The organism is Microcoleus sp. PH2017_28_MFU_U_A (assembly GCF_020738035.1).
In the GTDB taxonomy this organism is placed as follows: Bacteria; Cyanobacteriota; Cyanobacteriia; order Cyanobacteriales; family Microcoleaceae; genus Microcoleus.
On record NZ_JAEQCX010000077.1, the window covers coordinates 1 to 48,880 of the forward strand.

42 protein-coding genes, 3 tRNA genes and 1 pseudogene are annotated in these 48,880 nt (G+C 45.3%); 23 read left to right on the forward strand and 23 right to left on the reverse strand.

Annotated elements, in window-relative coordinates:
• Positions 1 to 514: 514 nt before the first annotated feature.
• Positions 515 to 2,452 carry a serine/threonine-protein kinase gene (locus JGK14_RS19455; protein WP_325315395.1) on the reverse strand — a complete coding sequence of 646 codons (1,938 nt, stop codon included), beginning with the start codon at positions 2,450 to 2,452 and terminating at the stop codon, positions 515 to 517.
• 94 nt (positions 2,453 to 2,546) lie between these two features.
• On the opposite strand from JGK14_RS19455, the gene JGK14_RS19460 reads away from it, so the two are divergent.
• The 3 genes from JGK14_RS19460 (at position 2,547) to JGK14_RS19470 (ending at position 3,935) form a co-directional block, all read left to right on the forward strand.
• Positions 2,547 to 2,858, forward strand: coding sequence for a hypothetical protein (locus JGK14_RS19460; protein WP_293187094.1), 312 nt, complete (start codon positions 2,547 to 2,549; stop codon positions 2,856 to 2,858).
• Positions 2,859 to 2,943: 85 nt separating this feature from the next.
• Positions 2,944 to 3,426 (forward strand): 2Fe-2S iron-sulfur cluster-binding protein, encoded by a 483-nt coding sequence (locus JGK14_RS19465; RefSeq protein WP_293187095.1) that lies wholly within the window; start codon positions 2,944 to 2,946, stop codon positions 3,424 to 3,426.
• Between the two features lie 38 nt (positions 3,427 to 3,464).
• Positions 3,465 to 3,935 carry a phycobilisome protein gene (locus tag JGK14_RS19470; protein ID WP_293187096.1) on the forward strand — a complete coding sequence of 157 codons (471 nt, stop codon included), beginning with the start codon at positions 3,465 to 3,467 and terminating at the stop codon, positions 3,933 to 3,935.
• A 99-nt stretch (positions 3,936 to 4,034) separates the two neighbouring features.
• Here the strand turns inward: JGK14_RS19470 and JGK14_RS19475 are convergent, their stop codons facing one another.
• The 5 genes from JGK14_RS19475 to JGK14_RS19495 all read right to left on the reverse strand — a co-directional run bounded on the left by JGK14_RS19475 (position 4,035) and on the right by JGK14_RS19495 (position 8,454).
• Positions 4,035 to 5,201, reverse strand: coding sequence for a pentapeptide repeat-containing protein (locus JGK14_RS19475; RefSeq protein WP_293192603.1), 1,167 nt, complete (start codon positions 5,199 to 5,201; stop codon positions 4,035 to 4,037).
• A 684-nt stretch (positions 5,202 to 5,885) separates the two neighbouring features.
• A complete protein-coding gene (locus tag JGK14_RS19480) occupies positions 5,886 to 6,548 on the reverse strand; it encodes a V4R domain-containing protein (RefSeq protein WP_293185472.1) in 663 nt (220 codons plus the stop codon).
• Positions 6,549 to 6,738: 190 nt separating this feature from the next.
• Positions 6,739 to 7,212, reverse strand: coding sequence for a phycobilisome protein (locus JGK14_RS19485; protein ID WP_293185471.1), 474 nt, complete (start codon positions 7,210 to 7,212; stop codon positions 6,739 to 6,741).
• Between the two features lie 172 nt (positions 7,213 to 7,384).
• On the reverse strand, positions 7,385 to 7,651 hold the full coding sequence (locus JGK14_RS19490) for a hypothetical protein (protein WP_293185469.1): 267 nt from the start codon (positions 7,649 to 7,651) through the stop codon (positions 7,385 to 7,387).
• Between the two features lie 101 nt (positions 7,652 to 7,752).
• The gene (locus JGK14_RS19495; RefSeq protein ID WP_293185466.1) at positions 7,753 to 8,454 is read right to left on the reverse strand and encodes a V4R domain-containing protein; all 702 of its coding nucleotides are present in this window, start codon (positions 8,452 to 8,454) and stop codon (positions 7,753 to 7,755) included.
• Positions 8,455 to 8,684: 230 nt separating this feature from the next.
• Here JGK14_RS19495 and JGK14_RS19500 point away from each other — a divergent pair, with 230 nt between their 5' ends.
• The 10 genes from JGK14_RS19500 to JGK14_RS19550 all read left to right on the forward strand — a co-directional run bounded on the left by JGK14_RS19500 (position 8,685) and on the right by JGK14_RS19550 (position 18,686).
• Entirely contained in the window at positions 8,685 to 8,855 is a 171-nt protein-coding gene (locus JGK14_RS19500) for a hypothetical protein (RefSeq protein ID WP_293185464.1), read from the forward strand.
• Between the two features lie 396 nt (positions 8,856 to 9,251).
• Positions 9,252 to 11,030, forward strand: a complete 1,779-nt coding sequence (locus JGK14_RS19510) for a caspase family protein (protein WP_325315396.1) — start codon at positions 9,252 to 9,254, stop codon at positions 11,028 to 11,030.
• Between the two features lie 1,379 nt (positions 11,031 to 12,409).
• Positions 12,410 to 12,649 carry a hypothetical protein gene (locus tag JGK14_RS19515; protein WP_293148907.1) on the forward strand — a complete coding sequence of 80 codons (240 nt, stop codon included), beginning with the start codon at positions 12,410 to 12,412 and terminating at the stop codon, positions 12,647 to 12,649.
• An 802-nt stretch (positions 12,650 to 13,451) separates the two neighbouring features.
• Positions 13,452 to 14,657, forward strand: a complete 1,206-nt coding sequence (locus JGK14_RS19520) for an RNA-guided endonuclease InsQ/TnpB family protein (RefSeq protein WP_293185460.1) — start codon at positions 13,452 to 13,454, stop codon at positions 14,655 to 14,657.
• 58 nt (positions 14,658 to 14,715) lie between these two features.
• Positions 14,716 to 14,967: a TIGR02450 family Trp-rich protein gene (locus JGK14_RS19525; protein WP_293185459.1), complete on the forward strand. Its 252-nt coding sequence runs from the start codon at positions 14,716 to 14,718 to the stop codon at positions 14,965 to 14,967.
• A gap of 65 nt (positions 14,968 to 15,032) precedes the next feature.
• Positions 15,033 to 15,704, forward strand: a complete 672-nt coding sequence (locus JGK14_RS19530; RefSeq protein ID WP_293220273.1) for a hypothetical protein — start codon at positions 15,033 to 15,035, stop codon at positions 15,702 to 15,704.
• Between the two features lie 2 nt (positions 15,705 to 15,706).
• Positions 15,707 to 16,381, forward strand: coding sequence for a hypothetical protein (locus JGK14_RS19535; protein ID WP_293243277.1), 675 nt, complete (start codon positions 15,707 to 15,709; stop codon positions 16,379 to 16,381).
• Positions 16,382 to 16,841: 460 nt separating this feature from the next.
• Complete coding sequence (locus tag JGK14_RS19540; RefSeq protein WP_325315397.1) at positions 16,842 to 17,693, forward strand: ABC transporter ATP-binding protein; 852 nt, start codon at positions 16,842 to 16,844, stop codon at positions 17,691 to 17,693.
• A gap of 87 nt (positions 17,694 to 17,780) precedes the next feature.
• Positions 17,781 to 18,296: an SMC-Scp complex subunit ScpB gene (gene scpB / locus JGK14_RS19545; RefSeq protein ID WP_293185455.1), complete on the forward strand. Its 516-nt coding sequence runs from the start codon at positions 17,781 to 17,783 to the stop codon at positions 18,294 to 18,296.
• A 42-nt stretch (positions 18,297 to 18,338) separates the two neighbouring features.
• On the forward strand, positions 18,339 to 18,686 hold the full coding sequence (locus JGK14_RS19550) for a DUF760 domain-containing protein (protein WP_293185454.1): 348 nt from the start codon (positions 18,339 to 18,341) through the stop codon (positions 18,684 to 18,686).
• Between the two features lie 325 nt (positions 18,687 to 19,011).
• Here JGK14_RS19550 and JGK14_RS19555 read toward each other — a convergent pair whose 3' ends face one another.
• Together JGK14_RS19555 and JGK14_RS19560 are read right to left on the reverse strand one after the other, a co-directional pair.
• Positions 19,012 to 20,229, reverse strand: coding sequence for an HhoA/HhoB/HtrA family serine endopeptidase (locus tag JGK14_RS19555; RefSeq protein ID WP_293313642.1), 1,218 nt, complete (start codon positions 20,227 to 20,229; stop codon positions 19,012 to 19,014).
• A gap of 48 nt (positions 20,230 to 20,277) precedes the next feature.
• Positions 20,278 to 20,550, reverse strand: coding sequence for a hypothetical protein (locus JGK14_RS19560; protein ID WP_325315398.1), 273 nt, complete (start codon positions 20,548 to 20,550; stop codon positions 20,278 to 20,280).
• Here JGK14_RS19560 and JGK14_RS19565 point away from each other — a divergent pair.
• Complete coding sequence (locus JGK14_RS19565) at positions 20,550 to 21,443, forward strand: peptidoglycan DD-metalloendopeptidase family protein (protein ID WP_293207308.1); 894 nt, start codon at positions 20,550 to 20,552, stop codon at positions 21,441 to 21,443. The two genes, JGK14_RS19560 and JGK14_RS19565, sit on opposite strands and share 1 nt — an antisense overlap.
• A 234-nt stretch (positions 21,444 to 21,677) precedes the next feature.
• Positions 21,678 to 23,114, forward strand: coding sequence for a hypothetical protein (locus JGK14_RS19570; RefSeq protein WP_293185451.1), 1,437 nt, complete (start codon positions 21,678 to 21,680; stop codon positions 23,112 to 23,114).
• Positions 23,115 to 23,762: 648 nt separating this feature from the next.
• Here JGK14_RS19570 and JGK14_RS19575 read toward each other — a convergent pair.
• The 5 genes from JGK14_RS19575 to JGK14_RS19595 all read right to left on the reverse strand — a co-directional run bounded on the left by JGK14_RS19575 (position 23,763) and on the right by JGK14_RS19595 (position 27,212).
• Positions 23,763 to 23,834 (reverse strand) — tRNA-Thr (locus JGK14_RS19575).
• A 64-nt stretch (positions 23,835 to 23,898) separates the two neighbouring features.
• A tRNA-Tyr gene (locus tag JGK14_RS19580) sits at positions 23,899 to 23,983 on the reverse strand.
• Positions 23,984 to 24,331: 348 nt separating this feature from the next.
• Complete coding sequence (locus JGK14_RS19585) at positions 24,332 to 26,152, reverse strand: ABC transporter ATP-binding protein (RefSeq protein ID WP_325315399.1); 1,821 nt, start codon at positions 26,150 to 26,152, stop codon at positions 24,332 to 24,334.
• A 296-nt stretch (positions 26,153 to 26,448) separates the two neighbouring features.
• Positions 26,449 to 26,910, reverse strand: coding sequence for a hypothetical protein (locus JGK14_RS19590; RefSeq protein WP_293185448.1), 462 nt, complete (start codon positions 26,908 to 26,910; stop codon positions 26,449 to 26,451).
• Positions 26,911 to 27,071: 161 nt separating this feature from the next.
• Positions 27,072 to 27,212 (reverse strand): hypothetical protein, encoded by a 141-nt coding sequence (locus JGK14_RS19595; RefSeq protein WP_293185447.1) that lies wholly within the window; start codon positions 27,210 to 27,212, stop codon positions 27,072 to 27,074.
• Positions 27,213 to 27,432: 220 nt separating this feature from the next.
• On the opposite strand from JGK14_RS19595, the gene JGK14_RS19600 reads away from it, so the two are divergent.
• From JGK14_RS19600 to JGK14_RS19615, 4 genes are all read left to right on the forward strand, one after another.
• Positions 27,433 to 27,504, forward strand: a tRNA-Gly gene (locus tag JGK14_RS19600).
• Positions 27,505 to 28,179: 675 nt separating this feature from the next.
• The gene (locus JGK14_RS19605; protein ID WP_293186361.1) at positions 28,180 to 28,584 is read left to right on the forward strand and encodes a hypothetical protein; all 405 of its coding nucleotides are present in this window, start codon (positions 28,180 to 28,182) and stop codon (positions 28,582 to 28,584) included.
• Positions 28,585 to 28,588: 4 nt separating this feature from the next.
• Complete coding sequence (locus JGK14_RS19610; protein WP_293186363.1) at positions 28,589 to 29,854, forward strand: glutamate-5-semialdehyde dehydrogenase; 1,266 nt, start codon at positions 28,589 to 28,591, stop codon at positions 29,852 to 29,854.
• A 774-nt stretch (positions 29,855 to 30,628) separates the two neighbouring features.
• Positions 30,629 to 31,756: a fatty acid desaturase family protein gene (locus JGK14_RS19615; RefSeq protein WP_293186365.1), complete on the forward strand. Its 1,128-nt coding sequence runs from the start codon at positions 30,629 to 30,631 to the stop codon at positions 31,754 to 31,756.
• A 133-nt stretch (positions 31,757 to 31,889) separates the two neighbouring features.
• Here JGK14_RS19615 and JGK14_RS19620 read toward each other — a convergent pair whose 3' ends face one another.
• The 5 genes from JGK14_RS19620 to JGK14_RS19640 form a co-directional block, all read right to left on the reverse strand.
• The gene (locus tag JGK14_RS19620; protein WP_325315400.1) at positions 31,890 to 33,593 is read right to left on the reverse strand and encodes a lipoxygenase family protein; all 1,704 of its coding nucleotides are present in this window, start codon (positions 33,591 to 33,593) and stop codon (positions 31,890 to 31,892) included.
• 469 nt (positions 33,594 to 34,062) lie between these two features.
• On the reverse strand, positions 34,063 to 34,893 hold the full coding sequence (locus JGK14_RS19625) for an SWIM zinc finger family protein (protein ID WP_325315401.1): 831 nt from the start codon (positions 34,891 to 34,893) through the stop codon (positions 34,063 to 34,065).
• Positions 34,894 to 34,908: 15 nt separating this feature from the next.
• On the reverse strand, positions 34,909 to 38,214 hold the full coding sequence (locus JGK14_RS19630; RefSeq protein ID WP_325315402.1) for a DEAD/DEAH box helicase: 3,306 nt from the start codon (positions 38,212 to 38,214) through the stop codon (positions 34,909 to 34,911).
• A 186-nt stretch (positions 38,215 to 38,400) separates the two neighbouring features.
• Entirely contained in the window at positions 38,401 to 38,991 is a 591-nt protein-coding gene (locus tag JGK14_RS19635; RefSeq protein WP_325315403.1) for a Uma2 family endonuclease, read from the reverse strand.
• 267 nt (positions 38,992 to 39,258) lie between these two features.
• Complete coding sequence (locus tag JGK14_RS19640) at positions 39,259 to 39,765, reverse strand: hypothetical protein (protein ID WP_293212816.1); 507 nt, start codon at positions 39,763 to 39,765, stop codon at positions 39,259 to 39,261.
• A 286-nt stretch (positions 39,766 to 40,051) separates the two neighbouring features.
• Between JGK14_RS19640 and serA the strand changes: the two genes are divergently transcribed.
• Positions 40,052 to 41,635 carry a phosphoglycerate dehydrogenase gene (serA, locus tag JGK14_RS19645; protein WP_293186380.1) on the forward strand — a complete coding sequence of 528 codons (1,584 nt, stop codon included), beginning with the start codon at positions 40,052 to 40,054 and terminating at the stop codon, positions 41,633 to 41,635.
• Positions 41,636 to 42,026: 391 nt separating this feature from the next.
• Positions 42,027 to 42,917, forward strand: coding sequence for a 50S ribosomal protein L11 methyltransferase (gene prmA, locus JGK14_RS19650; protein ID WP_293186381.1), 891 nt, complete (start codon positions 42,027 to 42,029; stop codon positions 42,915 to 42,917).
• A 125-nt stretch (positions 42,918 to 43,042) separates the two neighbouring features.
• On the opposite strand, the gene JGK14_RS19655 is transcribed toward prmA, so the two are convergent.
• The gene (locus JGK14_RS19655; RefSeq protein WP_293193830.1) at positions 43,043 to 43,246 is read right to left on the reverse strand and encodes a hypothetical protein; all 204 of its coding nucleotides are present in this window, start codon (positions 43,244 to 43,246) and stop codon (positions 43,043 to 43,045) included.
• A 157-nt stretch (positions 43,247 to 43,403) separates the two neighbouring features.
• Here JGK14_RS19655 and JGK14_RS19660 point away from each other — a divergent pair, with 157 nt between their 5' ends.
• Positions 43,404 to 45,791, forward strand: coding sequence for an NACHT domain-containing protein (locus tag JGK14_RS19660; RefSeq protein WP_293186383.1), 2,388 nt, complete (start codon positions 43,404 to 43,406; stop codon positions 45,789 to 45,791).
• A 215-nt stretch (positions 45,792 to 46,006) separates the two neighbouring features.
• Here JGK14_RS19660 and JGK14_RS19665 read toward each other — a convergent pair whose 3' ends face one another.
• Both JGK14_RS19665 and trxA read right to left on the reverse strand, forming a co-directional pair.
• Positions 46,007 to 46,597 (reverse strand): hypothetical protein, encoded by a 591-nt coding sequence (locus JGK14_RS19665; protein WP_293186384.1) that lies wholly within the window; start codon positions 46,595 to 46,597, stop codon positions 46,007 to 46,009.
• A gap of 87 nt (positions 46,598 to 46,684) precedes the next feature.
• Complete coding sequence (gene trxA / locus JGK14_RS19670; RefSeq protein ID WP_293148879.1) at positions 46,685 to 47,002, reverse strand: thioredoxin; 318 nt, start codon at positions 47,000 to 47,002, stop codon at positions 46,685 to 46,687.
• A gap of 153 nt (positions 47,003 to 47,155) precedes the next feature.
• Between trxA and fabG the strand changes: the two genes are divergently transcribed.
• A complete protein-coding gene (fabG, locus tag JGK14_RS19675; protein WP_293186385.1) occupies positions 47,156 to 47,920 on the forward strand; it encodes a 3-oxoacyl-[acyl-carrier-protein] reductase in 765 nt (254 codons plus the stop codon).
• A gap of 60 nt (positions 47,921 to 47,980) precedes the next feature.
• Here fabG and JGK14_RS19680 read toward each other — a convergent pair whose 3' ends face one another.
• Both JGK14_RS19680 and JGK14_RS19685 read right to left on the reverse strand, forming a co-directional pair.
• Positions 47,981 to 48,334, reverse strand: a complete 354-nt coding sequence (locus JGK14_RS19680; RefSeq protein ID WP_293203582.1) for a hypothetical protein — start codon at positions 48,332 to 48,334, stop codon at positions 47,981 to 47,983.
• A 269-nt stretch (positions 48,335 to 48,603) separates the two neighbouring features.
• Positions 48,604 to 48,787: pseudogene (locus JGK14_RS19685) on the reverse strand (ISKra4 family transposase); the annotation flags it as partial.
• Positions 48,788 to 48,880 lie beyond the last annotated feature (93 nt).

Sequence of the window (48,880 nt, forward strand, 5' to 3'; positions counted from 1 at the left end):
GTGCCTTAAGTTCGCGGTGTGAACCGCTCTCTCTCTGGCGCTTTATTAATATACTTATTTCGCAAGGGCTTGTCAAGCGTTTTGCGAAAATAATTTTGAATTTTTTTTGAAGCCATGCACCGTATGGGTTTCGGGTGTTCCTTCCGGCTCCCATATCCGATCGCCCCATCTGCTTTAACGCCAGAACCTGCTTTTTTACCCCCATCTCGTTTTTGACAGCCGTCTGTAGAATACTTCAGAGGTGGATATAATTGGATTTAGTCAGAGCTACTAAGACTTTGGTTACGGTGTCAGCCCGATCGCACCCTGTTCACCACAGCACTAGGTGATTGGTCAATCTGATTCATATATATATGAGTAGTGCCTGCATTCGTTGTACTTGACTCAGGGAGATTGGGGTATGCGATCGGATCGATCGCCCACCTGCAAGTCCTAGCCCCACACAAATCCATCGCCCGCAACTACAATCTCCTTAATTACAGCCACCCCCAAACATTTTCAGTTAGACCATTTATCAGCCTTTGAGATTCGATCGCGGGTTAGTCTCCTCAACATCTACATCTAAAAAGTGCAAGTGAGTCTCGGACTCAGTATTGGCAGCAATCACCAAACCTGTGCTGCCCCAAGGGGCGATCGCCCGAGGTGAGGCAGGGCCACTAAAATTGCCTACTTGAATCCCTTGACTGTTTAACACTGCTATCTGCCCCCCAGCATCTGCCAACACCCATCCCCAATTAGTCACACAAGCAGACACAGGCAAACTTTCAAGAGGAATTCGCGCTAGCTTGAGCGGCCACAATTTCATCGACAACACAGCGGCTTTACCACCTTGGGGAATTCCCAGCAAGGTATAAGGCTCAGGTGTCAACAACATCTGTCCGACGCTGGCAGACAACTTTACAGAACCCACTGATGTGCCACGGCGAGTGTAAACTCTAAAAATAGTTTGGGGATTTTTTGGTTCGTTGTCTGGCCAAACGGCTAAAACGTGTCGTCGATCCAAAAACGTTAATTCTGGTAAATAGTGTTCCGGTAACGCCACAGTAGCGATCGGCTTTAGGGCTTTTTCTCGATCGCCCGCAGTGCTATTGTCAGCTAAAGCATAAAAACGCAGTTCGCCGGGAACAGCTACTGTCAACCAGCGACCCTGAGAATCAATAGCAGCTTTAAAAGCATCTGCACCTTGCCTTAAACCCATATCCATTAGGCACTGAGGCTCTGAGGAGCCGTCGCCCTGCCAGTAAAGTTTTTGCTGAGTGAGAACGCAGCAGCCGTGGGAAGCAGGTAAAATGCCACGCACAATTTCCGGCATTAATATAGAAGTCGGCATTTCTTCTGTTGTAACTGCGTGTTGTCCCGGCTGACACCAAACCTTCACCTCTTTACCTACAGAAGCGTAGAGATACTTTTCCGTGGCAATTAAAGCAGTCAGCGGTGCAGGAAGTATTAGCGGTTTTGGCTGCAAAACCGAATAACGAACAGTCCGAAGTAAATTAATAGCCGGCTGTGATGATTTTTCCTCTTCGACTTCCAGCGCAGAGTCAGTGTCCGACTTCAGGCTTTTAGCGTTGTTGGTTGTGGGGTTTTCCCAAGGAACAATGCAGTCGCCCAATTGCCGGACAGCGGGGTCGTACATGATCAGTCGCAGAGCTTGAGCCATTTGGGAAGCACTGGCAAAACGGCGGGCCGGCAGCTTTTCCAAAGATTTTTTGACTATTGCTTGCAACGGTTCGGGGATGGCGTCGGGAAGTTGCAAGCGTTGATTCAGGTGCGCCCACCTCAAGTCTCCGGGGGCTCCGCCGAAAGGGCGGTAGCCCATGAGCAACTCAAACAGCAAAATTCCCACTGCATATATATCTGACATGGGGGAATAAAGACCGTAAAACCGCTCTGGAGCCATGTATGCCGGGGAACCTACGGTAGCGTCGGGAGAAATTTCTTGGTGGAGGCGAGTTGTACCGATTTCTGGAAGTCGGCGGGCGATGCCAAAGTCAGATAGCCTCGGCGACCAACCTTTGGAGCCTAGAGTGAGGAGGATATTTTCGGGTTTGATGTCGCAATGAACTACGCCTCGGCGGTGGGCGTAGTCTAAGCCTGCTAAAAGTTCCATGACTAGCTGTAAACCTTCGAGCAGTCGCAAGGGACGGTCTTGTTTGAGCAGGTTACGGAGAGTTCCTCCCTCGCAGTAGTCCATAACCAAGTATCTGCCTGTGGCTGTGTGTTCGAGAGCTCGGCAGGTGACAATGTTGGGGTGCTGCAAGGTGATCAGAAACCACAGCTCTCTTAAAAATTCGCTAGTTGGGGCTTTTTGATGGCTGAGTTCTTTGAGAGCAACCAGTTGGCTGGTGAGGCGGGAGTCCTTGGCGGGAGTTTCTCGAACGCTGGCACAAAAAACTCGACCAAATTGCCCTTGTCCGACTAGCCCTAAAATACGGTACTTAGAATGTTGCATCGGTCTAATTATAGAAAAAGCTTGAGCTAGTATTAAAATATGTAAAGAATGCTGACAAAAATTCAATTTTTTGAATCGATCGCCAGGTACTGCTATGTTATCTCAGGTTCATTCTCAGCCTCCGAGGAGCGATCGCACGGTCGCACCTACCAAAATCCTTGAGTTTCGCAGTCAGTATCAATCTTGCCGGATTCGGGTGCCGGATCTGGAACTGCCTGTGGCTGCTATTTTAGTTGATTGTGAGTATTACAGTTTTTTCAAAGCCGTCCAAGAACCATCGAAGGTTTTAGCCATCGTGGCTAAGTTGGCGAATAGGGGTGACTCAACAGCGATTACCAAAACAGCTAGCGGTTATGCAATCTGGGTTAGAGAGCCAGAAGTTGATGCTGTCGTCAAGCCATCTTAGCTTTTTTGAGTGTTAGCCAAATTTTTTTGGCTTTGAATATGTCGATCGCACTTGCATACTGAACTTGACAGGATGAAAAATCAATATGGTTAAAATTATTAGACTCGATCCAATTGCCGAGGAAATGGCAGTGGAAACCCGATCGAATATCCTGGCTGCCTTACTTTCCAAAGACTTAGACGTTCTTAAGGAATGCGGGGGGCGAGGAATGTGCGCTACCTGCCACGTTTACATTAAAGAGGGCATGGAAGGTTTGTCTGACATGAACCGCCGCGAGAGGAGGACGCTGGAGGTCATTACTACAGCGGCATCCAATTCGCGACTTGCTTGTCAGGCTCAAATTATGGGCGAGGGTGTCGTTGTACAGATACCTGCCGGGATGTACATTAATGCTATTGAAAATGTGGAAGCTCTGATCGGTCGCCGAGCTCAGCAAGATTTGTTACACCCAATTACGGGTCAAGTAGTTGTAGAATCGGGAAAGTTAATTACTCGTTCGATCGTTACACAGCTTAATGAAACCCGCTTCCAAGTAGGACAATATTTAGTTCGTACTAAAGAAGCTTAAAACTGATATGTTTGTATTTTAGTAGTTGAGAAAAATCTATGTTGAGCCAACTTGCGCGTTTGAGCACGGAAGCAGACGGACGCTACGCCACTGCCGAAGAGCTGCAATTTTTGAAAGACTACTTTCAGTCTTTAAATCACCGGATGAGCGCTTATAAAAAACTTCAAGCCTCTGAAAAAGAAATTATTCGGCAGGTGGAAGCACAAATGCAGTCTATCGACCCTAGTTTATATCGCCGCGGTTCTCAAGATCTGACTGAAAAGTGCCGTGGAGATGGTGTGCGGGTATTGAGGCATTCGGCGACAGCACTGTTGATTAATGATACTGAACGGTTGCGCGATCGGCTGCTGCTTTGGTTGCAAAGTATTTTAGGCGCTGTTCACAGTCGTAATAGTTCGACCGTGACCTACGATGTCATGAAAAAGGTAATAAAACAATATCTGACTGCTGAAGAAGTCAGCTTATTTTTTCCGATTCTCGACATCAACCGCACTATAGTCGGTAAATAATCAAGGAAAGTCATACCATTTTCGAGCGGGAATGACTGATTACAGAAATGCTTGGAGCAAGGGGCAACGGTTGTATTGTTTTAGCGGACTGGTATCGCATTAACCGTGATAGATTTTGCCGTTAGGAAGAATGGCTCCAAGCAAGTTAACTCCCCCCAAATCCGCCTCACTCAGAATGGCTCCGCGGAGGTTTGCTCCTGTCAAGTCAGCTTTCCGCAAATTGGCTTTACTGAGGTTAGCTTTGCTCAAGTCAATTTCACGCAGGCAAGAATTAGAAAGGTTGGCATTGATCAGGTATGCCCCGCTCAAGTTGGCTTTGCTGAGGTTGGCTCCACTCAAGTTAGCTTCCATCAAATAAGCACCGCTGAAATTGGCTTCGTTCAACAATGCCTCTGCCATATTAATTCCGGTTAAAAGTTTGCGGCTCAAGTCTACACCGCCCAAATCTGCCCCGCTGAGGTTGATACCGCTTAAGTGGCAGCCATTCAAAGTAATCTTTCTGAGGTAGGTTTTGCTCATATCTGCTTTGCACAAATTTGCTCTGTCCAAGCAAGCTTCGCTGAGATCTGATTCGCTCAAACACGCGCTGTTTAAATAAGCTTGAGTGAGGTTAGTTCGCCTGAGGTTAGCTTTGCTGAGGTTGGCTTTGCTGAGTTCGGCACGGGTTAAGTTGGCTCCGGCTAGGTTGGCTTTGGACAATTCGGCTCCGGTGAGCTGTGCGTCGCTCAAGTCTGCCTCTTTGAGACTTGCTAGAGTCAAGTCTGCATCTTTCAAGTTTGCGCCGTTGAGATTGGCTTTAATCAGATAGGCTTTACTTAGATTTGCTTCGCTCAGAACGGCTTTGGTGAGGTTTGCTGCGCTCATATCTGCACCTATGAGATTTGCCTTGGGGAGAATTGCTCCTGTTAGGTTTGCCCAATTCAGGTGAGCTCCCGCTAGGTTGGCGTCGGTGAGATTGGCGTCGGTGAGATTGGCTCCGCTGAGACTTGCTGCCATGAGGTTGGCGCCGGTCAGATTGGCTCCGCTGAGGTCGGCTTTGCTGAGGTTGGCTCGGCTCAGATGGGCTTTTGTGAGGTCGGCTTGACTGAGGTTAGCACCGATTAAGTATGGTCTGTGCTGGTGTTCGTTAAGATTGTCCAAACGTAGAGTTGGGGCATCGCTGGAACGGTATAAATCGATCGGACTCAACACAATGCCGCGCAAGTTGGCCTGTCTAAAATCTCTTTCGCCGGCTGCATATCGATTTAGAAGTTCATTGGCGTCCATTAAGTTTGAGAAAAAAGTTTGAGGTTGTGATTGTTTTTAAATTTTATGAGTTTCTAACAATACTGACAGTTTTTTGAACTGTTATGTAACGTTTTTTTGGCGTTAAACTTCAAGAGTAATTTTTTATCTTGTTAGGCTCCACCACTGATATTAAAAAAAATATCGAGTTCCAGCAGTTGCCTCGATAGGACTTTGAGCATTAAAATTAGCCAAAATTATGTCCGGAGTATTGTTCTAACGTAAGTCATGAATTGTCTAGGTGCGAGTTATAGTCCAATAAGTAACCTGACACAATTAATTACACAAAAAATGCTCGGGAATTACTACTTGGGAAGCTTTGCGAGCATCGCAGTGTAATTAATCTTGTCCAACTACTTAAGCTTGGGTTAAAAAGATAATTTTTATGCCTGCACCTGTTGTTACTTGAGAACCCAAGAAAGTCTTGGTGATTGCTTTCATAACATATCGCTCCCGAAGGGAGCGGGGACAGCAATGAAACGCTTAGCTAACCCAAGCTTATTGAGTTACAGTCAAACTTTTTTGAAATAGCTAGAGCCATTTTTTAAACTCTGTAGATTTTTGATAATTTAACTGTCTGTAATGTTCGATCGTCGGGTGGATAAAATAGCCGCCCAATAACCTAGCTGATAGCTATTGACAATAAACTAATAGCTGTCACACAAGTCAGTTTTTTTGGCAAAGCTGACTGATAATAGCTTCGTGAGCTTGTCCTTCTTCGACCATAGAATCTGCTGGTTGGAGGCGATCGCGCAGTCCTAAAATAAAGCGGTTGCAGTCCGAACCCAAGGATTCGCAGGAGGTTTGCAGGCAGTGGAGTTCCCGACCTGTAAGCTGACTAAAGAAGGAACTTAAGATGCCTGCTTCTAAATAACAGGCCGGCCGCTTCGACTTGGGAGCTGTTTTAGCAAAAAGAGAGTTACCAATCTTTACTATTAAAAATCCCTGTTCGGAATAGCTGGGGTCAAATTCAAATTTTCCCCATCCGTGAGTTTTCCAGCACTGTTGCAAGGACTGAATAAATTCTACCATTTCCATTTCGGAAACTGGCTGGCCGTAGTATTCGCTGACTTCTTCGCAAAAGCGCACGTAGAAGTTTTTCCCCCACCAACGACCGCAGTTGAAAAGCACGAGGCGGGCGGCTTGGCCTGTTTCTTGTTCTAAGCCGATATAAATGGCTTGAATCAGTGTTTCTGGGAGGGCTATGAGCCGATCGCCCCGGCGGTTTTCGAGCAGGCCTAGTTCGAGGTCGCCTCGGACGTAGGCATCGCTGGCAAAGTAGTTTCCAGGGAGGCGGGGCTGTTTGAGCAAGTCGGCAATATTAATCATCGGTAATCGGCAATGGGGACGTGGAAGGAAGACGGAAGAGGTTAATTATTATCGATGTAGGAAATTTGGATTTGGCAATTGATTGTTTGTAAAAAAGGAGTTATGAGGGTTAAGTTTAAAATTAAATTTATTACTTATAACTCATAATTTATGGTTCCTGAATTACATTTTTTAAAGTATTACCTGTTGCCTATTCTTTATTGCCTTGGTCAACAATCATTGATTTTGCTTGGTCAAAGAATGGTTGCAATAATGCTCTTGCTTGCTCGGAAAGCAGTTCTTTTAAACGAGTTTGCAACATATTGCAAACAGTTGCTTCGATTTTTTGAGTTTGGTGGGCTTCGACTATACCGGAAACCCAGTCGAGAAGTCGCTGTTCGAGAAAATCTCGATCGTTCAGCAGCATGGCCATGGCGCAGTAACGCAAGACTAAAACCCAGTGTTTGAGCGATCGTTCTAAGTTTTCTTCTTTTTCGTCGGGGAATTTTTCTTGTAGCTTGTTGGCTATTGGTTGGAAGATGCTTGCTTCCTTCTCTCGCAAAAATTCGTAAATTTTCAAGCGCTGGGCGAGGATTGCAGCTTGACGCTTAAAGGCTATGAGTTCTTCGCCTTTTAGAAAGCGGGTTTCTGCCTGATCCAGCAGGGCCTCAATCTCAGGGTGCATGATTTTAATTAATTGGTAATCGGTAATTGATAAAAGGAAGTCAGTTGACAGTTGACAGTTGACAGTTGACAGTTGGCAGTTGGCAGTTGGTAATAGTTTTCGTAATTACCACCAATAACAAATAACAACTAACCAATATTAACTATTGGCCATTTCCAATTCCCCACGCAGATTAAAAGAGGTCGAATAGATCGTCAATGGTGACTTCGGCAGGTTCAGAAATAGAAATTGCTGGCAAGGGTGGCGGTAGGGGTAGGGCGCCTACTTCGGGAATTCCTTCCCAAGAAATAGCTTGAAAAAAGTCTGCTACCGATCGCGTTAAACTCAGCGCTTGACCAGAAGTCGAGCCATTTTGGGTTTCTAAAGGTTGTCCCAGCCAATTATAGTGACCAAAGAAGTCTTGGACAGACTTACCCAACCATGAAGTTTGACTTTTCATCTTTCTTCCTGCCTGGAGATACCCACCATCGGTCGCTATGCGTGCGATCGCGAAATTGGTGGGAGGAAAGGCAGGGCAGAGGATGTGCCTTTCCAGGTTGTTTACCGCAATATTTCACCGTGTTGCAGTCGATTTTGAATATCGCGGGCGTTGGCACCTTCGTTGAGCCAGAATGCTGCTGCATCAATTTTGTCTGGGTTGCCGAGGAGGAATTTACAATAGGTTTCTCCCATTGAGTAACATTGGAGTTCTATGCAACTGAGAGGCTTTTTGACTAGAGCTCCGAAGAAACCGGCGAACAAACCGGCGTATAGGTGACAAACTGGTTTGCCTACGTCGCCCAAAGTTCGAGCAACTGCTGAGTCAAATAGGTTGATGAAGATGCAGCCATGTTTGCGATCGCTCATGTCAACTTCCCAGCGACCCCAACCTTGAGCAGTGAAAGGCCACCACCAAGTTTCTAGCAGGAACATCAGATTCGACTGGCGAATGTTCTGGCTGAATTCGGCGCTAAACCATTTTTGAAAAAATTCGGAATCTTGCAGCCCCCACTGGCAACCAATAGTATACATGATGACAGAGGACGCCGGGCCTACTTCTTCTTCGAGTCCCTCCACTAAACCGATGATGAAGTCTTCGCTGGTAAAAATGTTGCGGGACTTATTCCAGTCGTTAATTGTACCAAACTCGCGATCGAAGGCAAAAAAATCCTGAAACCTATAATGGTTGTGAGTTTTAGGATGCTTTTGCTTCAATAGCGATTCCCTGTGGGTGGATATTTCTTTTGGGGCGGTAGAGACCATTGGCGCTTTACTCCTGTTTGGTGTAGTTTGCTGAAAATTAGTTCACATAGAACAAATAAACTGACCTGTGTATTCAATTTAACGTCATTTTATGAATGCAGGCAGAGGGTATAATTTTTGACTGCAATATAGTAGGAGTATCAGATACTTCAGTTCTGCCTTCGGACAACTACTTATCTGACTAAGGAGGCGAAAGTCGTTTTAACGTTAAACGGCGATGTGTTATCGTTTTGTGCAAGCTTGACCATCGAATCCAACCCTGGTTCGCCGAGGCGTCAGCAGCCACAAACAGAAAGAAGAACGATCGAGGTAAGCGGACTAAGCGAAAGTCGCTCTACCGAGATGCTAAAGCACCGGAAGGTCGGTTGGCTACCAAAACAGCAGCAGCGATGGTAGCATGAGCTGCATACCGTTTCTTTCAAACGTTGAAGCATCAAGCATCTAAACGTGGATGTATTGTAGTAGACGTAATGGAAGAATATAGATCTAAAAGCTGTTGAAAGTGTGGACAGAGCCACACAAAATTACCAGGTAACAAACAATTTGTTGCCCCTGAATGCGGTCACGCAATTGGTCGTGAGATAAATGGCGCCTTTAACATTTTGTTAAAGCCTTTGAGAGATACCTCCGCGTAGTCGTGAGATTGCATCTTACCACATCGCGCCATACACAGTAGAGGCTGATTGCCAGCCTCTACTGGGTTAAATGTATCTGTCCACTATATATATAGGGCATATGGGATGAAACATCACGCTTGTATTGCAATAGGCATCAATCAATATCAGTTACTCCAGCCTTTGAGTTATGCACAAGAGGATGCAGAGGCACTTTACGGTTTTTTGACTGAGGAGGCTGGTTTTGCGCCGGATGGATGTCTGTTGATGACGGATAGCTCGCCGTCGCTGTGGGGTCAATCTACGTATCCGAATCGGGAAAATATTCTGAAATTGACCGAAAGCCTCTGCGCGGAACATTTACAACACGGAGATTTACTTTGGTGTTTTTTCAGCGGCTACGGTGTCAGCTATGAAGGTAAGGATTATTTGATGCCTGTTGATGGCAATCCGGCTGACATTCAGGGTACGGGGATTCCGGTAGAGTTGCTGTTGAATACTCTGAAAAATGCTCCTACGGAAACGGTGTTGGTGCTGGTGGATATGAACCGCAGCCAGACAGTGAAGGCGGGGGAAACGATCGGCACTCAAACGGCAGAGCTGGCCCGGGAACTGGAAATCCCGACGGTGCTTTCTTGCCGCCCGAATCAAGTTTCGCGCGAAACTTCTGCTCTGCGTCAAGGATTTTTTACGACGGCGCTTTTAGAGGGGCTGCGATCGGGACAGTGCATGACGCTTAAGGGTTTAGACCGTTTCTTGAGCGATCGGCTACCGGAGCTGTGCGACCACCATTTGCGTCCCAAACAAGAACCTTTGATGGTGGTGAATCCTCCTGGAAAGGCTCATTTGGTGATTTTGCCTGATGCTGCTGGGGTGCCGACTTCTGCATTGGCCGGACGCAACGGCAATATGACGGTTGCGATGGCTGATGGGATCGATCGCCCGCAAATGGCTGTGGCTACTGCTCAAATGGAGGTGCCCGAGGCAACTCGCAACGCGGTTGATGCCTCGGTTGAGAGGACTCCTGTGTCGCAGCCGAATGCTGTCAGACCAGGAAGCGGTGGGGGGGGCGATCGACCGAACTCGCAACAGCCCGAGGATACGGATAACGGGGGATCGGATAAGTCATTTTTACAGCAGTTAGTTTTGTGGAGTGGAGCTACCGCTTTGGTGCTGCTGTTGGGTGTTTTTCTGACGAACAAATCGATTTTTATCGGTCAGCAGGAAGGAGATTCTCGATCGCCTGCTGAGAATGCCCAAAACCCCGGGACTCAAAAATCTGCTGGTGGTGGAGTGGCGCAGAACCAACCGCGCGCGGTACAAGCAGCGACTGATAGCAAGCAGCCTCCCTCAAGCCAGCAGGTGTGGGCTGAGGCAAAAACTTTCCTCAAGGATGGTTCTGCTTCTAGTTTTAATCGAGCGGTGGTTAAGGCTCGAACGATTCCGCCTAGCGATCCGCTCTACCCGCAGGCTCAGCAGGATATTGAGCGCTGGAGTTTGGTGATTTTGGATATTGCTAACGGGCGGGCTGCTAGGGGCAATTTCTCCGGGGCGATCGGCGCGGCTAAATTAATGCCTGATGTGAATCAAGCGGTTTACAATCAGTCGAAACAGGCGATCGTTCAGTGGGAGGAGCTATCCAAAGAGCAGGATGTCAATGCTGCTTTGCTATCGGCGGCTGCGAGTCAAATTAAGCGGGGGGCTGCCTCTTCCTACAGTAAAGGCATCCAGCAAGCGAATAAAATTCAGCCCGGTCAGCCAAAGCATGAAGAAGCTCAGCAGTTGATTGGAGAGTGGAGCGGAGCTATTCTCAAAATTGCTCAGTTGCGTGCCTCTCAAGGAAAGTTGAAAGAGGCAGTTGAAGCTGCTTCGCTGGTGCCGTCGGGTACTAAGAGTTATGAGCCGGCTCAAAAGGCGATCGCCAATTGGAAAACTAAGCTGCAACGCCAGAAAAAAGGTTGATTTAGTTAATGATTTTCCGGTTTACCACCGGGAAATTATCTTAGCTAGGGGGTCAAGATAGGTATAGCAATCCATACCTCTTGATAGTGCAAGAAGATAACGACACATCGAGCGTATTAAACAATAATATCATGGACTATTTCCCCTTCGCAGAGCCAGCGAGAGGGGATTTTATATGCTATCAGGTCGATGCCTTTTGCGAAACTAAAACATATTGTAGATGCGTGTTAATCAATATTTATCGTGTACGTCCAATATTTCCAAAACCTCCATAGACCAGCCTCTCCAGACTCAAAAGCCAGGTTTGTTTTTACCGCAATGATGGCTGTAACGATGGTTTTATGAAAAAATGATTGATGCCAAAATCCTCAATAAGTCAGCTTAAATCTAAAATTATTTTTTTATTTTGGCATTAATTGCTTCTGTTTTGCTGTAATTCGATACTTACTCTTAAGTTTAGGAACTAGCAAATTCCGCCATATATAACTGCTATTGACTACCAAATGCGAAGGTGAAATCGGGATTTTAAAGATTGAGGGTGTGGGTATTGCCGTATTGATTTGTTTGACCCATCTTTTTGGCTGTTAGGAGCGAGTGACGGATGGGAAAAAATTGAAAATTGTGCTGTTTTTAAATTATTAGAATTAATCACTCTGTTATAAATTATACAAAATTAGCCGCAACTCGCAATTGTCGTCGGTGTGCGATCGTCCCCAATGAATTTAGAAAACAAATTCATCGCCACAGAGAGCAAAATGTATCGACTCAGAAGTTCCGAGTCTTAGTTGGTGCGGACATCATAAAGCTGCCTTAATTAACACAAATCATGGCTTTGGAAGAATAGCCAAAAAATATATCATCTATAAACAAGAATTAACACTTGCTCGCTTATGGTAGCCCCCGTAACAATACGTATGCCTAAAGTTATAGTCCACAGCAAGGCATATGCGGGGATCTAAATCAATAGGGTGAGGTGGTAGTGTCTGGGTGTTAAGAGGGGCGATGTAAGAGGAATTTTTGGCGATCGATCCCTTCCCTATGGGGGAGGCTAAAACGTAAGAAGGCAAGGATCGGGAGACTGTGGTGAATTTTTTGAGTCCCAGAGAGTAGCGTTAGCACTAAACTCTGCATTATTGTAGGAAGCTAGGTAAATTTGTAACAGTTCTTAACTATGGAAAATTCTGTCAAAACTGCTAGCATGGTGACACTTTTGCTAGCAAAAACAGATAAAGTAAATAAAGTTGGCTAGCTCTAGAGGCCCCGATCCCCATCCCGGGGATCTTGAATCAATTGGATTCGTACCAAGTGGTTTTAGAGTTACAATTGGAACCAAAGCATCGCTATTTAACTGAGTTCTTTAGTTACTTTTACTTTCTGCTATGAACGTGGATTTTATCAAAGCCCAAGTCAGGTTGCTACAGGGTGCAAGTTCATCGGAGCGAGAAACCCTTATTAAAAACATCGGCGTCTGTGCTGGCGTGATCAGACCCGGAGAGTACGTGACTCCACAGCGGAAGCACGCCATCACTCTCTGGCTGCAAACAAATGCAGTGCGACTCCGGCTGCCCCAACTTCCTCTAGATTTATCGGGCCACAAGCCTTCACACGGAAGTAATTAAGGGGCAGCGACAGAATCACATTAATTAGTCAATCTTGTCTAAAAGTGCTTTTTTGTTGAACCCTACAGGGTCAATGAGACACAATTCGGATTGAAAAAATGTTTGTAGGGAGAGTTGAACCCGAAAAATGCCTGCGGATCGGAAGCGGCCCACCGCTTTGGCAGACACAGGAAGTGAGCGTCAAACCTGCTCTAAAAGTAGATTTGAGTAAGTTTCGCAGAACGGGGTTATTGTCCACAACTAAAACCTGGGTTATTTGCTTTTAGATTTGAGATTCAAGATTGAGTTCGTGCTGGATAAATTTGCTATTTGTCGATCGGCTGAAAAATCAACCCTATCGAATAGGTATAACTAATTACACGGGCAGTCGCGAGACTGCCTTTATTTTTGAGTCCCGCGACGAAACTCCTGCAAGTTACAATAAACCCATCTACTTGCAGACAGAGTAAAGAGTTGGGAGTTCTCCTCTATTAAATACTGAGCAACTGTCGCAGGTATGAATTTCACGCGGTACAGCATTTGTAGAAGGGCCGGCAACAATCTGAAATTTTTGTCCGGGTTAGGCGTGGGAGTCGGGCTGGACGGTAACGGTTGGAGATGTGGAACTTTCTGAGGGAGGATATCCGGTGAATGACTTGAACTAAGGAACAATTTTTATTTATGATATTAATATCATCCCACAGAAAAAGTTATCAGAAAATTGGGTTTCAAATCCCGTCCTTATAGGACGGCTTTGATATTTTACGGGAAGTTTTTTCTGCTTGTAGTATACTAGAATAAGCGTAAAATCGCGGGAGAATCAATGCTAGTCCTTGAATACAAAGTCAAAGCAAAACCATCTCAATATCGAGCGATCGACGAAGCGATTCAGACGGTGCAATTCATCCGCAACAAATCAATTCGTTACTGGATGGACGCATCAAGGGAAGACAAGATAGATCGATTTGCTTTGAACAAGTATTCTACAAAACTGCGCCAAGAATTCGCCTTTGTTAAAGAGCTTAATGCGATGGCAGTACAAGCTGCTGCCGAGCGGGGATGGCTGTCTATATCTCGATTTTACGACAACTGTAAAAAGAAAAAACCGGGTAAAAAGGGCTACCCAAAATTTCAGCGATCCAATCGCTCGGTTGAGTACAAGACAAGTGGATGGTCGCTAATTCCAACCAAACGGCGTATCACCTTTACCGACAAGAAGGGTATCGGAGAGCTAAAGTTGCTGGGTAAATGGGACATCCATACTTATCCAGTAGTAGCTATTAAACGAGTGAGATTGGTGCGCCGTGCCGACGGCTATTACTGTCAGTTTTGCGTCGATGTTGAGTGTCGAGATATTCAGCCTCTTTCAGGGAAAGAGATCGGTTTAGATGTTGGTTTGGAATCTTTCTACACAGATTCCAACGGATATCACGAACCCAATCCTAAATTCTTGAGAAAATCTGAACCTGACATCAAGCACGCTCAACGTCGCATTTATAAAAAACAGAAAGGATCGAACAACCGCCGTCAAGCAAGGGCTAGATATTCCAAGAAACATTTAAGGGTAAGTAGGCAACGGAATGAACACGCTAAGAGATTGGCGCGTAACGTATGCAAATCTAACGATTTAGTAGCCTACGAAGACTTAAAAATTAGCAATATGCTCAAAAACCACTGCTTAGCTAAATCTATTGCAGACGCTAGCTGGTATCTATTCAGAATGTGGATTCACTATTTTGCTACCAAGTTTGGAAAACTAGCTGTTGCTATTCCCCCTCACTACACGAGTGCTGAGTGCAGCCAATGCAAACGAGTTGTCAGAAAGTCTCTGAGTGCTAGAACTCATGTTTGTGTTTGCGGCTGTAACCTGCACAGAGATACAAACGCGGCTATCAACATTTTGCTTAAAGCAAAATCTAGGGGAGGACATCCCCAAAGTAACGCTGGGGGAGTTGTAACCTCTACTCTACTTGGGGCAACCCTGGTTGAGCAAGTTGCGACTGTGAACCTAGAATCCCCGCACTTATAGGGCGGGGAGTGTCAATGCAATTAACTTGCTTTCTCATATATTTGTCAACAAAAACACTGTGCCGAAAAAACAAAAATTTCCTTATTTAGTTGGTTCCCGATGGACTTCTCACCAAAAAACTTGGGGGTGGCGGCACTTTCAAGTAGTCAACAGAAAAAACGAAGGTCAATGGGTTTTTGCGGAAATGGTGGCGGCTTGCGATCCAAATGTCCGTTTCTGGCTGAACGCCAAACAGCTCAAAGATCGATCGCTCTGGCAAGCTGGATGGCAGTCTACACAAGAATTAGAGGAATTAGAAGCGGTAGAGTAAAAGATAGCGTTTTGGGGGTAGAGTGAGTTAGAGATTGGTCATGGTAATCGCAAGAGGGTGAAGTAATGAAAAAAAAAGTTGTGTTCTTGGTGTGTTTGCTAATTAGTGCTGGATTGGGCGGTGCAGTTGTCGGAAAGTCGATCGCAATTCCAATTCGCTCTCTTCCCAATACTCTGTCTGCCGATATTCCAACTCCCGCAGCAGACTTGTCCGGCTTAGTCCTGACTTTACAAGACTTGCCCGCAGGTTTTACAGAAATGCCACCTGCGAGTCTCAAAAGAATGGGCACTGGTACGCCTGACTTTAAACCAGCAAGCGTGTTTGGCTATCAAAAGAGTGATGACCAGCAGTTTCAAATAGTCATGGGATTTACAACACAACTGCCCAACGCAATCGATCGATCTCAATTTGATGCAGGAGTCCGTGAAGAGAAAGTTGCACAAGAGTTCTCTAAAGGTTTAAACAGTAGCAACAAGGAATTTAATTTTGCTAATGCTACGCCTTTAAGTTTAGAAGATAAGATTGGCGATGTATCGAGTGGATGGAGAAGTCAAGGAAAAATACGAGGTTTACTCATCAATGTCGAACTCGTGCTGTTTCGGCGGGGAAAAATAGGAAGTTTTGTCGCAATTATCTATCTCGACGGCAAACAACCCACTATGACAAGTAGCTCGACCGCGCGGCAACTAGACAAGCGCATCATGGAACTGAAACCTGACTTAACTCAACCGCAATAAGAATGAAAAAAAAACTTGTGTTCTTGGTATGTTTGCTCATTAGTGCTGGATTGGCCAGTGCGCTTGGCAAAGAGTCGATCGCAATTCCAATTCGCTCTCTTCCCAATACTCTATCTGCGGATATTCCAACTCCCGCACCGGAATTGTCCAACCTATTCCTGACCTTACAAGACTTACCCGCAGGTTTTGTAGAGATGCCACCTGCGACCATGCAAAAACTGGTCAGCGGTCTCCAGATATTGAAACCAGCAAGTGTGTTTGGTTATAACAAAAACGACGATCAGCATTTTCAAATAATCCTAGGATTTACACAAAAACTGACCAACCAGATCGAGCGAGCTAAATTTGACGCAGATATGCGTGAAGATGTTTTTGCTAAAGAGTTCTCCAAAGGTTTAAACAGTAGTGGTAAGAATGAATATCAATTTACTAATCTTACTAATTTAACTTTAGAAGAAAAGATTGGGGAGGTATCGCGTGGGTGGACAAATCAAGGAAAAATACAAGGTGTGACGATGAATCTCGAAATCGCGGTATTTCGACGGGGAAAAATAGGAAGTTATCTGATGATTCTGTATGTTGATGGCAAGAAACCCGCTATAACAATGAGTTCAGTCGCGCGCCAACTTGACAAGCGGATCGTGGAACTGACCCCTGACTTAACTCAACCGCAATAAGCGGGTAATGCCAGCGTTCAACAGTTGACAGTTGACAGTTGACAGTTGACAGTTTGAGAGCGACCTCTACCTAGAAGTCCGAGGATTGGAGTAATGAATAGTCTGATTTTAATTTAAAAAAATCAGCCTGATACCTGAGGGTGAGACTCAGATTGGTTGCCCTAACAAGATTCTTCGTTAAAAATAGCATAAAAACCTAATTTTTATGCTATTTTTAACGATGAGTGTTACCAGAAAATTTAGTCGATCGCACTTGTTGCTGCATCCAGAGATGATATCATGTCTGTTGAATTGCCCGCCATCAAATTTTGTCGTTTGGTTGGGGCAGGTTGATAGATATTATTGTGGATGTGAATCTGAGATTGTTAGTAAACCCGCCACAAGTATTATGGTTGATTGACCAGGCAAACTCTGGCCCAGAAACAAGAGATCGATCGCAATAATTGATACAAAAATACCTATGAGTGCCGCTGTTTCCCTGCAAAATGCCTGCAAAATCTACAACAAAATTCCTGTTGTCAATGACCTTTCGTTCACGATTGAAGCCGGAGAAATGTTCGGTCTCCTGGGCCCCAACGGTGCCGGAAAATCGACGACAATTCGGATGCTGACTACGCTGACTAAACCCAGCAGCGGTCAAATTCAGGTAGCTGGATATGACGTGATGCGTCAAAGCTTGCAAGTTAAACAGTCCATCGGCGTTGTGCTACAACAAACTAGCGTTGATAATGAGCTTTCTGTATGGGAAAATATGGAGTTTCACGGGCGGATGCACCACATCCCCAACCCGAAACGGCAACAGTTGATTAAACAGTGGTTGGGATATGTAGAATTAGCAGAAAGACGGGATGATTTAGTCAAAACTTTGTCGGGTGGAATGAAGCGGAGGTTGCAAATTGCCCGATCGCTTTTGCATGAACCGGAAATCTTATTTTTGGACGAACCGACTGTAGGGTTAGACCCGCAAACGCGGCGCAGGTTGTGGGAAATTATTCTAGATTTGAACAAGCAGGGGATGACTATGCTGTTGACGACGCATTATATGGATGAGGTAGAGTATTTGTGCGATCGCATCGGGATTATGGACGGCGGTAAGTTGATTCAATTGGGAACGCTAGCGCAACTGCGGCAAGAACACGGTCAAGGGTTGGTGATGAAGCAAATAGGCGATCGCTGGGACTACAAGTTTTTCCCGACTTTGGAAGAAGCGAATTTTTATCTGGATGCGAAAGAGGATAAGACTGGTATGATGGTTCGTCCTTCTAATTTAGAGGATATTTTTGTAGAACTGACTGGCAGACAGTTAGATTGATTAATGTCTAATTGCTTTTTTCCGGTTTTCCTAGATAACTCGATCCTTCTGAATTCAACGTCTCTATTTCTAATTACAAATTCCCCAATGACTCGTTTAGCCACAACAATAGAAGCCATACTTTATTTAAAAGGTCAGCCGGTGTCGCTGGTAGAGATTGCCGAGATTGCTAAGTGCGATCGATCCGAAGCCGAAGATGCGATTATCGAGCTCATGTCTGACTCTTCCCACCGCGACAGTGCCCTAGAAGTCGTCGAAACTCCGACAGGATACAGCCTGCAACTCAGAGACGAGTTTGCGAGTTTAATGCAAACTTTAATACCCCCAGAATTAGGTGTTGGGGCTTTGCGGACGCTGGCGGCGATCGCCCTCAAAGGTGGCATCACGCAGCCAGATTTAGTTAATTTGCGGGGTTCGGGGGCTTACCAACAAGTGCAGGAACTGGTAGAAATGGGTTTTGTGCGGAAACGAAAGCCAACGGATGGGCGATCGTACTGGCTACAAGTTACCGAAAAATTTCACCGGTATTTTCAAGTAGACCAATTGCCCAAACAATTACAACTTGACTTTCAGGCAAATTTGTACCCAAGCAATGAGGAGTAGTTTGAAGTAGAATGTAGCAAGCCAGAAATTAAGAATCGCCAAATGGTTTTTCACCCTGACTTTGACCAAAACAATGCCCAACAAACCGCAGTCAATCCACTTCTGAAGTACCTCCAGCACCAATCCCCGGAGGTTCTAGCCCGCATCGCCAAGTCCGCCAGCCCAGAAATCAGAGAAATTATCTCTCATAACGTTCAAGGACTTGTCGGCGTCCTGCCTTCAGAGAATTTTAACGTCGAAATTACCACAGACCGCGAAAACTTAGCAGGTTTGCTAGCTTCAGCGATGATGACAGGCTATTTTCTGAGACAAATGGAGCAGAGGATGTACCTAGAAGAAAATTTAGCAAGCACGAGTTCGATTCAACCAAACCCTACCAAAGAAAAGTAACAAAGAGCGGCGGCTTGGGGAAGCCAGAAAGATGAAACTTGTTGACAAAATAAACATTCCTGGACGGACAGCGAATTAAGAAACCGGGTTTTTAATCCTGTATACCTGGCGATACACGGATGATTTGGGTAGCAAAACCCGGTTTTTGCGTCTAGGACTATCCAGCATCAGATTTGTTTTTCAACTCCACCGCTTGAACTTAGGAATGAGAATTAAATAACTTACAATTTTTATGGTTCTTGTGGGAAGGGCGTCCCGCCCTTCCAGAAAGGACGGGCGGGACGCCCTTCCCACAAATATGTGTAAATTATTTAATTCGCGATCCTTAACCACCGGTTGGACTCCCCGATATGGGAAAAGCACCCGGACGTACTTTAATTTTCTGAACTTGACCGAAACGGTTAATTTCCACTTCGAGTTCTTTGCCCACAGCAGTGTTTTCCACCCGTTCTTGTACGTCCCCGGGAGTGTTGACCGCAATTCCGTCAATTTTTTGGATGACATCTCCAGCGCGCAAGTCGGCTTGTTTGGCAGGGGAATTTTCCACGACTCTCGTCACGGCTACGCCTCGATCGATCGTAATTTTATTATCGAGTTGTTTGTTGACTTCTGCCTTGGTGGCGGGAGTCAAGCTGAGCATTTGAATGCCGAGATAGGGATGTTCTGCTTTACCTTTGGCGAATAACTGATCTGACACTCGTTTGGCGGTTTCGATCGGAATTGCAAATCCCAAGCCTTGAGCGTCGGCGCGAATGGCGGTATTGATGCCAATTACTTCGCCTTGGTCGTTCAGTAGCGGGCCGCCTGAATTGCCGGGGTTGATGGCGGCGTCGGTTTGGATGAACCGGACTCGTTTGTCGGGGATGCCGACTTGGGAACTGGTTCTACCCGTGGCGCTAATAATGCCCACAGTCACGGTATTGTCGAGACCTAAAGGATTGCCGATCGCGATCGCCCACTGTCCGGGTACAATATTGTCCGATCGACCCAAAGTCACCTGCGGGAGTTCCTTGGCATTAATTTTCACAACAGCAACATCCGTCAGCGGATCGACGCCCTGCACTTTACCCTCAAACTCGCGGCCGTCTTTGAGCGTCACCTTCACAGTATCCGTTCCGGAGACGACGTGAGCATTAGTCACAATGCGGCCGTCAGCAGTGAGAATAAACCCCGAACCGGTACCCCGCTTGGTTCGTTCTTCCGGCTTGGGCAAATTGTCCCCAAAAAATCGGCGAAATAAAGGATTGTTGAAAGCTTCGGGGACTTGATTTGTCACCTTAGTCGATGCGTCAATCCGCACTACAGCCGGGCCGACTTTTTCGGCTGCTTCAGCAATAAAATTGGGATTGCTGCGATCGACTGGGCGATTTTCCTGAACAGGAGGAGACACATAGGAGGGGATTTGCTGGCGCACCACGGGCAAAACTGATCCGGTTTCTGGATTGTTTGAGCCTTGTAGATAGCGATTCCCCAACCATCCGATGCCTCCCCCAACAGACAGCAAAGTGACATAAAGGGTCAACTGCTTAAAAGATAAACTCATATTTAACAACTCCCGCTGAATACCTCATCCCCGCAGACACGTTCGGCATTAAGCATTTTTGTCTTGGCGACGGGAAGGAAGCGGGGCGGGGCGTACCACTTCCTCAAGAACATAGCTGTTAGCAAGCAGGCACAACAGGGGCATCACGGGCAAAAATTGCCTGATTTGCCAAAAACGACAAAAACTAATAATTCTTCTCATCGTAACTTGGCTTAGCCTGGGATTTACAGTCTGGGGTACGGCTGGAGTTTTCAAATAAGCCTTTTCACTCGGCTCAAAAATTGTCAATTGTCCGAAATGAATACTTTTTTCTGTACGCAATGAGTTCTAAACGCCTATTTTGGGTCATTTCTGCACTGATTTGCTCGATCGCCCCTGTTGAAAAAACGGCGGCAAATCTTCCTCCCGGCGCACCTTTAGAAACCCCCAACCCCGCCCGCGATTGCCTGGGGGCGGCTTTGGCTCGATCGCGCCGCCACATCGCTCTCCAGGGCGAAACGGTAGAAAGTATAGCGCGACAGTACAATGTGCCAACAGCGGCGCTGATTGGGATAAATCCGATGTTGCGGGGAGGTCGAGTTAGTGCCGGAAGTGCGATCGTTATTCCTCCCTACGATGGCAGGCTCGTAGAAGTACCTGCGGGCTGGAATTGGCAAAAATTGGCCCAAGTTTATCAAGTCCCCGCAGATTTGCTATTTGAGGCGAATGGGTGCAGGTCTTTGGGACAAACGGTGTTTGTGCCAAAGGTGAATAGGTCGATCGCACCTTCGGTAAATCCCGATGCAACATCGTTGGTGCAAGGCTTCCCGCTCCCCGCCCCAGCGGTGGAAGGTTTGCGTTTCGGGCGGCAGTGGCATCCGGTACGTCGTGAGTTTTTTTTCCACAGCGGCGTAGATTTTTTGGCGGCGGAGGGTACGCAGGTTTTGGCGGCGGGCGGAGGGACTGTCGCCTTTGCCGGGCCGCAGGGAGATTACGGGAATTTAGTTGTCGTGAACCATCAAGCGGGGAAGCAAACGCGCTACGCTCATGTAAGAGATATTGCGGTGAAAGTCGGTCAAAAAGTTCAGTTTGGAGAAGTTTTGGGAAGTGTGGGGATGACGGGAAAACGGGATATTCCGCAATCTCACTTGCATTTTGAAGTTCGGTACAATTCGGGTTCGGGTTGGGTAGCTGAAGATCCGTTGGTTTATTTGCAAGCTACTCTTAAAAAATAGAATTGGTGGTTGAACACGCAATTCAACCACATATATTTTTTTTATGAGATAATTTACTCCCAGCCCTTGGCGAGATTTGAATTGCACCCCCTCACTTAATTAATGAGTTTACGACATTCCAGCCCATATATCGCTCATCTCAGAAGACTTGTTTCCGCATCTGATTGAAAAACGAGTTCTTCGCTGTAAGCTGTAGACAACAAGCAGACTCAACGAGCGAAAAATGAGCGAAAAATGAGCGAAAAATCTAAATCAGTCACCGTTAGCACCTGGGGAGACTACCTAATTGGCTATGAGCGGGTTCTGGATTATCTGAAGGAGGCACAAAAAGAAAGCCCCAAAGTGGTAGCGTTGAAGAAAGATAGCAAAGCTAAGGGGTCTTACATCACCCTCCAATTCAAACTGGGTGACAAACCATTCAACAAGTCCTGTGGGTGCAATCTGACGATGCAGGGTGTCTCCGACGCTCTGAAGAAAGCGCATCTAGTCGCTACCGCGCTAGAATCACTTTCTAGCGAGACAGAGTTCTGGAGTTGGTACGACGATGTAATCTTAGGAAAGAACGTCGTCAGGAATGACCTAATAACGTTTGGTGAGGCGATCGCAAAAGTAGAAGCCGGATACTGGGACGGATACACTAAAAAGCGTCAGAAGCGAGACAAAGAAAATGCTTCGCATCTATCTATCTGGTATGACGCATACGGGCAATATTACAAGCTGCTACCGCAAGATACAATAGTAAACCTCACCGACGTAATGTCAGTTATTAACAGCAAGAAAACAGGTAGTAAAACTCGTCAGACCTGTTTGTCCGTGATGAAAAAACTTGCCGAAACTATTGGCGACTCTCGACTGCGTGAGGAGTTAAGCAATATTGACGGCAAGCAAACCATTTATCGTGATGACTTGCAAGCTGTATCAATTGAGGATTTCTTGCAACTACGCAACGACGTACTAAATATTCCCGCCAATGACAAGCGATACCATTTAGAATCTCGAAAAGCTTGGTTATGGGTGTTCTCAATGCAGATAGTGTACGGTCTGCGAGTGCATGAAGTGTTTGCCATTCAGAACGTAAACCAACCGTTTAAAACCAAAGATGGTGCTACTATCCCCGCATTGAGTGACCCTATAAACACAAAAATGATTGCCGTAGTAGGGGATAAAACTGCACTGAATACCACAACCAAAACAGGCTACCGCTTGACTATTCCGTTGTTACCCCCTACTCACGCTAACTTGATAGAGCAACTAGAAATCAAGTCAGCCAAACTGCCGGAACTCAACCTGGTTTCAACTAACCCTAATACAATAGTCGGAAAATACAACAAATCGGCTCGTGACCGCTTAGAAAGTTGGAGCAAGTTTACCCAGACTCACGCATTACGACACCTGAGTAATCTTAATGGAATGATGAGCGGGATAAGTCTTGAAACTCGCGCTATGAGCTTAGGTCATAGCCCAACAATGAATGACACAGTTTATAAAAGACGACAGACTACCCAGACCACTATTGACTTACTAACCAAGTCAGACAACCAAGCTATTCCACTAAACTCTGCTATCAAGGTGCTTAAACAACTAGGGGCTGACGCTAAAATGATTGCTTATACGGCTAGCATCTACAGCGTCAGCCCTGACAAAATCACCGAACTGTTAACCGACATCTAACCTCTACATCGGCTATTGGGCGCTATGAAATAAAAAACCCTAGGGGCAACCTACGAAGACGGGATTTGACACTCCCCAACCTAAAGGTGTGGGGATTCTTAATTCATCGACTGACCTTTAAGCGCCATGTCCTTGCGGCAGTTCTTAAACCTTTCAACCGTACAATAGTACAAATTGACGAGCCTAACTCACAGCAACCCCAGAGGGTCTATCTCCAAAAGCGTACTAGGATACAAGCCTAGAGTTTGGGTATGCCCTACCCTACTTAACAAATCAAGAAAGTTCTTTGTTTTTACTGGTAAAAAGGATGCGTTGACCCTTTAGCTGTTTTAAGAGTTTTCGCTGCTCTGCGTCCCCCGGTTTATACCTAAAAGTGTGTCTTAACTGTTTCACGATGGTAAAGGAGTTTAACCTTGACTATTATAGTATACTATACTTCTTTCTAGTTTACGCAATTTTTTAGGAATAGATCCTAGAAATTAAAGCTGTCCTAAAAGGACGGGGTTTTCAACCCAGTTTTCTGATAAATCTTAACATTAGGGGCAGTTATGCTTTTTTTTGTTAAACTGATAAACAAAATTATCGAAAAACGTTAATCGGGATTAGCTGATATTCTAAAAATGTCAAGGCATAAGTCTTAGAAAGCCAAGCCCGTAATGAGATTTGAACTCATGACTTCCTCCTTACCAAGGAGGTACTCTACCACTGAGTTATACGGGCGTAAAAAATTAAAAACTTCCCATTAAAAAATTTAATTGTTGATTTTTAACTTTTATGTGAATTGTGGTGGGCCGGGCTGGATTTGAACCAGCGTAGGCGTAGCCAGCGGATTTACAGTCCGCCCCCATTAACCGCTCGGGCACCGACCCATTTGTACCCACAGTTAAACATCCTAGCAGATTCTTCTTTTTTTGCAACATGACATTTAAAACTCTAATCATTCAAGACTGAACACATAAGTCATGTCGCGTCCGATCGATTACCATAACAAAAACAGTTCGCGCCTGTAAGTCCTCCGCCGGAAAGCGGACTGAAGTCCGCACTACGAACGGAAAGCTGACTGAAGTCCGCACTACGAACGGAAAGCTGACTGAAGTCCGCACTACGAACCTTACAAGAAACAGGTTACAAGGAATATTTTGCTAAAAAACAGGTTTCTGGCCACCTGTGTGTCTAGGATTCTTATAGCACCGGAAGTCTGGGTTCAGTGGGAATTCCTAATTTACTAATTCGCCAGTTTCTTGCAGGGAGTGCAGGCGGCGGTAAATGCCTTTTTGGTTCAAGAGTTCGTCGTGGCTGCCAACTTCGACGATTTTACCGCCGTCGAGTACGACGATCGCATCGGCTTCGCGAATTGTACTCAGGCGGTGGGCGATAATTATGGTGGTGCGCGTACCGAGGATGTTCTGCATAGCTAGCTGGATCGATCGCTCTGACTCATAATCCAAACTAGAAGTAGCTTCATCAAAGATTAACACGTCCGGATCCACTAACAGCGCCCTAGCAATGCCTAACCGCTGTCGCTGACCGCCAGATAACCGCATTCCCCGTTCCCCGACAACGGTATAGTAACCTTGGGGCAACAAGTTCACAAACTCATCAACTCTGGCGATGCGACAAGCTTCTTCAACCTGGGCGAAAGTTGCTTTCGGGTTGCCGTATGTCAAATTATCCAGCAAACTACCGTTAAACACGTCTACTTCTTGGTGGACAATGGCTAAACGCTTGCGGTAGCCAGTGACATTTAAACTGGAAATATCCTCGCCGTCGATCAGAATGCGGCCGGAGTTAGGCTCAAAATATCGAAACAGCAGTTTCACTAATGTTGATTTCCCGGAACCCGATCGCCCTACTAATGCTATGGTTTGACGGGGATGAATCAATAAATTGATATCCTGCAAAACTGGCTTTTCGCGATCGTACCCGAATGTCAGCCCGCAAAACTCAATTTTCCCGCTAAATCTATAAGACGAAGCAGATACAGCATTTTCAGTTGCTAAATTCACCGCATCAACACCGTCTGGTAACTGCATAAACTCATGGAAGCGGATCATTGAAGAATAGCGGCGGGCAAATAATTCGGCGATAATACTAATCGGGCGCAGTTGCGAATAGGCCATACTTGCCAAGGTGTAAACGGTAACAAAATATCCCAGAGATATCTTGCCTGCAACTGTTGCTGCTAGACTAAAACCGAGAACTGAAAACAGGCAAAGCTGGACGATTGCTTGTCGGTATGTCCCCAGGATGACGTATCCTTTGTGAATGCGTTGAATTACAACTTTCAACTCGCGATCGAGTCTGGTTGTTTGCTTTTTTAGTTCGTTTGTTTCAGTGGCAAAAGCTTTGACTGTTTTGATGTTTGTAATAATTTCTGAGTTGCGACTTTCGGTATCTTCGATGTATTCATCCAGAATTTCTTCGCGCCGAGTCAGCCCTTGGAGGCCTTTGAGGGTGAAACTGAGGATAAATACGAAGGAAATTGAAATTAATAAGCCGATGCGCCATTCAATTAACCAAATAACTGCAAAGATGCCGATTAAGCGGACGACTTCTGGGATGAATTCAGCGGCAATTTCTGGGTATGTCCAAGTATGGTTGGCGATGCCTTTGGCGATGCGACTGGAAATCCGTCCGGCGTTGTTTTCGTCGTAGAATTCTAAGGGTAAGGTGAGCATTTTGCCGATCGCTCCTTTCATCCAATCCCGCCTTGCTCTCAAGGGTACTACCCAATGGAACCAATTTCCCATCCAAAGTTCTATGGGTGCTTTGACGACTGTTACCACAAAAATCAAGCCCAGCAAGACGGATAGCGATAATATCTTGCTGGGTGACTGCTGGGTAAGTGAGGCGATCGCTGCGATCGATTTTTGCGTTATTATGTCTGGAGGTTGACCCGACAATACATTTAAGAGTTGCCCAATCGCGTAGGGCACAGCTAAATCCGCGATCGCAAACAGGCTGGATGCACCGATGCTGAGAACTGAGATTTGACTGTAGCGGGTGTAGTATTTAAGGATGTCCCGAAAACTTGCCATAAATTTCTGTTGCGATACAACCCTTGCAAACACTTGAGTCTGATAACTGCGCGCGATGGCGCTTGAATTACAAGTATACTACAAAAGTAATTATTCGGGGAAATCGATCGGGAAAATCTGAAGCAGCTCAGCTCGTTTAGGAGTGCGATCGCAGATTTGGGATAAATATTATTGGGAAGGGGCGATCGAATGAAGCAGATCGATCGCCCGCGATGATATTTTAAGCGTTGATGCAGGAACAGAAAACCACGGACTAACGCAGATTAACGCAGATAGTTTCAAAAAGAGCGATCGAATTAATCCAATGCTGAACTTAGTTGGAGTGTCGCAGAAGTCCTTGTACTGGTACTTTTGGGCAGTAATTGATTGAGGGCGCCACACAAGTATTTTTTCACGGTATCCCTGCTTGCACCCACCCCACTCGGAATGGTAAAGATCATCTCTACATTTAACAGGTTGCCATCCTGTGAGGCAAATACATCGATCGGCAAAGCACGCTGAAATGCGGTTGCGGGATTTTCCGCTTTCATGGTACCCATACTTACATCAGTGCTAACAGTCTTGATGCCCTCGCGAGCTAAAATGGGTCGCAATTGGGAAAATGCTTTTTCTACCGTTAACCCCTCAACCTGAACGCGCGCAGAAAATGCAGCGCCATTGAAAAAGTCTCCCTTTTTTTGGAAGCTTTCTTCGCAGGTGGTAGCAAAAGCAGGGGTGGCTAAACACAGAAGAGCTACGGTTAAGACAGTCGATCGCATATTAGCTAAGTTAGGAGTTTGAAACCGTTATCAAGACCAGGATAAGCACCGTACAACTGTTTGGCAAGTGCTGTCTAAGGGCAAAAAAATACAGAAGACAGAATTTGCTTAAATTCTGTCTTCTGACAAAAGCTTTCTAATTTTTAGGTTTGAGCAGTCTGTTAGCTGAAGGCGTAGGCTGATTGCAGCGCCCACCAGATTAAGACGGCGATGCCTCCAGCAATGACGATCGCTGAAATGGCGATCGCGATCGGGCTGTCAGCTCCCTTGAACTTCATGATTCCGCGATTTAAGTCTGACATGAGCAGTGTTCTCCCACAATTGCAGCTTGATTGTAGCTTTGCCCTCGGCGGATCGCGGTCAAAAGCACTGCAATTACTGATTTTTTTAACAATCTGCTTGCTGCAATTTCAGGCGGGGTGAGGCATTCGGGTGCGCCCCAGCGAGTTTATGAAAAAAACTTACAAAAAACACTTGACAAATTCCGAGCAGTGAGGCAATATTATTAATACCGCAGCAAATGCGGGTGTAGCTCAGTGGTAGAGCGTCACCTTGCCAAGGTGAATGTCGCGCGTTCGAATCGCGTCACCCGCTTTTAAAAATCAAGAAAACCAGGAAGACTAAGCCGGAAAGTATAGCGAGAAGATATCGCATATACTCCTAACGGTTGTTGAAAACACCTAAGTTAGTGGTAAAATTGATTGGATAACTGGCAAGTCACAATAGCCGATCGGGCGGGCGATCGGAACAGGCAGTTAAAAGCCTCGACTGGGGAGAATTGACCGGGAAGCGAGACTCAAGCTCCTGACTTTAGGTATGGGGAAATTCGATAGCGGTTTCAACCGTCTTGAAGATTTCTTTAGGTATTTTTTACAGAGTTAATCAAAAGTTGATGTTATCATCAAAAATATCGAGTAAGAATAACCACCTGCGTGTTGAAACATCCTGAGTTGGGAGCAATCCCTGCAACGGGCATATTCGGCCCATATCCGAAACAGCTCTCATTGCGAATAATGGCAGGATGTTGAGCCTACCGTACCTGTTGGCTAGTGATGGCAGGACGAAATAAAAAAAAACAAAAGTATACGGAATGTTTGAAGAAATTCAAACTGAGTTAGTAGCGGTGGCTTGATAACGCCGAAGACAAGCCCGACTTTGGACTATTCAAGAATCCCCGTCTATGACTCGGGTTCGGGAGTATCAAAAGTTTGATTAAATGGATATGTTAACGATTATTTTTGCAAAAACGCTTTTTTTATCCGATCGCTCGTGCCATCTCAAAAAGCTCCCAAAATTGACTTAAACGATGAGTACCCGTGCCCTTGCCGGCGCCGCGGCCGTCTCGTACCCATAACGCTGACAGAAGCCTTTGGCTGCAACCGCTGTCAGCAAATATTTGTATTGGAGGAAAACGGACACGTCATCGAGCAACTATCAACGAACTATCCTTACAAGCAGGCTTGGCGGTGGACGGGGCACCAGTGGCACAGGGCACATCCGGGTTTGAAGGCGCACTACTTGCCGCTGGCCCTGGGGATGATTTTGGTGCCGCTATTGATTTGGTTGCCCCTGGCGCTGCACTCTCCGGGCCCGAATATTATTCTGTGGGCAATGGTCGCTGTGCTGTTAGCAATGCTGCCGGCGCTAATGGTATGGCTGGCTTACAGGCGTTAGTTAAATGATAATAGAGGATTTTAGTCATTCATCAGAGGGGGCCAATGTCGCCCGCCGCGCTTATCAGGCTTCTTTGGAATTGGCGGCAACCAAAAGTACGGATCGCGCTGCCGCTTTGCAGGCAATGGCGATCGCACTCAAACGCCGACAAAATGACATTTTAGAAGCCAATACTCTGGATTTAGAAGCGAGTCGCGACATGGCGATTCCCGACTTGATTGTGGACTGGCTGAAGCTGACGCCGGAACGGATCAAGACAACTGTCCAAATTTTGCAACGCTTGGGGGAAATGCCAGATCCAATTGGCAGGGTGATCAATGCTTCTTATCAAGTCGATCGCTGTCAGGTGTACTGTCAATCGTTGCCGCTGGGGGCGATCGCGCTCATTTACGAGGCGTTTCCCGAGTTGGGGGCGATCGCGGCCGGTTTGTGTCTCAAAAGCGCTAACAGCTTGATTCTCAAAGGTGGCAGCGAAAGCTGGCAAACTAATGCTGTAATTGGAGAAGCTTTGGTTTCGGCGATCGATGAGGTCGGTTTGCCGTCAGGATGTTTGCAGGTATTGCCACCGGATCGGGGCGCTTCGATCCGCGATTTGGTCACTCAAGACCAATATCTCAATTTAATTATTCCCTACGGCAGGCCGAGTTTGGTACAGCAAGTGGTGAGGCTTTGTACAGCACCGGTGTTGCGATCGGCAATGGGCAATTGTTACCTTTATTGGTCGCCGACTGGTAGCTTGGAGATGGCAAGGTGGATGATTTTGGACAGCCATCAAAGTGTGCCCGATCCGGTAAACGCGATCGAGAAAGTATTGATCGATCGCAACCAAAAGCATTCTTCCTTAGTCAGGCTGTGGAACAGTTTAAAAGAAAAAGGCTTTCAAATTACCGCAGATGCGGATCTTGTCGCAGATTTCCCAGACTTGAAGCTGGCGGAACCCTACGAGTGGACTCAACCGTATTTAAACAAAACCATCGCGTTTAAAGTTGTTGATAGTTTGGAAATTGCGATCGGCTGGATTAACCGCTACAGCAGCGGCCACGCTGACGCCATCGCCACTGAATCTTATTTAGAAAGCCGCCAATTTGCTCTGGATGTGAACAGCGCCTCAACTTTTATTAATGCCTCCCCTCGGTTTTGGCGCTATCAAAATCGGGGAGATGCAATTTTTCTGGGAATGTCCAACCAAAAAGGCTATCGTCGGGGATTGATAGGGCTAGATACGCTGACAACAATTAAAGAAATTGTTCAAGGTAACGGAGAATTTTAACTGAGTTATCTTTGGCAGTTTTCCTGTTGAATTTATACCAATTATAGCCGTTATCAAAAAGATGAGGTATGAATGATATAGCCTTTCTCAAAAAGGTGAGGTATGACTGACAGGTTATATAACCACTGAAATTAAGAGGGCCTTCTTCCCAACAACGTCCGCGAATCTTTCGCTTGATCCGCTATAGCTTACATAACCGCTTAAACGTATAGGGCCTTCTTCCCAACAACGTACCCATCTTTCGCTTGATCCGCTATATACAAAATATTGCTACTACCGAAATTAGAGCATCTCATCTTTATGCCAATGGCACAGTATGGTTTCCAGCCGGAGTTATGCAAATGACAGATAATTTATCGACAATCAATAATAATTGATATCAATATTTTTTTAAATAGGTATTAATTTAAGTATATATAGCCCAATACGGTTTACTTAAGATTGTCCGAAGATAGGAACGTTAGCTTTTGCGATCTTTTATGAAAGCAATCTCCGTATCTATTTTTCAGAGGATTTTACCCCAGGGCGCTATATCAGTAAACCGTATTGGTATATAGCCTTTCTCATAAATATGAGGTACTCATGGGCATTGGCCGAAGCGAAGCGGAGATATTGGGCAGTTTTTTACACCAAATATGATTTTAAAATTGTCTATATCGCACATATAAACATCATCACAAAATGATTTAATGAAACCAATTTATCGGCAAATATGATATACTAATAAATGTCAAAAAAACAATCTGACTAACATTTTGGTGTGATTAGCAAACAATGAATTCAGAAAAAATGCTCATTTCTTTAGACGAGACTGTCGATCGCGAAACGCTAATTCACCAATCGGCTTATGTTAAAAAATTGCGTCCGCTGCTGCCACCAAATGCTTTTGAACCAGATCCTAGCAAATTAACAATCCTGTTAATCAATCTGGGAATTTTATTGCTGGGATGGGGAATTGCTGACTACCTCGATCGCTGGCCTGTCTACCTTTTAGGGCTTTACTTGCCTTTGGCTGCGATTATGGGCAATAGTATCATAGTTTTGCTATTTAGCTCCCACGATCTGATGCACGGCAGCGTTCAGAAAAAATCCCGGCTGACTTATTCGATCGCCTTTTTAGGCCTAAGTATGCTATTGATGCCACCTACTCAGTGGAAATCGCTGCACAACCTCGTACACCATAGTACCACCAATTCCTTAGCAGACCCCGATCGCAATTACCTGTTCCAGCAACCGGATACTTGGGGAAAATGGATTCAAAATCTATTTGTACCGTCGGTGGAAGTCAGTCCCCTGTGGTTCATTGTAGGCATGGCTGGATCGTGGTTGGTGCATAACTTCCGCAACGTGTCATCGGTATTGTTATTCAACGATAAATCTGTGGATTACGTGCCCGCTGCGTTTACCGTTAGTCCGAAAGATCGATTGACGATCGCCTTGGAATCTCTCGGAATCTTGGGAATCCATCTAGGGATCTTGTTTTACCTAGACTTTAACCCGATTAAAGTTGCTCTTGCCTACATTTTGCCGATCGCACTGGGTCACGCAGGCACAATGTTTTACATCTATACCAACCACATGGGTTGCCGGATGACCAACATTAATGACCCGCTGATCAATACTACTTCCCTGCGGGTTCCTAAAATATTTGACCTGCTGCACTTAAATTTCTCTTACCATACAGAACACCACATTTTCCCTAGCATTAACTCCAACTATTACCCGATGGTGCAAGAGTTGTTAAACGTTCACTATCCCAATCGAATGAATTTAATCGATGCTGGGGAAGCTTGGCGGTTGCTGATGGAAACGCCCCGGCATTATAAAGATGAAGTCACCTTCACTGATTCGTTGGGAAAAATGTCGGTAAATAGCAGTATTATCGAAGAATATAAGCGCTAATTTAACGATGTCAAAAATCCGTAGGTATGCAGTGCACACCTACGGATTTTAGATAGTTATATGATGTCGGAAAATTGAGCTTATAGTGAAAAATTACTGAATTTTAGCAGCGGTTTTTCACGCGAATTAGGTATTAGATACTGATGCTATTGATCACTAAAGAAGGTTTGAGAGCAATATATGGCACTAATCGCTTTTTATTGTTCAGATCTATCTTCTGTTCTGCCACATTCAAATCTTGCTGGAACTGTCTGACTAACTGTTGGATCGGAGTACCTTCAAAAACTTCGTCGAAGGTGGCACGATAGAGTTCTCGGAAAGATTTATCATAATAACCCAAACGATCGTATTTATAAGCTGACAGAGTAAACAAAATTTGCAGTTGTTCGGCAGTTTTTTTGTAGGGCGGAAGCAACTGTAAAATTTTCATTTCCGTAATTACTTCGGGAGTCTCTGACTTGTTAATCGCCGGAATATCGCGGTAGGCAGCCAAAGGCATATTGGCAGCAAAACTCATGTATTGATGCTGGGTATAATTCACAGCAGAATGCTGCGGCCCGCAGGTAAAAATCACTGTTGTGACAATATCAATCAATTGTTCAACATCCTCAATGCGCTGTGGCATTCCTTTGACTTTACCCCCTTTCTCCGATGATAATTCTTGGGCCCAGCGTTGCAGTTCGGTATCATCGGTAAGTTTCTGCTTTGTCGGGTAAAAGTATTTGAGATAGCCGGAGACAAAGGTTTTAATCGCGTTCCACAGCAGCAATCCATCATCTCGGTAAGGGTAGTGAGGTAGTTGAGTTGTGTTGTCCATTCCGCGATTTTTGAGTTCGGTTGGGAAGGCAAATTGATCCAGACTCCAGTTAGTGCAGGCTTCTCTACCTATCTCTATTGTCTCTGGCAAGGTTCCTGCCAGCAACTCATCGACGGGACCTCCAGGGGCGATCAACTGGTTGCGTGCGAGATTGTTGTTGGTCAACATGAAGCGAAAGTGGGGTTTGAGCAATAAGCTGAGGGGATGATTTTCAGCTAACTGTCGCGCTGTGACGATCGCAATTGGTTCCATAACTAGATGGGTTCGACCTAAATGCGAACTCATTTCGTGGTGATTGGCATCTGCTACTTGCACGCAGAGTTTGGCAAATAACCAATTGAGTGGCGGATCAGACGGCGTGTAGACACGGCTGCCCGGTTTGGGGTCTAGTTGGATCGCAATGGGTACCAGTTCACCGCGATCGCGCACTCCAGTCCACCGCCAAGCGAAGAAAGCACGAGGTTTCGGCAAGTATTTCCTGCCCTTTTCGTAGGTGCCTCCCTGAATTCGAGAAGGTGCGCGATAGTTTGGATCTGTACCTGTGTAGTCGGCAATGTAAATACTTTTTTCCCGTAACAGTTTGGGGAGTTCCAATAATGGCTGCTTGCTGTCCAGTTTTGTGATGATTTCTGCCCGAGGATCGGTGGCACTTAAGAGACGAAGTACCATCGGATTTGCCCCAGACAACCGCTGTTCGGCAAAAGAGCGATCGGTTTGGTAAGTCTTGGCAACTTGAGGCAACCGCAGTACGGGAAAGAAGTCTTCATAATCTTGGAGTTCGTCGAGAGGATCTAGAAAAGATCTCGCCCGGACTGCCAACATATTTACAGCAAGTTCAGAGGTTGCTATTATGCGTTCTCCAATATAATCGCTTGAAAAATTCTCATTCGCTGGCACGGTTTTCAATAATGCCAAAGGTGATAAACTGTTATAGTCAAACTGGTAAGCTTGTTGCTCGCGACTTAAGAAATCGCTGCGCTTTTGTTTATTCGCATCGTCTTGGGGAAGGGAAGGTTTCATGATTTTCACCATTTATCAAATTTTACCCTTGTTTTTTAGTAACATATAGGTAAAAATTACCATAAAACGAGGATGGGATGAACTAAGTTTTGTGACGGTCTAAGAGACCTTGATACAATCATAGTTCGCAGATAGGTAATGGCGATCCGGACAGTTTCGACTTATGTTGCTGGTACCAGTCGCCGATTTCCAAGCACGGGGATTTTGGGATGCTCAGTCAAGCTTCATCCCGCACTCAAATCCATAGCTCGAAGGGAAATTTCTCCTAATTTAGAGAATTTCTGCAACAGTAGCTGAGGAATTAATTGATGGCGGAGGTTGCCGAATTACCGATCGATTACCTTAACAAAAATGGTTGGTAGTGCGGACTTCAGTCCGCATTTTAAGAGCGGACTGAAGTCCGCACTACGAACCTTGTTTATTGCGCTACCGGACATGATGTTAATCAGCAATCGCGCATTGTCAAATTTTACAATTTATTCTTCGTTTTCACCCGCATATACAGCTCTTCCATCGCCTCAATAAATGAACCATCTTTATGCCAAAACGGCGGAAAATCTCCCTGCTTTTTCACCACGATCGCACTTACGCCACTTTGCACCCCCACATCAATCGTCTGCGGCAACCGCTTCGCACCGTGCCAAAACTCTCTCAGGCTGACAGTTTGCGCTTCATTGGCGATCGCCTGCGTGTAATAGGAATCCACCGCCACAGGGGCCGCTGCATCCGCCGTCAACTCGGCAGAAAGCGCCAAGCCCAAAGGCGTTTTTCCCAATTCGCGGTGCAGCACTTCCTTAGAAAGTCCGCGTAATTCAAACAGCAAAAATGGATCTTTGTCCAATTCGGCCGCCACCAGATAATAGACTCCGGCAATATGTTTGCAGGGATTGCTATAGTCTGGGCAAGAGCAAGTGGTTTTAAAGTCCTCACGGCTGCTGGGTAACAGGTGCAATCCGAGGGGTGAGAAAGCGTTTTCAATGTTGTCGGGCATTTCGTTGAGCAGCAAGCGGGAAATGAAGCTGGCTTTTGATGCCATTTGGGCGATCGCCAATTTCCACTTTTCCTGACTAATCGGCTCAAACTCAATTTTAGTTTTGTACAGCGGCTCCTTATAAACCCCAAAATAAGGATTAACCGAACCCCTGACTTCTGCCATCACTAAGCCATCATTCATTTTAAAGCTCTTTACCTTACCATTTCGTGCATAGGAACGTCCCCGCCCGAGACGCCCAGAATCGGTAAATCTTTCCAACGCGCTGATAAATTCATTACCCCACCAAGTCCGAGTAAATTGTGACATATTTTTGATTTTATCCTAATCTAAAACTGCATTTTTATTGAGCCTAATTAACTTTTTAAATGCCTCATTATCCAACTCAGTCAGCCACGATTCATCAGCACCAATAATTGAACCTGCCAATTTCTTTTTGTCCTCAATCATTTGGTCAATCTTTTCTTCCAAAGTGCCAATTGCCACAAACTTATGCACAAACACATTTTTTTCCTGTCCAATCCGAAACGCCCGATCCGTCGCCTGATCTTCCACCGCCGGATTCCACCAGCGATCGAAATGAAATACATGATTGGCTTTTGTCAGGGTAATTCCCACACCGCCGGCCTTCAGTGATAGAATAAATACCGAAGGTTCTGATTCTGGATCTTGAAACTCTGAAATCATCCGTTCCCGTTTTTCGCGACTCGTTCCGCCGTGGATGTAATAAGTGTTATAATGTAGCGTGTGTTTGATGTATTTTTCTAACGCGCTTCCCAATTCGGTAAACTGCGTAAACACCAATAAACTTTCGCCTTCGGCTTTGACTTCCTCAATCATCTCGATCAGCCGTTCCAGTTTGTGCGATCGCTCTGGTGTAAACTCACTTTCATCCTGCAAAAACTGGCGGGGATGATTGCAAATTTGCTTCAACTTCAGCAGCGTCGCCAAAATCATCCCCTTGCGCTTCATTCCTTCAGCCGCGTCAATTTCTTGCTCTACCTCTTTCACAATGGCTTCATAAAGCGAAGCTTGCTCGCGGGTGAGATTGCAGTAGAGTTTTTGCTCAACTTTGTCGGGGAGATCCTGAATAATTGACTTATCGGTTTTCAGACGGCGCAGAATAAAAGGTTCTACTAATTTTTTGAGCGCGGCTGATTGCGTGCGACTCCCATGTTTTTGAATCGGTAATTCAAACATTTTCCGAAACTGCGCCTCTTTCCCCAAATATCCGGGATTGAGGAAATTAAAAATTGACCATAAATCTAACAAGCGATTTTCTACAGGTGTTCCAGTCAATGCTAGTCGATGGGTAGCGGGTAACTTTAAAATCGCCTTGGTTTGCGCCGCTTTCGGATTTTTAATATTCTGCGCTTCATCAATTACCAGCCGATGCCACGCTACGCTGCTCAACAGCTTCTCATCTTTGCGCGCCAAGGTAAAGGAAGTAATCAACATATCACAATCTTGGACGGCGGCTTTAAATGCTTTGGCATCTTGCAAACGTTGAGGGCCGTGGTGAATCAGCGATCGCAATTCTGGAGCAAATTTTTCCATTTCCTTCTGCCAGTTGCCGACTACGGAAGTGGGCGCAATTAGCAGCGTGGGTAAAATCTGATTTTCTGTCCCTTTTTTTGTCTTCTTTTCCGTTCCTTGTTCCGTCTCTTTGCTAGTAGATAAAACTTCTCTTTCTTGCAATAATCGAGCAATTACCTGCGCCGATTTACCCAAACCCATATCGTCGGCAAGACAGCCATTTAATCCAAGGCTTTCCAAATAACTCAACCAAGAAACACCGCGCTTTTGATAATCCCGGAGTTTGCCTTGAAACCTTACTGGATCTGTAATTAACTCTAGCCGACTCTTGTCGTGTAGCTTCTCCAACATATCCGATAAAGCCCGATCGCGCTCTACCTCCAAATCTTCACTAGCTTCTCCTTCTGCCGTCAACTTCATAAAGTCAATCAGGCTGACATCTGGATTCTCTTCGCGATGTTTTTGCCAAAAATTCAGCATCTCCTGCATTTTATCTTTGTCCAGTTCCATCCATTGTCCTCGGAACTGTACCAACGGCGTTTTACTATTAACTAACGCCTGCCATTCTTGTTCGCTAACTCGTTCGCCTCCGATCGCCAATTCATACTGATATTCCACCAAGGAATCTGCCGAAAACAATCCCTTGCCCTTGATTGCAGCGCTTTTGCTGCCCTTTCCTTTGACTTGCAGGCGAATCTTTGCCCGTTGTCGTCCCTTCGGCGTCCACCAAGCGGGGACAATGACTTTATATCCGGCATCTTCTAATACCCAAGCGGACTCGCTGAGGAAGGTAAAAGCATCGTCTACGTTGAGGGAAATGTGAGCGGGTTTGTCGGTTTCTAGCCCCTGCCAAAGTAGGGGATAAATCCGCGCAGCGTAGCCGAGATTTGTCAGCAAATGTTGCTCAAAGTTGTCGCCGAATTGTGTTTGCAACTGTTTTTGTTGAGTCGATCGCGATCGCCAATAATCCTGCAACGGCACCCGCAGAGATGGGTCTTTTTTTGCGGCTACCTGAAACTCTAAAACCCAAGGCTGTTCGGGGTTTTCGGGGGATTGTAGTTGAAAGCAGAGGGAGAATGAGTCAGCAGATTGATTGCGCGTAATACGATCGCGCCAGGTTTGCCATTGCCGGTATTGTTCGAGGCTGACTCGCGCGATTTTTCGTGTTTGGTTGAGGCAGATTTGCAGTAAAGAATCCGCAATCTTATTTTCAAACGATGCTGGGATGGGGGTTTGAGTGACAATTTCGGCGATCGCACATTCTGAAAAATTACGCAGCAATGTTTCGCGATCGTAGAACTTTGGTGTATCTTGTAGCTGGATCTTCCGAAAACCGGACGCGCAAACTAAAGGCATCCATTCAACATAGCGTTGTAACTCTGTTTCGTACTGCGCTGAAACAATTTCCCATCCCGGATAAATCTCAAAGCTGGGTGCAATTTTGGCAGGTGTTTTTGGAGCTTTTGCAGTCTTTGCGGTTGTTTTTGTTTCACCCGCTTTCTTGCGCCCGCGCGTGGCTTTCTCAGCGGGTTCCGATGTTTCGATGGGTGCGATCGCGATCGGAGCAGTTTCTCGGTAGCGCAACGCTGGAATATAATGATCTTTCAGAACAATTTGCTTAAAAAATTGGGTGTAGTGATACCAAAACAGCAAATCTGAACCAAACTGAACTTCTGCTAAATCGTAGAGGGCAAAAAAATGCAAATCGTTCAATACTTTAGTCAAAGTGTGGGTGGCGATGGACACACAATCGACTTCCCAATACTCCAACTCAAATGTTTCGGGTAATTCTGTCTCTAAATATCGCGCTAACTCTAAAGATGGTAACGGCTGGTTATTGGCAGTGGGGAGTAAAAAGTAGCGAGGGGCGATCGCATATTCTAGTCCCATCCCACTTGTATTGCTGACTGGTGGCAGTTGAATCCCGGCTTCTTTCGTTAGAAACTCTGTTAACTCTGCCGTCTCCAATTGTCGGGGATGAACCTTAGCAGGCTGTTTTTTTATTTCAGTGGTTTCAACCCAAATATAAAACGTTCCAGCTTGAACAAAACTCTCTTCTGTTTGAGGAATCCAAGTGCCGTGGAGGATTTTCATAGGTTATACCAAACGCAACCTTTGGCAGCCTATCATATCATGAATTAGAAAATATAGGACTTTAACCTGCGGAGGCACGTGAGTGCTTGTATAGACGCGGTTTCAACCGCCGAGGCTTCTTTAACCTGCGGAGGCACGTGAGTGCTTGTATAGACGCGGTTTCAACCGCCGAGTCTTCTTACAAATCTAGAAAATATCAGTTAAATCCAACACAAAACCTGGCAGCACATCTTCGCCGGAGACAGTTCGAGGTGCATCTAAAATTTCTACTTCTTTACCTTGACGGGAGATTTCTACTTGCCGATTTTTGCGATCGAGCAACCAGCCCAAACGAGCTCCATTTTTCATGTACAATCTCATTTTAGCTCGCAATTTTTCTAGGGAATCGGTAGTCGATCGCAATTCCACCACAAAATCGGGACAAATCGGTGCAAATTTCTCTTTTTCTTCGGAAGTTAAAGCATCCCATCTGTCGCGCCGAATCCAAGCAGCATCGGGAGAAATATCAGTACCATCTGGCAGTTTAAATCCGCTAGAAGAATCAAACGCAATTCCCAAATGTTTATTTTGACGGCTCCAAGATTGAAGTTGATAGGATAAGTCAATGTTGCGATTACCAGTCTCGCTACCAGTAGGCGACATAATAATTAATCCTCCACTAGAAGTACGCTCAAATCTCAAATCTCGGTTTTCTTGACACAAATTAAAAAATTGTTCGTCAGTTAGATCAATTGTTAATTCCAGGGGAGAAGATAAAGCGATCGTTGGGATTTCCATCGGTTTCTCCAAATATCAAGTAAGGTCAAATATTCTGGTAACACAACTTGAATCCAAGTCAATATTAGATTTTTACCTAGGGTGCATCTGGGTTTTGAAGAGGGCGAAGCATGACCGCATATAAGTTATTAGTTATAATCTCCTATTTTCTGCGGTCATGCTTCGCCCCTACACACATATTTGCTTGCACAAGCCGCTGCACCGGTTGCCATAATACTAACTTGGAAGTTTTAACCGCAGATGAACGCAGATGAACGCAGATGACAATTAACTTTCTGTATAACCTTGCATATTTTCCGGTTCAAACTGCTGCAAAACATTAGCAGCTTTCTCGGTTAAAGCGTCAGTACCTTTAACTGCAATCAAAAATTTGCCCGCATTCAAACGGTTGCGATAGGGCAAAGCATCGCCGCTACCAAAAGCCATTCCTCCCGCACCGCCGACAAAAACGCTGCCCATTCCGGCCGCGATCGCACCTAGCACTCCGCCGATCGCGTGATCGCCAATTTCGCCCGCCCATGCAAAAGTCTTCAACTCTGTCATCAAGCTGAAAGTAACGCCGGCAATAAAGCCAAACGGTATCAGCCAAACAGCCATGAGTTTAGCTTGTTTCTTTGCTTGCTGGTTGGGATCGATTAAGCCAAATTCATCAGCAGTTTTGTAGCCCCGTCCCAAAATGCTGACTTGCTTCATGGGTAAGCCTTCTTTTTCGAGGGCGCAATAGGCAGCTTCGGCTTGCATTCGATCGGGCAGTACGGCGATAAGATAATTCATTTGACAATAATTCCTGATAGTTAGGCTTCAATACCCGGAATTTATTATAGCCTGAAAAGACTTGCTAGCTAAGCAATTGGGCGTTTTTAAGACGATCGCCCAGGACGATCGCCCGCAAAGGTAAAATATTTCACGCAAAAATGACCGACCTTGACCGAATACGGATACAATTCAAACTGCACAAAGGCAAGCTTGAGCTGAGCTGTTAGATTCTGCTCTAAGTCATAAGTCTCAACTTTGAGCTCGCCAACAGGGCTATTTTTACTATTGCACTCAATTGCTTGCTATGCCTAAAGTTCTAGTATCCGATCCGATCGACCAAGCCGGAATTGACATCCTCTCCCAAGTCGCACAAGTTGACGTAAACACAGGACTCTCAGCCGAAGAGCTCGTGCGAATTATTCCAGATTACGATGCTTTAATGATCCGTTCTGGCACCCAAGTTACCAAAGAAATCATTGAAGCCGGAAATCTACTAAAAATCATCGGTAGAGCGGGCGTTGGCGTAGATAATGTCGATGTACCCGCCGCTACCCGCAAAGGAATTGTAGTCGTCAACTCCCCCGAAGGCAACACGATCGCAGCAGCCGAACACGCGATCGCCATGATGCTCTCGATGTCCCGCCACATCCCCGAAGCCAACGCCTCTGTAAAAAGCGGTAAATGGGAGCGCAACCGCTTTATCGGCGTAGAAGTTTACAAAAAAACCCTCGGTATCGTCGGTTTGGGCAAAATCGGCTCCCACCTCGCCACCGCAGCCAAAGCAATGGGCATGAAACTGCTCGCTTACGATCCCTTCATCTCTACTGAAAGAGCCGAACAGTTGGGCTGCCGCTTGGTAGAGCTCGAACTGTTGATGCGCGAATCCGACTACATCACCCTGCACATCCCCAAAACGCCGGAAACTCTGCACTTAATTAACGCTGATGTGCTGTCAAAGATGAAGCCCACGGCCAGGATCATTAATTGCGCTAGAGGTGGCATCATCGACGAAGCAGCCCTGGCAGAAGCTATCAAATCAGGCCAGATCGCCGGTGCAGCGATCGATGTTTACGAACATGAGCCGCTGGAAGCTGATTCTCCGTTGCGGAATGTCGGCCAAAACATCGTGCTGACGCCTCACTTGGGAGCTTCTACGGCTGAAGCTCAGGTGAATGTGGCGATCGACGTTGCCGAACAAATTCGTGATGTGCTGTTGGGACTGCCGGCGCGATCGGCTGTTAACATCCCAGGAATTTACCCAGACTCGATCGAAAAACTCAAACCCTACCTGCAACTCGCCGAAACCCTCGGCAACCTCGTCAGCCAGCTAGCCGGAGGCCGAGTCGATTACCTCAACGTCCAACTCCAAGGCGAATTGGCCAGCAACCAAAGCCAGCCCGTAGTCGTCGCCTCCCTCAAAGGCCTGCTCTCCCAAGCCCTGCGAGAGCGCGTTAACTACGTCAACGCCAGCATTGAAGCCAAAGAACGCGGAATTCGCGTCGTGGAAACCAGAGACGCCTCAATTCGCGACTACACAGGCTCTCTACGCCTCTGTGCTAAGGGAACTCTCGGCGAACACACAGTCACGGGTGCAGTCCTCGGCGAAAGCGAAATTCGGATTACCAGCGTTGACGATTTCCCAGTCAACGTTTGCCCGACGCACCATATGCTGTTTACCTTGCACCGCGATATGCCGGGGATTATTGGAAAAATTGGTTCCCAATTGGGCAGTTTTAATGTCAATATTGCCAGTATGCAAGTAGGCCGTAAAATCGTGCGAGGCGATGCAGTGATGGTTTTGAGCCTTGATGACCCTCTACCAGAGGGTATATTGGCTGAAATTATGAAAGTTCCTGGGATTCGGGATGCTTACACGGTGAATCTTTAAAGGATTTTAGATTTTTCAGGTTCCCCAATCTAAAATCTAAAATCGTTAAACGGTAACTCTTTGAAAGATTTTGGAGTTTAGGTTCCCACAATCTAAAATCTAAAATCGTTAAACGGTAACTATTTGAAGGATTTTAGATTTTAGGTTCCCACAATCTAAAATCTAAAATCTAAAATCTAAAATCGTTAGACGCTAACTCTTTGAAGGATTTGGGGGGTTTAGATTTTGGATGCAAGGACTGAATAATTGGTAATAAGTGATTGGTCATTGTTAATTGGCAAAAAAGTTGGAATTTTTCTATTAGTCAATCGTCATTTCTCACTCTTCAGTTCCCAGTATCCAGTTCCTGACGGGCGAATCTAAAATCTAAAATCTAAAATCTAAAATAGTCATGGCACATAGCTGGTGGGAAATTAGAATTCTTTGCGATCCGGCGCTGGAAGATATCATCTTTTGGCGCCTGGAACGGTTTAACTGTCGGGGAACTGCCACTCAGATTAAAAGCAATTCCTGCCTGATGTCGGCTTATTTGCCCGAGGAACAAGCGGGATTGTTGGATTTGGCGGCCCTGTCTTTGTGGCTGCGCCAAGATGCTTTGTGTGCGGGTTTGCCCTTGCCTGCGATGCAGTGGGATTTGATAGAAGATGAAGACTGGGGGAGCACTTGGAAGCAGCAGTGGCAGCCTCAAGAAGTGGGCGATCGCTTTTTAATTAATCCGGCTTGGCTTCCCCCACCGACTGATACCGATCGCGTAATCTTGCGTTTAGATCCCGGTGTTGCTTTCGGTACGGGTGCTCACGCTACGACTCAACTCTGTCTGGAGTCGCTGGAAATGCGCCTCGGTTTTGACGACAAAGAATGTGTAGTTGCTGATATCGGCTGCGGATCGGGTATTTTGTCGATCGGCGCGGTGTTGCTGGGCGCCACAAAAGTTTATGCTCTGGATACAGATCCTTTGGCAGTGCGATCGACCATCAGCAACCGACAACTCAACCGCGTTAACCCGCAGCAGTTGGTGGCAGAACTCGGAAGTATCGATCGGCTGATCGAAATGACGGGCGGCCCGATCGACGGTTTGATGTGCAATATTTTAGCCGAAGTAATCATTGATTTAATCCCGCAGTTCACCGCCATTAGCAAGCCCACAACTTGGGCAGTTCTCAGCGGCATTTTACTCGAACAAGCCAAACCAATTGCAGACACTCTCGAACAACACGGTTGGATTGTCGCTACTCTGTGGAAGCGCGAAGATTGGTGCTGTTTTAATATTCGGCGCAGTTAACAATTAGAAATTGGGAAATTGTTAAAGATCGAGATATCGCTTGAATCGATCTGAAATGTCTTTTTCTATTTTAATGTAAGTGAAATATGAGGAAGCGACCTGCACGCGATCGCTCCCCCTTAGTATTACTTGCGATCGCGCAAGTGCAGGCTTGTTAGTTTGCTTGTGTCTGTTTCACTCTGCTCATCTTTCTGTAACGCTGCCAGGATTTGAAAGCAAAACCGGAGCAGAAAGAGCAAAAATCCTGCATGGGGATTGAGCCAAGTAGCAATGCCTACCATAGCAAACTCGATTACCTTAAGCCATTTCTTTTTGTTGTTGCCAGACATCGCTTAGACCTCTTGTGAATTGCATAAACCCACTGTCCCAAGAGGATTTGAGAGATTTCATCCAAACATTAGGCTGACTTTGGCTGACTTTGACTGACTTGTCTCCAAGAATCGCAAAGTAGTGGCTAGAATAGCTGTAAAGCTTTAATTTCAATCAATGCAGTCATTCCCGCGTGAGTTTCTTGCCAAACTAGCTAAGAAGTATGACCTCTCTCCTGAACAAGAGGAAGCTTTCGTTGCACGTTTTAGTGGCAAGGAAAGTAATTTAGAGATTGCAGAAACTATGTTTATCTCGGAATCCGCATTTGGAACCCGGATGAACGGAGTGTATAGAAAGTTCAGCATAGGTGGTAAAGGACCGGGTAAACTCCGAAAACTGCACGATTTCCTACTGAATGAATATCAGAAATCAAACTTTTCTGAAACTTTATGTTTCAGCAACAATGTAAGTGGGATTGATGAGTTGGTGGAAGAGATGCGCCAGCGCATTCGTCCAATCATTCAAGAACGTTGTGGCACGATGCGCGTGTTAGACATGAACCAACCAATCGGACTTAACGACATTTATACCCACGTCAACATTCTAGAAAAAATTACTGGACGCAAACGACTACAGCTTTCTCAACTACCACAACAAGTTTCACCACAAGAGTTCGATCGCTTTAGCCTTGGATCTGTTAAAGAGCAGCGTGTTCCGGGATTAAAAGCTATTGAAAAACACAACAAACTGATGATCCTTGGAAAACCAGGTGCAGGAAAAACTACTTTCCTCAAGCATTTGGCAATTCAATGTATTGGCAGCGTACTCCAAGTTCATCGCGTTCCTATTTTCATCACTCTCAAAGATTTTGCTGAAGCTGATGGACAACCAGACTTGATATCATACATTAATTCATTAATTTCGTCTCCCGCAGAAATCAAAAATTTTTCATCCTTACAAACTCCAACACCCACTCAACAAATCTTAGAAAACGGACGCACTCTAATCTTCCTGGATGGATTAGATGAAGTGCGCGAAACTGATGCTAAGCGAGTCCTGCGCCAAATTCAGCAATTCGCCGATAACTACTCCCGCAATGCCTTTGTTATCACCTGCCGCATCGCTGCTCGCGAATACACTTTCCAACAGTTTACAGAAGTTGAAGTTGCCGATTTTGATGATGTTCAGATTGCCGACTTCTCCAAAAAATGGTTTCACTGCAAACAGGATGCAGTCAAAGCAGATCGCTTTATCCAAAAACTGATAGAAAACTCACCTATCTACGAACTGGCAAGCAATCCATTGCTGCTTACTCTGCTTTGCTTAGTGTTTGAAGATTCTGGTGATTTTCCCGCCAACCGTGCCGAACTCTATCAAAACGGGGTAGATGTGTTGCTAAAAAAATGGGACATCAAACGCAATATCGATCGCGATGAAGTCTACAAAAAGTTGTCCCTGAAACGCAAAGAAGACTTACTCAGCCAGATTGCCTATCGTACTTTTGAAGCTGGAAATTACTTCTTCAAGCAAAAAGGTATTGAGCTTCAAATCCGCGAATTCATTGAAAACCTACCCGGAGCTAGCACTGATGAGCAAACCCTCGATCTAGACAGTGAAGTTGTCCTAAAATCTATTGAGGCACAGCATGGCTTATTTGTGGAACGCGCCCGTAGCATCTATTCCTTCTCGCACCTAACGTTCCATGAATACTTTACTGCAAAATATATTGTTGCTCAATGCAATTTTTCATCAATAGACGATCCAATACTGAATAAATTAGTAGAACGTTTGACAGAAGTTCGCTGGCGTGAAGTTTTTTTGTTAACTATTGAAATGCTTGCAGAATCAACTACATTTCTGTTGTTGATGAAGAGAAAAGTCGATTCTATAATGTCTGTCGATATTGCCTTGCAAAACTTTCTGTATTGGGTATATTTAAAATCTTTAAAAATCAACGATGATTTTTATCAGCCTGTTGCTCTCAGAGTTTTTTACTTTAGTCTTGAATGTGTTTACGGATTGCATATTTTTTATGAAGATGAACCTATAGATTTAATGGATAAATTTAGAATTTCGCGTGATGGAATGGAAGGTATTTTTAGTTTAGACTTCGATGTAGCATTATATCGACTATTTAGTTTTAGTAACTGCTGTTGGTTCTCACCGAAAAATGCGCTCGCCGATCTTGTAAATGATATAGTTCAGCACTACCAGCTCAGCTATTCATTAAAAAATGACATGGAAGCACTTATAAAATATCTGCCTGATTTCCCAGATCCTAAAAAAAACGAACAAAAATTTCAGAAAATTTGGACAAGTGTACAATCGACTTGGACTGAGCAGCTAAGAAAAATAATGATTAAATATCGTGGATTAGGTTGTGATTGGCAGTTCAGCGAACAGCAGATTGAAATGATTAAAGAATACTATGATGCTAATAATTTTTTACTAGATTGCCTCAATAGCGATTGCTACGTTAGCCGTAGTGTGCGAGAAGAAATTGAGGAGAATTTATTGTTGCCGATCGCAGAAATTGAAAAACGCAAACGCGAAGAATCAGAATAGATCGATCGCTCCTGGTATTGGTTTGCGATCGATTATTCAGCAAGCCCTAACTAGACATTCCAGATCGCCTCTTTCTGGATTTGATATCGCGTTCGATCGAGTGCAATAACGGTTTGTATTAGATCGACTTCATAAAATAGCACTATAAATCTCTAGCGCTTCTCACGCTTGATGAGGTACAGCAGAACCTTTGAATTTCAGGATATAATTCCACACTACAGAAAACTAATTTTAATTATAGACCGCACGTAAAACAACACATATCCAATTAAATAAAAACAATTAACTAAAATCAACAATCCCTTGCCAACATAAGAGTTAATCAAACCAAAAACATGATAGGATGACAGCAACACTAGCAACATTTCAACAAAAGAAACGATCGAGCCGTAGTGATTTCTATCCCAATAAGAAAGCGGGCTGATAAAACGGTAATTACTGAACGGGAAAAAGTGTCGGTGAGCGTCGTCATTATGCACTGGCAAATCTCCCAAAGAGTGCAGAATCATGCTCAGAAACAAAATTTGCACGCTTTGCCAGCCAAAATAATAAGCAATTACCCAGCCGATCGCAGCTAGGGGGATAGAATGAAACAAAGCCACAATATTCTGGACAACAGGCTCGTAATATGCTTTTGACCAAATTGTAGCTTCCGGCAAGCGAGCAATGTACTTCGCCCAAAAGTAAAATAAAAATATCGGGATATCGGGTAAGATTCCGCCGATCGCAATAATCAGATTAAATTGCGGCTGTTGCGGTTTACCCAGAATAGCTAGATTGATAATCGCGTGACTGGGAGTTTTCATAGGTAGGGTGCGTCAGCTACGACAATTTTGTTGATAATGTATCAGATATTGGCTGACGCACCAAGCCTGTGAGATAATCGGCGGTGGTTACAAATGAGGTTGCAGTCGATCGATCAACTGCGCCGGTTGCAATACTCCCTCAATGCGATCGACCTCAACACCATTTTTGAACAGCACCAAAGTCGGCAAAGCATAAATGTGAAACTGCGACGCCAACTGCTCGTACTTATCCGTATCAATCTTAACAACCATGAGCTTATCTTTCGTCTGACCGCTCACCTGCTCCAAAATCGGCACCATCATCTGACAAGGCCCGCACCAAGTAGCATAAAAATCTACCAGTACAGGCAAATCAGAGCTCGATAGTAACTCTTCAAAACTGTTGAACTGTTTTTGAACTGCCATCTTAAAAATGTGGTAAAGGGACGCCCATTATACCCGAAGGCTTAACGAGTAGGGAATTGTGACAACTGAACTCAATAAGTCAGTATAAATTTTTTTGGTTCTGGATCGATTTTAAGGCAGAATTCTGTGAGCATAGATTTTGAGGACAGAATTATGGAATTATTGCCAGAGACATATCAGCGATTGCAGGGACAAGTTGCCGTTGTCACCGGTGCGTCGCGGGGAATTGGGCGGGCTTGCGCTTTAGCATTCGCAGCAGAAGGCGCTAAAGTCGCCGTGAACTATGCCAGTTCAAGCGCTGCGGCTGATGAGGCGGTAGCAGAAATTATTGCAGCGGGCGGAGAAGCTGTGGCCCTTGCAGCAGATGTCTCCAAAACTGACCAAGTGGATGCACTCATCAGTAATGTCATGGAAAAATGGGGACGAATTGACATTTTGGTGAACAATGCCGGCATCACCCGCGATACTTTGCTGCTGCGGATGAAGCTAGAAGATTGGCAAGCAGTGATTGATTTGAATCTCACCGGCGTATTTTTGTGTACAAAAGCTGTCAGCAAAATCATGTTGAAACAGCGCAGCGGCCGAATTATTAATATTGCTTCGGTTGCCGGCCAAATGGGAAATCCCGGACAAGCTAATTACAGTGCGGCGAAAGCTGGAGTCATTGGATTTACTAAAACTGTGGCGAAAGAATTGGCAAGTCGCGCGATTACTGTGAATGCAGTTGCACCGGGTTTTATCACCACAGATATGACAAAGGATGTCAAATCTGACGAGATTTTAAAGTACATTCCGCTGGGAAGATACGGCGAAGTTGAGGAAGTTGCGGGGATGGTGAAGTTTTTGGCGGCGGATGCGGCGGCGGCTTATATTACCGGGCAAGTTTTTAATGTCGATGGCGGCATGGTGATGGCTTAGATTTGGGAATTTTTAACCGCAGATGCACGCGGATGAGCGCGGATGTCTGCGGTTATGAATTTATTTCAAATCTCTGTAGGTTGCTTGTCGGTGCACCTTCCCCGATTCGACAACCTTCTTACTTTGACAAAACTCTTCAAATAGTTCAAAAAAACTATTTAAAGCATCTTTCTCATCCTGAGAAAAAAAGAGAATTATATTCGCCCATGATTGAGATGAATCAATATTGAATTTTTTCTGTATCCATTCTTGAAAGCCATCTAGAGCGTTTTCTTCTTTTAGAGGTACGCCAAGCTGATACTGTGCCACATTGTATCCCGACAAGAAAGCCTGAAGACAACTAATTGACACCTTGCCCAAATAGACTGAAGGTTTATTCTTGATTTTTTTGAGAAGCTCGGAGAGATTATCCATACAAACTATCCCGTTGAATACTTGAGTCTAACAATACTTATATTCTCAACTCTATCTAATATTATTTATAAAAACTCTTGCTACACGACAATTGTTGCGCGGAGTGAGACACTTTAGTCTCATGTGTAAGGTGCGGATCTGTAAAATTGTCGCTTTTTCGGGTGCATCTGGTTTTTGAAGAGGGCGAAGCATGACCGCATATAAGTTATTAGTTATAATCTTATATTCACTGCGGTCATGCTTGGGAGCATCCCGGTTTTGAAAAAGCCTCAAATAGCCAAGAGATCGTTGAGGTAAGCACAACGAAGTTTTAGCATCTTGTTATGACATTTTTTTCAACCATTGAGCTCCCGAAATTTTCAACCTTCTATCTATTTGTTTGACAGCCGATTCCACCGCTCCCGAGCCTATGGAACAAATCTTGTCTGATGATAATTGCTCATAATTCAATACGGTTTACTTAAGGTCGAACAAGTGGTACACTAAGTATGATGTATAAAAAAGTAAATCAAGTATAGTGCCGTACAAAAAATTATTATTAGAATC

Coding starts and splice junctions, on each gene's coding strand:
- JGK14_RS19555 (WP_293313642.1), bottom strand. CDS start 20,229: ATGAGTTTATCTTTTAAGCAGTTGACCCTTTATGTCACTTTGCTGTCT.
- JGK14_RS19470 (WP_293187096.1), top strand. CDS start 3,465: ATGTTGAGCCAACTTGCGCGTTTGAGCACGGAAGCAGACGGACGCTAC.
- JGK14_RS19590 (WP_293185448.1), bottom strand. CDS start 26,910: ATGCGATCGACTGTCTTAACCGTAGCTCTTCTGTGTTTAGCCACCCCT.
- JGK14_RS19475 (WP_293192603.1), bottom strand. CDS start 5,201: ATGGACGCCAATGAACTTCTAAATCGATATGCAGCCGGCGAAAGAGAT.
- trxA (WP_293148879.1), bottom strand. CDS start 47,002: ATGGCAGTTCAAAAACAGTTCAACAGTTTTGAAGAGTTACTATCGAGC.
- JGK14_RS19660 (WP_293186383.1), top strand. CDS start 43,404: ATGCAGTCATTCCCGCGTGAGTTTCTTGCCAAACTAGCTAAGAAGTAT.
- JGK14_RS19665 (WP_293186384.1), bottom strand. CDS start 46,597: ATGAAAACTCCCAGTCACGCGATTATCAATCTAGCTATTCTGGGTAAA.
- JGK14_RS19625 (WP_325315401.1), bottom strand. CDS start 34,893: ATGTCACAATTTACTCGGACTTGGTGGGGTAATGAATTTATCAGCGCG.
- JGK14_RS19490 (WP_293185469.1), bottom strand. CDS start 7,651: ATGAAAAGTCAAACTTCATGGTTGGGTAAGTCTGTCCAAGACTTCTTT.
- JGK14_RS19615 (WP_293186365.1), top strand. CDS start 30,629: ATGAATTCAGAAAAAATGCTCATTTCTTTAGACGAGACTGTCGATCGC.
- JGK14_RS19610 (WP_293186363.1), top strand. CDS start 28,589: ATGATAATAGAGGATTTTAGTCATTCATCAGAGGGGGCCAATGTCGCC.
- JGK14_RS19455 (WP_325315395.1), bottom strand. CDS start 2,452: ATGCAACATTCTAAGTACCGTATTTTAGGGCTAGTCGGACAAGGGCAA.
- JGK14_RS19520 (WP_293185460.1), top strand. CDS start 13,452: ATGCTAGTCCTTGAATACAAAGTCAAAGCAAAACCATCTCAATATCGA.
- JGK14_RS19630 (WP_325315402.1), bottom strand. CDS start 38,214: ATGAAAATCCTCCACGGCACTTGGATTCCTCAAACAGAAGAGAGTTTT.
- fabG (WP_293186385.1), top strand. CDS start 47,156: ATGGAATTATTGCCAGAGACATATCAGCGATTGCAGGGACAAGTTGCC.
- JGK14_RS19635 (WP_325315403.1), bottom strand. CDS start 38,991: ATGGAAATCCCAACGATCGCTTTATCTTCTCCCCTGGAATTAACAATT.
- JGK14_RS19655 (WP_293193830.1), bottom strand. CDS start 43,246: ATGTCTGGCAACAACAAAAAGAAATGGCTTAAGGTAATCGAGTTTGCT.
- JGK14_RS19540 (WP_325315397.1), top strand. CDS start 16,842: ATGAGTGCCGCTGTTTCCCTGCAAAATGCCTGCAAAATCTACAACAAA.
- prmA (WP_293186381.1), top strand. CDS start 42,027: ATGGCACATAGCTGGTGGGAAATTAGAATTCTTTGCGATCCGGCGCTG.
- JGK14_RS19565 (WP_293207308.1), top strand. CDS start 20,550: ATGAGTTCTAAACGCCTATTTTGGGTCATTTCTGCACTGATTTGCTCG.
- JGK14_RS19550 (WP_293185454.1), top strand. CDS start 18,339: ATGGTTTTTCACCCTGACTTTGACCAAAACAATGCCCAACAAACCGCA.
- JGK14_RS19570 (WP_293185451.1), top strand. CDS start 21,678: ATGAGCGAAAAATCTAAATCAGTCACCGTTAGCACCTGGGGAGACTAC.
- JGK14_RS19495 (WP_293185466.1), bottom strand. CDS start 8,454: ATGGTCTCTACCGCCCCAAAAGAAATATCCACCCACAGGGAATCGCTA.
- JGK14_RS19595 (WP_293185447.1), bottom strand. CDS start 27,212: ATGTCAGACTTAAATCGCGGAATCATGAAGTTCAAGGGAGCTGACAGC.
- JGK14_RS19640 (WP_293212816.1), bottom strand. CDS start 39,765: ATGAATTATCTTATCGCCGTACTGCCCGATCGAATGCAAGCCGAAGCT.
- JGK14_RS19485 (WP_293185471.1), bottom strand. CDS start 7,212: ATGCACCCTGAGATTGAGGCCCTGCTGGATCAGGCAGAAACCCGCTTT.
- JGK14_RS19585 (WP_325315399.1), bottom strand. CDS start 26,152: ATGGCAAGTTTTCGGGACATCCTTAAATACTACACCCGCTACAGTCAA.
- JGK14_RS19515 (WP_293148907.1), top strand. CDS start 12,410: ATGAACGTGGATTTTATCAAAGCCCAAGTCAGGTTGCTACAGGGTGCA.
- JGK14_RS19460 (WP_293187094.1), top strand. CDS start 2,547: ATGTTATCTCAGGTTCATTCTCAGCCTCCGAGGAGCGATCGCACGGTC.
- serA (WP_293186380.1), top strand. CDS start 40,052: ATGCCTAAAGTTCTAGTATCCGATCCGATCGACCAAGCCGGAATTGAC.
- JGK14_RS19480 (WP_293185472.1), bottom strand. CDS start 6,548: ATGATTAATATTGCCGACTTGCTCAAACAGCCCCGCCTCCCTGGAAAC.
- scpB (WP_293185455.1), top strand. CDS start 17,781: ATGACTCGTTTAGCCACAACAATAGAAGCCATACTTTATTTAAAAGGT.
- JGK14_RS19535 (WP_293243277.1), top strand. CDS start 15,707: ATGAAAAAAAAACTTGTGTTCTTGGTATGTTTGCTCATTAGTGCTGGA.
- JGK14_RS19620 (WP_325315400.1), bottom strand. CDS start 33,593: ATGAAACCTTCCCTTCCCCAAGACGATGCGAATAAACAAAAGCGCAGC.
- JGK14_RS19465 (WP_293187095.1), top strand. CDS start 2,944: ATGGTTAAAATTATTAGACTCGATCCAATTGCCGAGGAAATGGCAGTG.
- JGK14_RS19530 (WP_293220273.1), top strand. CDS start 15,033: ATGAAAAAAAAAGTTGTGTTCTTGGTGTGTTTGCTAATTAGTGCTGGA.
- JGK14_RS19680 (WP_293203582.1), bottom strand. CDS start 48,334: ATGGATAATCTCTCCGAGCTTCTCAAAAAAATCAAGAATAAACCTTCA.